General features: G+C 64.6%; 51 protein-coding genes (2 of these 51 cut by a window edge). 41 read left to right on the top strand and 10 right to left on the bottom strand.

All coding sequences use genetic code 11. The annotated features are described in order from the left end of the window. The 16 genes from DEA8626_RS07645 to DEA8626_RS07570 all read left to right on the top strand — a co-directional run. Nucleotides 1-913, top strand: the 3' portion of a protein-coding gene (locus tag DEA8626_RS07645; RefSeq protein ID WP_108852410.1) for an ABC transporter ATP-binding protein. 152 nt of this gene lie to the left of the window's left edge; only the last 913 of its 1065 coding nucleotides appear in the window; the start codon falls outside the window, past its left edge; it ends in the stop codon at nt 911-913. A 9-nt stretch (nt 914-922) separates the two neighbouring features. Then, complete coding sequence (locus DEA8626_RS07640) at nt 923-2002, top strand: ABC transporter ATP-binding protein (RefSeq protein ID WP_108852409.1); 1080 nt, start codon at nt 923-925, stop codon at nt 2000-2002. Beyond that, the gene (locus DEA8626_RS07635) at nt 2002-2865 is read left to right on the top strand and encodes a carbohydrate ABC transporter permease (protein WP_108852408.1); all 864 of its coding nucleotides are present in this window, start codon (nt 2002-2004) and stop codon (nt 2863-2865) included. The genes DEA8626_RS07640 and DEA8626_RS07635 overlap by 1 nt, the downstream gene beginning before the upstream one ends. 9 nt (nt 2866-2874) lie before the next feature. Then, entirely contained in the window at nt 2875-3672 is a 798-nt protein-coding gene (locus tag DEA8626_RS07630; protein ID WP_108852407.1) for a carbohydrate ABC transporter permease, read from the top strand. Next, nucleotides 3672-4070 (top strand): DUF2160 domain-containing protein, encoded by a 399-nt coding sequence (locus tag DEA8626_RS07625; protein ID WP_245890792.1) that lies wholly within the window; start codon nt 3672-3674, stop codon nt 4068-4070. The genes DEA8626_RS07630 and DEA8626_RS07625 overlap by 1 nt, the downstream gene beginning before the upstream one ends. An 85-nt stretch (nt 4071-4155) precedes the next feature. Beyond that, nucleotides 4156-4551: a BlaI/MecI/CopY family transcriptional regulator gene (locus tag DEA8626_RS07620; protein ID WP_108852405.1), complete on the top strand. Its 396-nt coding sequence runs from the start codon at nt 4156-4158 to the stop codon at nt 4549-4551. After that, the gene (locus DEA8626_RS07615; RefSeq protein WP_108852404.1) at nt 4538-5680 is read left to right on the top strand and encodes a M56 family metallopeptidase; all 1143 of its coding nucleotides are present in this window, start codon (nt 4538-4540) and stop codon (nt 5678-5680) included. Before DEA8626_RS07620 ends, DEA8626_RS07615 begins: the two co-directional genes overlap by 14 nt. A gap of 197 nt (nt 5681-5877) precedes the next feature. After that, nucleotides 5878-7257 carry an aminotransferase family protein gene (locus DEA8626_RS07610; RefSeq protein ID WP_108852403.1) on the top strand — a complete coding sequence of 460 codons (1380 nt, stop codon included), beginning with the start codon at nt 5878-5880 and terminating at the stop codon, nt 7255-7257. A 154-nt stretch (nt 7258-7411) separates the two neighbouring features. Continuing rightward, on the top strand, nt 7412-8893 hold the full coding sequence (gene pdxR, locus DEA8626_RS07605; RefSeq protein ID WP_108852402.1) for a MocR-like pyridoxine biosynthesis transcription factor PdxR: 1482 nt from the start codon (nt 7412-7414) through the stop codon (nt 8891-8893). Between the two features lie 94 nt (nt 8894-8987). Further along, on the top strand, nt 8988-10763 hold the full coding sequence (gene xsc / locus DEA8626_RS07600; protein WP_108852401.1) for a sulfoacetaldehyde acetyltransferase: 1776 nt from the start codon (nt 8988-8990) through the stop codon (nt 10761-10763). A 4-nt stretch (nt 10764-10767) separates the two neighbouring features. Next, nucleotides 10768-11514: a sulfite exporter TauE/SafE family protein gene (locus DEA8626_RS07595; protein WP_108852400.1), complete on the top strand. Its 747-nt coding sequence runs from the start codon at nt 10768-10770 to the stop codon at nt 11512-11514. Between the two features lie 35 nt (nt 11515-11549). Next, nucleotides 11550-12533, top strand: a complete 984-nt coding sequence (locus tag DEA8626_RS07590) for a phosphate acyltransferase (protein WP_108852399.1) — start codon at nt 11550-11552, stop codon at nt 12531-12533. Then, nucleotides 12530-13669 carry an acetate/propionate family kinase gene (locus DEA8626_RS07585; protein WP_108852398.1) on the top strand — a complete coding sequence of 380 codons (1140 nt, stop codon included), beginning with the start codon at nt 12530-12532 and terminating at the stop codon, nt 13667-13669. The genes DEA8626_RS07590 and DEA8626_RS07585 overlap by 4 nt, the downstream gene beginning before the upstream one ends. Nucleotides 13670-13751: 82 nt before the next feature. After that, nucleotides 13752-16538 carry a molybdopterin oxidoreductase family protein gene (locus DEA8626_RS07580; protein WP_108852397.1) on the top strand — a complete coding sequence of 929 codons (2787 nt, stop codon included), beginning with the start codon at nt 13752-13754 and terminating at the stop codon, nt 16536-16538. Beyond that, nucleotides 16535-17272 (top strand): 4Fe-4S dicluster domain-containing protein, encoded by a 738-nt coding sequence (locus DEA8626_RS07575; protein ID WP_108852396.1) that lies wholly within the window; start codon nt 16535-16537, stop codon nt 17270-17272. The genes DEA8626_RS07580 and DEA8626_RS07575 overlap by 4 nt, the downstream gene beginning before the upstream one ends. Continuing rightward, nucleotides 17272-18147, top strand: a complete 876-nt coding sequence (locus DEA8626_RS07570; RefSeq protein ID WP_108852395.1) for a dimethyl sulfoxide reductase anchor subunit family protein — start codon at nt 17272-17274, stop codon at nt 18145-18147. Before DEA8626_RS07575 ends, DEA8626_RS07570 begins: the two co-directional genes overlap by 1 nt. Before the next feature lie 62 nt (nt 18148-18209). Here the strand turns inward: DEA8626_RS07570 and DEA8626_RS07565 are convergent, their stop codons facing one another. Continuing rightward, on the bottom strand, nt 18210-19175 hold the full coding sequence (locus DEA8626_RS07565) for a LysR family transcriptional regulator (RefSeq protein WP_108852394.1): 966 nt from the start codon (nt 19173-19175) through the stop codon (nt 18210-18212). 654 nt (nt 19176-19829) lie between these two features. Between DEA8626_RS07565 and DEA8626_RS07555 the strand changes: the two genes are divergently transcribed. The 5 genes from DEA8626_RS07555 (at nt 19830) to DEA8626_RS07535 (ending at nt 26216) form a co-directional block, all read left to right on the top strand. Further along, a complete protein-coding gene (locus tag DEA8626_RS07555; protein WP_108853364.1) occupies nt 19830-20939 on the top strand; it encodes a mandelate racemase/muconate lactonizing enzyme family protein in 1110 nt (369 codons plus the stop codon). Between the two features lie 62 nt (nt 20940-21001). Beyond that, nucleotides 21002-22573: an ABC transporter substrate-binding protein gene (locus DEA8626_RS07550; RefSeq protein WP_108853363.1), complete on the top strand. Its 1572-nt coding sequence runs from the start codon at nt 21002-21004 to the stop codon at nt 22571-22573. A 107-nt stretch (nt 22574-22680) separates the two neighbouring features. Beyond that, nucleotides 22681-23634, top strand: a complete 954-nt coding sequence (locus DEA8626_RS07545; protein ID WP_108852392.1) for an ABC transporter permease — start codon at nt 22681-22683, stop codon at nt 23632-23634. A 10-nt stretch (nt 23635-23644) separates the two neighbouring features. Continuing rightward, on the top strand, nt 23645-24568 hold the full coding sequence (locus DEA8626_RS07540; protein WP_108852391.1) for an ABC transporter permease: 924 nt from the start codon (nt 23645-23647) through the stop codon (nt 24566-24568). Nucleotides 24569-24572: 4 nt separating this feature from the next. After that, nucleotides 24573-26216, top strand: coding sequence for an ABC transporter ATP-binding protein (locus DEA8626_RS07535; RefSeq protein ID WP_108852390.1), 1644 nt, complete (start codon nt 24573-24575; stop codon nt 26214-26216). A gap of 78 nt (nt 26217-26294) precedes the next feature. Here DEA8626_RS07535 and DEA8626_RS07530 read toward each other — a convergent pair whose 3' ends face one another. Both DEA8626_RS07530 and DEA8626_RS07525 read right to left on the bottom strand, forming a co-directional pair. Next, nucleotides 26295-26801, bottom strand: a complete 507-nt coding sequence (locus DEA8626_RS07530) for a hypothetical protein (RefSeq protein ID WP_108852389.1) — start codon at nt 26799-26801, stop codon at nt 26295-26297. 140 nt (nt 26802-26941) lie between these two features. Continuing rightward, on the bottom strand, nt 26942-27676 hold the full coding sequence (locus DEA8626_RS07525) for a FadR/GntR family transcriptional regulator (protein ID WP_108852388.1): 735 nt from the start codon (nt 27674-27676) through the stop codon (nt 26942-26944). 120 nt (nt 27677-27796) lie between these two features. Here DEA8626_RS07525 and DEA8626_RS07520 point away from each other — a divergent pair, with 120 nt between their 5' ends. The 8 genes from DEA8626_RS07520 to pgi all read left to right on the top strand — a co-directional run bounded on the left by DEA8626_RS07520 (nt 27797) and on the right by pgi (nt 35647). Then, the gene (locus tag DEA8626_RS07520) at nt 27797-28594 is read left to right on the top strand and encodes a DUF2182 domain-containing protein (RefSeq protein ID WP_245890791.1); all 798 of its coding nucleotides are present in this window, start codon (nt 27797-27799) and stop codon (nt 28592-28594) included. A gap of 21 nt (nt 28595-28615) precedes the next feature. Continuing rightward, nucleotides 28616-29236, top strand: coding sequence for a DUF1326 domain-containing protein (locus tag DEA8626_RS07515; protein WP_108852387.1), 621 nt, complete (start codon nt 28616-28618; stop codon nt 29234-29236). Between the two features lie 22 nt (nt 29237-29258). Beyond that, complete coding sequence (locus DEA8626_RS07510; protein WP_108852386.1) at nt 29259-30362, top strand: dimethylsulfoniopropionate demethylase; 1104 nt, start codon at nt 29259-29261, stop codon at nt 30360-30362. 11 nt (nt 30363-30373) lie between these two features. After that, nucleotides 30374-31369 carry an acryloyl-CoA reductase gene (gene acuI / locus DEA8626_RS07505; RefSeq protein WP_108852385.1) on the top strand — a complete coding sequence of 332 codons (996 nt, stop codon included), beginning with the start codon at nt 30374-30376 and terminating at the stop codon, nt 31367-31369. A gap of 8 nt (nt 31370-31377) precedes the next feature. Continuing rightward, nucleotides 31378-31770, top strand: a complete 393-nt coding sequence (locus DEA8626_RS07500; protein WP_108852384.1) for a GFA family protein — start codon at nt 31378-31380, stop codon at nt 31768-31770. A gap of 121 nt (nt 31771-31891) precedes the next feature. After that, the gene (gene zwf / locus DEA8626_RS07495; protein WP_108852383.1) at nt 31892-33361 is read left to right on the top strand and encodes a glucose-6-phosphate dehydrogenase; all 1470 of its coding nucleotides are present in this window, start codon (nt 31892-31894) and stop codon (nt 33359-33361) included. Further along, nucleotides 33358-34029, top strand: a complete 672-nt coding sequence (gene pgl / locus DEA8626_RS07490; protein WP_108852382.1) for a 6-phosphogluconolactonase — start codon at nt 33358-33360, stop codon at nt 34027-34029. Before zwf ends, pgl begins: the two co-directional genes overlap by 4 nt. Nucleotides 34030-34042: 13 nt before the next feature. Beyond that, nucleotides 34043-35647 (top strand): glucose-6-phosphate isomerase, encoded by a 1605-nt coding sequence (pgi, locus tag DEA8626_RS07485; RefSeq protein ID WP_108852381.1) that lies wholly within the window; start codon nt 34043-34045, stop codon nt 35645-35647. 6 nt (nt 35648-35653) lie between these two features. On the opposite strand, the gene DEA8626_RS07480 is transcribed toward pgi, so the two are convergent. Continuing rightward, nucleotides 35654-36625, bottom strand: a complete 972-nt coding sequence (locus DEA8626_RS07480) for a glucokinase (RefSeq protein ID WP_108852380.1) — start codon at nt 36623-36625, stop codon at nt 35654-35656. 290 nt (nt 36626-36915) lie between these two features. Here DEA8626_RS07480 and DEA8626_RS07475 point away from each other — a divergent pair, with 290 nt between their 5' ends. The 5 genes from DEA8626_RS07475 to DEA8626_RS07455 all read left to right on the top strand — a co-directional run bounded on the left by DEA8626_RS07475 (nt 36916) and on the right by DEA8626_RS07455 (nt 43239). Next, nucleotides 36916-38271 (top strand): ABC transporter substrate-binding protein, encoded by a 1356-nt coding sequence (locus DEA8626_RS07475; RefSeq protein WP_108852379.1) that lies wholly within the window; start codon nt 36916-36918, stop codon nt 38269-38271. 64 nt (nt 38272-38335) lie between these two features. Further along, nucleotides 38336-39346: a carbohydrate ABC transporter permease gene (locus tag DEA8626_RS07470; protein WP_108852378.1), complete on the top strand. Its 1011-nt coding sequence runs from the start codon at nt 38336-38338 to the stop codon at nt 39344-39346. Continuing rightward, nucleotides 39346-40491: a carbohydrate ABC transporter permease gene (locus DEA8626_RS07465; protein WP_108852377.1), complete on the top strand. Its 1146-nt coding sequence runs from the start codon at nt 39346-39348 to the stop codon at nt 40489-40491. Before DEA8626_RS07470 ends, DEA8626_RS07465 begins: the two co-directional genes overlap by 1 nt. After that, on the top strand, nt 40488-42146 hold the full coding sequence (locus tag DEA8626_RS07460) for an alpha-amylase family glycosyl hydrolase (RefSeq protein WP_108852376.1): 1659 nt from the start codon (nt 40488-40490) through the stop codon (nt 42144-42146). Before DEA8626_RS07465 ends, DEA8626_RS07460 begins: the two co-directional genes overlap by 4 nt. A gap of 4 nt (nt 42147-42150) precedes the next feature. After that, a complete protein-coding gene (locus DEA8626_RS07455; RefSeq protein WP_108853361.1) occupies nt 42151-43239 on the top strand; it encodes an ABC transporter ATP-binding protein in 1089 nt (362 codons plus the stop codon). Nucleotides 43240-43484: 245 nt separating this feature from the next. On the opposite strand, the gene DEA8626_RS07450 is transcribed toward DEA8626_RS07455, so the two are convergent. From DEA8626_RS07450 to miaA, 6 genes are all read right to left on the bottom strand, one after another. Beyond that, nucleotides 43485-45569, bottom strand: a complete 2085-nt coding sequence (locus DEA8626_RS07450; RefSeq protein WP_108852375.1) for a dipeptide ABC transporter ATP-binding protein — start codon at nt 45567-45569, stop codon at nt 43485-43487. Nucleotides 45570-45577: 8 nt separating this feature from the next. Then, a complete protein-coding gene (locus tag DEA8626_RS07445; protein ID WP_108852374.1) occupies nt 45578-47005 on the bottom strand; it encodes an ABC transporter permease in 1428 nt (475 codons plus the stop codon). A 12-nt stretch (nt 47006-47017) separates the two neighbouring features. Next, entirely contained in the window at nt 47018-48061 is a 1044-nt protein-coding gene (locus tag DEA8626_RS07440; protein ID WP_108852373.1) for an ABC transporter permease, read from the bottom strand. A gap of 112 nt (nt 48062-48173) precedes the next feature. Beyond that, complete coding sequence (locus DEA8626_RS07435) at nt 48174-49826, bottom strand: ABC transporter substrate-binding protein (RefSeq protein WP_108852372.1); 1653 nt, start codon at nt 49824-49826, stop codon at nt 48174-48176. 178 nt (nt 49827-50004) lie between these two features. Then, nucleotides 50005-50883, bottom strand: coding sequence for an AraC family transcriptional regulator (locus tag DEA8626_RS07430; RefSeq protein ID WP_245890790.1), 879 nt, complete (start codon nt 50881-50883; stop codon nt 50005-50007). Between the two features lie 136 nt (nt 50884-51019). Continuing rightward, nucleotides 51020-51853, bottom strand: a complete 834-nt coding sequence (gene miaA, locus DEA8626_RS07425) for a tRNA (adenosine(37)-N6)-dimethylallyltransferase MiaA (RefSeq protein ID WP_438502434.1) — start codon at nt 51851-51853, stop codon at nt 51020-51022. A 181-nt stretch (nt 51854-52034) separates the two neighbouring features. On the opposite strand from miaA, the gene pyrH reads away from it, so the two are divergent. The 7 genes from pyrH to DEA8626_RS21030 all read left to right on the top strand — a co-directional run. Next, the gene (pyrH, locus tag DEA8626_RS07420) at nt 52035-52766 is read left to right on the top strand and encodes a UMP kinase (protein ID WP_108852369.1); all 732 of its coding nucleotides are present in this window, start codon (nt 52035-52037) and stop codon (nt 52764-52766) included. A gap of 77 nt (nt 52767-52843) precedes the next feature. Further along, nucleotides 52844-53407 carry a ribosome recycling factor gene (frr, locus tag DEA8626_RS07415; RefSeq protein WP_108852368.1) on the top strand — a complete coding sequence of 188 codons (564 nt, stop codon included), beginning with the start codon at nt 52844-52846 and terminating at the stop codon, nt 53405-53407. Between the two features lie 32 nt (nt 53408-53439). Continuing rightward, complete coding sequence (uppS, locus tag DEA8626_RS07410; protein ID WP_108852367.1) at nt 53440-54168, top strand: polyprenyl diphosphate synthase; 729 nt, start codon at nt 53440-53442, stop codon at nt 54166-54168. Continuing rightward, nucleotides 54165-54962 carry a phosphatidate cytidylyltransferase gene (locus tag DEA8626_RS07405; protein WP_108852366.1) on the top strand — a complete coding sequence of 266 codons (798 nt, stop codon included), beginning with the start codon at nt 54165-54167 and terminating at the stop codon, nt 54960-54962. The genes uppS and DEA8626_RS07405 overlap by 4 nt, the downstream gene beginning before the upstream one ends. A gap of 4 nt (nt 54963-54966) precedes the next feature. Further along, complete coding sequence (dxr, locus tag DEA8626_RS07400; RefSeq protein ID WP_108852365.1) at nt 54967-56148, top strand: 1-deoxy-D-xylulose-5-phosphate reductoisomerase; 1182 nt, start codon at nt 54967-54969, stop codon at nt 56146-56148. Between the two features lie 3 nt (nt 56149-56151). Further along, nucleotides 56152-57489, top strand: coding sequence for an RIP metalloprotease RseP (gene rseP / locus DEA8626_RS07395; RefSeq protein WP_108852364.1), 1338 nt, complete (start codon nt 56152-56154; stop codon nt 57487-57489). 110 nt (nt 57490-57599) lie between these two features. Beyond that, nucleotides 57600-57671: the beginning of a hypothetical protein gene (locus tag DEA8626_RS21030; protein ID WP_181366380.1), read on the top strand. Its footprint extends 93 nt past the window's final position; only the first 72 of its 165 coding nucleotides appear in the window; the start codon lies at nt 57600-57602; the stop codon falls past the right edge of the window.

Below are 57671 nucleotides of genomic sequence, written 5' to 3'. Positions count from 1 at the left end.
CGACCGGGTGTCTTCCGGGCAGATCTTCATGGATGGGCAGGACGTCACCGGGATGAGCCCGCAGAAGCGCAACATCAGCCTCGTCCACCAGTTCTTCGTCAATTACCCCCACATGACGGTGTTCGACAATATCGCCTCGCCGCTCCGGGTGGCGCGTCTGCCGAAGTCCGAGATCCAGGGGCGCGTTGAGGCTGCGGCGGATGTGCTGCAGCTGCGTCCAATGCTCCACCGCCGTCCGCATGAACTCTCTGGCGGGCAGCAGCAGAGGACCGCGCTCGCCCGCGCTATCGCCAAGGAATCCACCGCCGTCTTTCTCGACGAACCGCTCGCCAATCTCGACTACAAGCTGCGCGAGGAGTTGCGCGACCAGCTGCCCGAGCTGTTCGCCGGTCGTGGCGCGGTGGTCGTCTACGCGACGTCGGAACCGGCCGAGGCGTTGATGCTCGGCGGCAAGACGGCGCTGATGCAGGACGGATACGTCACGCAATTCGGCCCGACGGCCGAGATCTACCGGCACCCCAACACATTGACGTCGGCCCGCGTCTTCTCCGACCCGCCGATCAACTCGGCGATGGTCGCGAAAAAAGGCGACCGGGCCGAGCTTGGACACGGCGTCGGCTGGCGGCTTATCGGCCCTGCGGCCGAACTAAAGGACGGCACCTACACCGTCGCGGTGCGGCCGAACTACGTTTCGCCCGTGCGTACGGAAACCGCGCATGTGCCCATGACCGGAACCGTGCAGATCACCGAGCTGTCGGGCTCAGAGTCGACCGCGCATTTCCGGATGGGGGAAGAGACCTGGGTGTCGCTCGCCTCTGGCGTCCATCCCTACCGCGTCGGCGAGGATCATGAGTTCTTCATGGACCCCGCGCATTGCTTCTATTTCGCGCCCGACGGCGCGCTCGTGGCCTGAGGGGAAGAGATGGCGAAGATCACGCTTGAAAAGCTGCGCCACAGCTACATGGCCGATCCGAAAGGCCCCGAGGACTATGCGCTGAAGGAGATTGATCTCGACTGGGAGAACGGCGGCGCCTACGCTCTTCTCGGTCCGTCAGGATGCGGGAAATCCACACTTCTGAATATCATTTCCGGACTTCTTTACCCTACGGAAGGGCGGATCCTTTTCGACGGCAATGACGTGACGCAGCTTCCGCCGGACAAGCGCAATATCGCGCAGGTGTTCCAGTTTCCCGTCATCTACGACACGATGACGGTCTACGACAACCTTGCCTTTCCGCTCAGGAATCGGGGGGTCGACGAGGGGCATGTAAAAGCGCGAGTCGAAGAGATCGCCGCGATGCTCGAAGTGACGGAGATGCTGAGCGTCCGCGCCGCGCACCTGACGGCTGACAACAAGCAGAAAATCTCCATGGGCCGCGGCCTTGTTCGCGACGACGTCAACGTCATCATGTTCGACGAGCCGCTGACCGTGATCGATCCGCACCTGAAATGGAAACTCAGGTCGAAACTGAAAGAGCTGCACCAGCGCGTGCGCGTGACGATGATCTATGTCACGCACGACCAGACCGAGGCGCTGACCTTCGCCGATCAGGTCGTGGTGATGCAGGAAGGCGAGGTCGTGCAGATCGGCACGCCCGTGGAGCTGTTCGAACGCCCGGCGCATACATTCGTGGGCCACTTCATTGGCTCGCCCGGCATGAATGTCCTGCCGGCCGAAGTTCGGGACGGCGCGGCCTTCTTCGCTGGTCAGCGGATCGTGCTTGAAGGAACTATCTCAGCCGGATCGGGCCGCCACGAAATCGGCGTCCGGCCGGAATTCGTTGCGCTGTCCGAGGCAGGCGTTCCGGCGACCGTGCGCAAGGTAATGGACCTCGGCCGCCACTCGGTCGTCGAGGCTGTCGCGGGCGATGCGCGCATCAGCGCCGTGGTCGAAGGTGCGGCGCCGGGACAGGGCGACACCGTTCACCTTTCCTTCAAGCCCGAGCAGACGCGGCTGTACCGGGACGGATGGATCGCCAGCGAAAAAGGGAGGGCCGCCTGATGCGCAAGGTCAACCAGAAGGGCTGGCTCTTCGTCCTCCCGGTCCTCATCCTCGTCGCGTTCAACGCGCTCGTCCCGATGATGACGGTCGTGAACTACTCGGTGCAGGAAACCTTTGGCAACAACCAGTTCTTCTGGCACGGACTGGGATGGTTCCAGGATATCTTGCGCTCCGAACGGTTCCACGCCGCGCTCGGGCGTCAGTTCCTGTTCACCTTCATGATCCTCGTGATCGAGGTGCCGCTGGGCATCATCATCGCCCTGTCGATGCCCCGCAAGGGGTTCTGGGTGCCGGTCTGCCTGGTCACGATGGCGCTGCCGATGCTGATCCCGTGGAACGTCGTGGGCGCGATGTGGAACATCTTCACGCTCCCCGACATCGGTCTGCTCGGCTACCTGATGAACCACACGCTCGGCATCGATTACAACATGACGCGGAGCCCGATAGCGGCTTGGGTCACGATCATCACCATGGATGTCTGGCACTGGACTTCGCTGGTCGTACTTTTGTGCTATGCGGGGCTTGTCTCAATCCCCGATGCCTACTACCAGGCCGCGAAGATCGACGGGGCGTCGAACTGGGCGGTGTTCCGCTACATCCAGTTGCCGAAGATGAAGCAGGTGCTGACCATCGCCATTCTTCTGCGCTTCATGGACAGCTTCAACATATACACCGAGCCCTTCGTGCTGACGGGGGGCGGGCCCGGCAACTCCACGACGCTCCTGTCGATCGACCTCGTGAAGATCGCACTTGGCCAGTTCGACCTCGGCCCGGCGGCGGCGATGAGCCTGATCTACTTCGCGATCACGCTTTTCGTCTCGTGGCTGTTCTACACGCTGATGACGCGGCACGACGTGAAATAGGGGATCAAGATGAAGAAGCGATCAATCATTCCAATCCTCTACATCCTCTTCCTCATGTTGCCGATCTACTGGCTCGTGGCGATGAGCTTCAAGACCACACAGGAGATTCTGGGAGGGTTCTCGCTTTTTCCCCAGACCTGGACGCTGGCGAGCTACAAGACGATATTCACCGATCCGACCTGGTACTGGGGTTACATCAATTCCATCATCTACGTAACGATAAACACAGTGATTTCCGTCACGGTGGCGCTGCCGGCGGCCTATGCCTTCTCGCGCTACCGCTTCCTCGGCGACAAGCAGTTGTTCTTCTGGCTCCTGACCAATCGGATGGCGCCGGCGGCGGTCTTCGCGCTGCCCTTCTTCCAACTCTACTCGGCGATGGAGCTCTTCGACACGCATATCGCGGTCGCGCTCGCGCACTGCCTGTTCAACATCCCTCTCGCGGTCTGGATTCTCGAAGGCTTCATGCGCGGAGTGCCGAAGGAGCTGGATGAGACCGCGTTCGTCGATGGCTACTCGTTCCCACGCTTCTTCGCCACGATCTTCATCCCGACGATCAAGGCGGGCGTCGGCGTTGCCGCCTTCTTCTGCTTCATGTTCTCCTGGGTCGAGCTTCTGCTGGCGAAGACGCTGACCGCGGTCTATGCCAAACCGATCGCCGCCACGATGACGCGGACGGCGTCTTCGGCCGGTTACGAGCTGGGATTGTTGGCGGCGGCCGGAACGCTCACCATCATCCCCGGAGCCATCGTCATCTGGTTCGTCCGCAACTACATCGCCAAGGGCTTCGCCCTGGGGAGGGTATGATGCGCCTGCTTGCGATCCTATTCAGCCTCGCCCCCCTCGCCGCCGCCGCCCAGACGCAGGGCTGGGGCGATCTGGGCAAAGCCGAAGAGAAGGGCTTTTCCTGGACCGCGCCGCTCTGGCCATCGTTTTGGATGGCCTGGACGCCTGCGACGCTCGCGGTCTTCATCGGCATATTCGGCGCGATGGGCGCGCTCACGGTCCTCGAGATCGTGCGCCCCGGCGGGGCCGAACGGAAGGGTGTTCTCGGGCTGGTGACAACACGCGGCGACCGACTATTCATGACGCTTCTGGGTACGTCCTACATCTTCATGGCGTGGCTCTGGCTCTTCGGAATGCCGCTCTGGTGGCCGTTGGCGATCGCCATCGCCTGGGGCCTGTTCTGCTTCTGGAAAGTCTGAACGCGCGGGAAAGCATGAAAACCAAAGGGAAATCTGCTACAAGATCGGAACGAGGATCGTGCAGCAAAAAAATGAGAACGCCGAGATGAGCCGCAAGAGGAAGGTGAAGTTCCTGACCGAGGTGGAGCTGGAGTTCATGTCGAAGCTCTGGGAACTGGGGGAGGCGACGGTGCGCGACGTACAGGACGCGCTCGCGCCGGCGCGTAAGCTCGCCTACACTTCCGCTGCCACGATCCTGCGCATTCTCGAGCAGAAGGAATTCGTGACGAGCACCAAGGACGGCAAGACCTTCGTTTACCGTCCGGCGCTCGAGAAGGATGAATACCAGTCCCGATCGCTCAGGAACCTGTCGGAGAAGCTCTTTGACAATACGCCCGTCAGCCTCGTGGCGCGACTCGTCGACGACAACGACCTGTCCGAGGAGGCGCTCGACGAGATCCGGGCGCTCATAGACAATAGGCTCAGGGATGACAATCGCTAGCGCCCTCATAGACGCCTATCTGGACGTGAACCTGCTTCTGGTTCTGGTCTTTGCGCTGTGGCTGTTGGCCGGGCGCGGTCTAGCGCTTGTCGGGCTTTCGCATGCGGTCACCGCGCGTCTGCGTTTCCTGAGGGCGCTCTTTCTCGCTGTGCTTCTCAGTCCTGCCTTCGTCGCGCTCGTCTCGCTCGGGATGCGGTCGGGCTATGTGCCCGCCGACCATGCGGTCAACCTGTCCGATTTCATCGTCGCCCAATATCTTCAGGGAAACATCGACATGGAGGCCTCCCAGGTCGAACGGCTTCTGGGCGCCAGGGGCCGCGTCGTCGACGCGATGGCGGGACCGGTCGGGCAGGGGCTTCTTGCGTTCCTCGCCTCGGGCTTTCTTGTCTGCGCGATTCGGCTCGCCTTGGGCGTCGTGACGCTGCGCGGAATCGTGGCCGACAGCTACGCGTGGCGCCGGATCGGGCGGGTGGAACTGCGCTTGTCCGATACGGTCAGCGTGCCGTTCTCGACCCGGGGCCTTCGGACACGGATCGTGGTCCTGCCGTCGACGATGCTGGCCAATGAGCGCGACCGCGGGATCGCGCTTGCGCATGAATTGCAGCACCTGCGGCAGGGCGATGTGGAATGGGAGATCGCGCTGGGGCTGATCCGGCCGTTCCTGTTCTGGAATCCGGCGTTCTATCTCTGGAAGGCACGGATGGAGGAGTTGCGCGAGTTGTCGTGCGACCGCCAGGTCATGGCGCGGCGTCGTTACCGGGTGGCCGAATACTGCGACTGCCTGCTCAGCGTCTGCCACGACGGGTTGCGGCGTCGCCGCCTCCTGTCAGCGGGTGCGCCGGCGGTGGCGCTCGTCCGCACGGAGAACTGGATCTTCGGCGGCCGCTCCGCCGCACTTCTCAAGCGGCGCATGATGAGCGTGATAGAGGGACGGGCGGAGCGGCATCCGACTGTCATCTGCGCCGCTCTTACGTTGCCGATCCTTGCGCTGACGCTGGCGGCGTCGGTCGCGATACAGAAGCCGGGCGACTGGAGCCCGGACCGCATCATGCTGTCGACGATCGTCAATTTGGAGCGGCTTGAGGCGGTGAACGGGCCGGTGCCGAGCTTCGGATCGCCCGGATACTAATTCAGGCGCGCGCCCGTGCCGGGTTGCGGACATGTGGGCAGATCGCGCAAACTGGTTCTAACGGCGCGTCCGATCTGGCCCTACGAGTGCGCGCCGTTTCGTGATGATTTCGTCGAGAAGTTCGCGTTGCGACACCGCCCTGCTGCCGCGAAGGCGTGCCCCGGGCGGCTCGCCCGTATCCCTGGAAGGCAAGGCACATGAACAGCACGCTTCATTCCAACGATATTTCAGAGATCGTCGAGGCCGATCGCGCGCATCTCTGGCACCATCTCATCCAGCACAAGCCGTTCGAGACGAACGATCCCCGCGTCATCGTCGAGGGCAAGGGCATGCGCGTGTGGGACGCGAAGGGGAAAGAACATCTCGACGCCGTCTCGGGCGGGGTGTGGACCGTGAACGTGGGCTATGGGCGCGAGACGATCGCCAAGGCGGTCTACGACCAGCTCGTCAAGATGAACTACTTCGCGAATTCGGCGGGCTCCATCCCGGGTTCGATCTTCGCCAAGAAACTGATCGAGAAGATGCCGGGAATGAGCCGGGTCTACTACACCAACTCGGGCTCGGAGGCGAACGAGAAGGCCTTCAAGATGATCCGCCAGATCGCCCACAAGCGCCACGGCGGCAAGAAGCACAAGATCCTCTATCGCGACCGCGATTACCACGGCGCCACGGTCGCCACCATGTCGGCGGGCGGCCAGGATGAGCGCAATGCGCAATACGGACCCTTTGTTCCGGGCTTCGTCAAGGTTCCGCACTGCATGGAATATCGCAAGCAGTGGGACGTCGAGAACTACGGTGAGCGCGCTGCCGACGCGATCGAGGAAGTGATCCTGCGCGAGGGCCCCGATACCGTGGGCGGTCTCTGCCTCGAGCCGGTGACGGCAGGCGGCGGGGTCATCACGCCGCCGGAAGGCTATTGGGAGCGGGTGCAGGAGATCTGCAAGAAATACGAGATCCTGCTGCATATTGACGAGGTCGTCTGCGGCGTCGGCCGCACCGGAAAGTGGTTCGGCTACCAGCAATACGGGGTCAAGCCGGACTTCGTTACCATGGCGAAAGGCGTGGCGTCGGGCTATGCGGCCATCGCCTGCATGGTCACGACTGAGGCGGTCTTCGAGATGTTCAAGGACGACGCGAACGATCCGATGAACTATTTCCGCGACATCTCCACCTTCGGCGGCTGCACGGCGGGACCGGCGGCGGCGGTCGAGAACATGCGGATCATCGAGGATGAGGGGCTTCTCGACAACACGGTGAAGATGGGCGAGCGGACGGTGAACAATCTCCGCGCACTGATGGACAGGCACCGGGTGATCGGCGACGTGCGCGGCAAGGGTCTGTTCTGCGGAGCGGAGCTCGTGGTGGACCGGCAGACGAAAGAGCCGGTGGAGGAGAAGAAGGTCCAGGCCGTCGTCGCGGACTGCATGGCGCAGGGCGTCATCATCGGGGCCACGAACCGGTCGGTGCCGGGCTTCAACAACACGCTGTGTCTCTCGCCCGCGCTGATCGCCACCGCCGACGATATCGACGAGATCACGGCTGCCATCGACAAGGCCCTGACGAAGGTCTTTTCCTGAGGCAAGGGAAAGGGGCGCTGCCCCCGTCGCCGCGCGCCGCGGCGACTCCCCCGAGGTGTTTCGGCAATAAAGAAGCGGCGGGCGCGGCTTGACGGCTGCGCCCGTTTCCGCATTCTGGTGTTAGGTCCAGTTACGCGCTTGGATAAGGCCAGACATGTCAATTCCGGCAGAGGCGTTCTTCCTCACTCCCGGCTTCAACGGGACGCTGCAGCATGAGATCCAGCAGATGGTGGCCGAGGGCATCCTCAGGGGCCGGTTCCGGGCGGGGGAGAAGCTGCCGTCGAGCCGGCGGCTCGCCCGGCATCTCGGCGTCAGCCGGATCACGGTGACGCTCGCCTATACCGAGTTGGTCTCGGGCGACTATCTAACCGCGCGCGGGCGCTCGGGCTATTACGTGTCCGAGACAGCGCCAACGCAGCCCGACTTTAAAATGGACGACCGGCCACGCCAGGACAACGTGAACTGGGAACGGGTCGTGGGCCGTCGGTTCTCCCGCCACGAAGCGCCCGCCAAGCCACAGAACTGGCACGAATTTCCCTTCCCCTTCATCTATGGGCAGGTGGATGTCTCGCTCTTCGATCACCAGAACTGGCGGCAATGCGCCCTGCGCGCGCTTGGCAAGCGGGACTTCGAGGTCCTGACCGACGACTTCTACGAGCGCGACGATCCGATGCTGATTGAGTACATCATGCGCTCAATTCTGCCTCGGCGCGGGATCAGCGCCCGGCCCGAGGAGATCATTCTGACCATGGGCGCGCAGAATGCGCTCTGGCTCACCGCACAGGTTCTGATCGGTTCAGGCCGGAAGACTGCGGTCGAGAATCCCTGTTATCCGGGCCTCAGGGCGATCCTCGATCAGCTCGGCACCGAGGTCACGCCAGTCGATGTCGATGCCGAGGGCCTGCCGCCTGACGCGCTTCCCGCTGGCGTCGAGGTCGTCTTCACCACGGCGAGCCATCACTGCCCCACCAATGCAACGATGCCGATCGCCCGGCGTAGCGCACTTCTCGAACGGGCGGGGCGCGAGGACTTCCTCGTCATCGAGGACGACTACGAATTCGAAATGTCGTTCCTGAAATCGGCGGTGCCGGCCTTGAAGTCGCTAGATCGGGGCGGACGGGTGATCTACGTGGGATCGTTCTCAAAGTCGCTCTTTCCGGGGTTGCGGCTCGGTTATCTCGTGGCCTCGGAAGCGTTCGTGCGCGAGGTTCGCGCGCTCCGCGCCGCGATGCTGCGCCATCCGCCGGGCCATATCCAGCGCACCGTCGCCTACTTCCTGTCGCTCGGCCATTACGATGCGCTGATCAACCGGCTGGGCCAGGCCTACAAGCGCCGCCGGACGGTGATGGACGAGGCGATCAGCGCCCATGGGCTCGCCATCGCGGGGCAGGGCGCGTTCGGAGGATCGAGCTTCTGGATGCGCGCGCCCGAGTCGGTCGACACCGATCTTCTGGCCGCTCGGCTCAGATCGCGCGGTGTTCTGATCGAACCCGGGCGAGTGTTCTTCGCGCCGGGCACGGCACCGCGCAATTACTATCGCCTCGCCTATTCCTCGATCCCGCAGAACCGCATCCCGGAAGGGATTGGGATCATCGCCGAGACGATCGCGGAATCTGGACCTAGTCAGGCGGCGTGACTGGCCCTACAGGGCGGAACCGGGGCGACGTAGAAACAGCGCCAAAGGAGGGGCGAGCGCCCCGACGGAATGGCTGCGGCGGAGGAGAACGCGCATGAAGATGACCACCGAGGAAGCCTTCGTTAAGGTTCTGCAAAGACATGGGATCGAACATGCGTTCGGAATCATCGGGTCGGCCTTCATGCCGATCTCGGACTACTTCCCGCGCGCGGGCATCACCTTCTGGGACGTGGCTCACGAGTGTAACGGCGGATACATGGCCGACGGCCTGACCCGCACCACAGGCAAAATGGCGATGATCATCGCGCAGAACGGACCAGGCATCACCAACTTCGTGACCGCCGTGAAGACCGCCTACTGGAACCACACGCCGATGCTCCTGGTGACGCCGCAGGCCGCGAACAAGACGATCGGGCAGGGCGGCTTCCAAGAGGTCGAGCAGATGGCCGCCTTCAAGGACATGGTCGCCTATCAGGAAGAGGTGCGCGACGCCTCGCGCATCGCCGAGGTGCTGAACAGGGTGATCACCAAGGCCAAACGGCTGTCGGCGCCTGTGCAGATCAACATTCCGCGCGATGTCTGGACGCAAGTCATCGACATCGAGCTGCCGCCGATCATCGACTTCGAGTTGCCTGCGGGCGGCTCTGACGCGATCGCCCAAGCGGCGAAGCTGCTGTCCGAGGCGAAGTTTCCGGTGATCCTGAACGGCGCAGGGGTAGTGCTCGGCGGCGCGATACCGGCGTCGCAAAAGCTGGCCGAGAGGCTCGACGCGCCGGTCTGCTGCAACTACCAGCACAATGACGCCTTCCCAGGCTCGCACCCCCTGTTTGCTGGCCCCTTGGGCTACAACGGCTCGAAGGCGGCGATGGAGCTGATCTCGAAGGCCGACGTGGTGCTGGCGCTCGGGACGCGGCTCAATCCCTTCTCGACGCTTCCGGGCTATGGGATCGACTACTGGCCGAAGACGGCGAAGTTGATCCAAGTCGATATAAACCCCGACCGGATCGGCCTGACGAAGCCCGTCGCCGTCGGCATCGTCGGTGACGCGAAAAAGGTGGCCGAGGCGATCCTCTCGCAATTGGGGGACCATGCGGGTGATGCGGGAAGAAAGGAGCGCAAGGAACTGATTTCGAAGACCAAGTCAGCCTGGGCGCAGGAACTCACCTCGATGGATCACGAACAGGACGATCCCGGCACGAGCTGGAACGAGCGGGCGCGCAAGGCCAAGCCCGACTGGATGAGCCCGCGCATGGCGTGGCGCGCGCTCCAGTCCGCATTGCCGAAAGAGGCAATCATCTCTTCCGACATCGGCAACAACTGCGCCATCGGCAATGCCTATCCGTCCTTCGAGGAAGGCCGGAAGTATCTGGCCCCCGGCCTCTTCGGCCCGTGCGGCTATGGGTTCCCCTCGATCGTCGGCGCCAAGATCGGCAACCCCGATACGCCGGTCGTGGGTTTCGCCGGTGACGGCGCCTTCGGCATCTCGATGAACGAGATGGTGGCGATCGGCCGCAAGGAATGGCCGGCGATCACGATGGTCGTCTTCCGAAACTACCAGTGGGGCGCGGAGAAGCGGAACACCACGCTCTGGTACGCCGACAATTTCGTCGGCACCGAGCTCGACGAGGGCGTTAGCTACGCAGGCATCGCCAAGGCCTGCGGGCTGAAAGGCGTTCAGGCCAAGACGATGGATGAGCTGACCGACGCGCTCGACCAGGCTCTGAAGGATCAGAAGGCCGGCAAGACCACCTTCATCGAGGCGCTCATCAACCAGGAACTGGGCGAGCCCTTCCGCCGCGACGCGATGAAGAAGCCGGTAGAGGTCGCAGGGATCGACGCCGCCGACATGCGGCCGCAGCAGGGGGTCTGAGGCGATGACCCTGCCGCTCGGGCTCGCCCCTTGGGCGGCAGGGGCGCTCGGCCTCGCCTTTCTCGCCGCGGCCTTCGTCCGGGGCTATTCGGGCTTCGGCTTCTCGGCGCTCGTCGTCGCCTTCTCGGCGCTCCTGACCAACCCGGTCCTGCTCGTGCCGGTCGTGATCCTGTGCGAGATTGCGATGACAGCCGTCCAGTCGCGCGGCATCCGAGCCCAGATCGACTGGCGCCGTATCTGGCCGATGCTCGCCGGCGCGGCGGTGGCGATGCCTGTCTCGGTTACGCTTTTGGCGCGGGTGGGGGAAGAACCTGCGCGGCTCGCCATCTCGGCGCTCATTCTCGCGATGAGCCTTGTGCTCCTGTCCGGCTGGACGCTGCGGCGTCCGTTCGGCGCGGCGGGTCACGGCGCGGTCGGCGTCGCCTCGGGCGTCGCCAACGGCGCGGCGGTTGGCGGGCTGCCGGTGGCGGCCTTCATGGCGGCCCAACCGATCCCGGCGCCCGTCTTTCGCGCGACGATGGTCGCCTATCTCACCGCGATCGACCTCGTGGCGCTGCCGGTGATGTGGGCGAACGGCCTCGTCACCCGCGACACGCTCACAATCTTCGTCGCGGCGCTGCCGCTTCTCGCGCTCGGCGTCTGGCTTGGCGGGCGGCGGTTCCTCGCCGCCTCGCCGCAGGATTTCCGCCGGGCGACGATCCTTCTCCTGACCGCGCTCGCGACGCTCGGCCTTGCCAGATCGGTCATGTGAGGTCTGTTATGTCCGCGCCAGAGGAGGGCACCAATATGCATCGCGATACCCGCGCTGCCGGCGCGACAAGGACAAAAGTTGAACAGCGGGACCCGTTCCCTTTTCTTTCGCCAATCGAGCCGCACTGCCCCGAACGGCTTCTGGCCCAGGCGCGAAGCTGCAAGCGCCCGCGCGTGGCGCTCGTCAACGCCGGCGCAATCCACCCGCTCCAGGGCATCCGCGAGGCGGCCGACCACGGCCTCGCGGAGCCGATCCTGATCGGCGACCGGGTCAAGATCGCCGCGACAGCGGAGGAGATCGGCTGGGATATCGGGGGCCTGCGGCTGATCCATGCGCCGCGCGAGACGGCGGCGACGGAAGCCGCGCGGCTGGCGCGGGAGGGTGAGGCGGATGCGGTCATGAAGGGGCAGATCCACTCGACGACCTTCCTTAAGGCGCTTCTGCCCTCGGCGGCGGGGCTGCGCGATAAGGAGGCGCGCTGCGGCCATGTCTTTCACATCACGGCGCCGACGTCGGACCGGCCGCTTCTCGTGACCGACGCCGCGCTGAACGTGGACCCCGACATGCGGACCCGGCAGGCCTGTCTGACCCAAGCGGTGCGGCTTGCCGAGATCCTGGGTGTGACGCGACCGAAGGCGGGGCTTCTCGCGCCGTCGGAGGATGTGAGCCCGTCGATCCCCAACACCGAGGAAGCCGCCGAGATCGCCCGCTGGGCGAAAGACGCGCTTCCGGAGGCGGTGGTGCAGGGGCCGATGGCGCTCGACCTCATCTTCTCGCGCGCGTCGGCCGAGGTGAAGGGATACGTCTCCGACGTGTCGGGCGACGCCGACATCATGCTGGTGCCGAACATCACGAGCGGCAATGCGCTCTTCAAGCTCATGGTGCTCGGGATGGGGGCTTGCGCGGGCGGCGTGGTGATGGGTGCGCGCGTGCCGATCCTGCTCACCTCGCGGTCGCAGGCCGCGCCCGCGCGCATCGCCTCGGCGGCACTCGGCGCCATTGTCGCGGGTGCGGCATGATCCTCGTCGTCAATGCCGGCTCCTCGTCGATCAAGGTCGCGCTCTTCGCATCCGACCTGACCGAGGTGCTGGACGGCGCCGTCTCGGGCATCGGCGGCAGGGCGCGGCTGAAGCTCGGGGCGCGCGACGAGGAGGCCGACGCGCCCGACCACGACGCGGCGTTGGCGCTGATTCTCGCGGCGATACGTGACGCGGGCCATCCGGTCGAACGGTTCGGCGCGGCGGGCCACCGCGTCGTTCACGGCGGTCGGGCGCTGACGCGGCCGGCCCGGGTCGATGCCGATGTGCTCGCCGCGATCGAGGCTTGCATCCCGCTTGCGCCCTTGCACAACCCGCACAACCTCGCGCCGATCCGTGCGCTCGGGCGTCTTGCGCCCCGCTTGCCGCAGGTCGCCTGTTTCGACACCGCCTTCCACGCGACCAACCCCGAAGTCGCGCAACGCTACGCGCTGCCTGCTGGCGAAGAAGCGAAGGGCATCCGCCGCTACGGCTTTCACGGCATTTCGTATGCGAGCCTGACGGCGCGGCTTTCCTCGCTGCTCGGCTCGGCCCTGCCGGAACGCGTGCTGGCCCTGCATCTCGGCAACGGCGCGTCGCTCGCGGCGATCCGCGACGGCCGGTCGGTCGCGACCACGATGGGCTATTCGCCGCTCGAGGGGCTGACGATGGGTACCCGCACGGGCACCATCGACGGCAACGCCGTGCTCAGGATGGCGCAGGATCACGGGATCGACGGCGCGGCACGGATCCTAAATCGCGAAAGCGGGCTCAAGGGACTCGGCGGGGCGTCGGACATGCGCGCGTTGCACGCGGAGGGGACCGAGGAAGCGCGCTTTGGCATCGATCACTTCTGCTACTGGGCAGTGCGGCACTCGGGCTCCATGATAGCGGCGATGGGCGGGCTCGACTGCATCGCCTTCACCGGCGGTATCGGCGAAAACGATGCGGAAGTCCGGGCGCGGATCTGCCAGGGGTTGAGCTTTCTGGGCGCCGCGCTCGACCAGGACGCGAATGAGGCCCGGACGACGCGGCTAGAGGTGGGTGGATCGGCGGTCCCGATCCTGATCGTCCCCGCCGAAGAGGAACGCCACATAGCGGGCGAGGTTCTGAACGTTCTGGGGCAGGGCGTGTGCTGATGCGGTCCGATCAGTACATACGACTTGCAATGCGAGCATATCGGAACGAACGTTCCGATTGCGGGCAGGATTAGGAAACGAAATGGGCTATCAGCAGCCGACACTGGACACATCTCCCAAGGTCTCCGACGAAGTGCGGAGGACGACGTGCTACATGTGCGCCTGCCGCTGCGGGATCAACGTGCACCTGAAATCCGGCAACGTCAGCTATATCGAGGGCAACCGAGACCACCCGGTCAACAAGGGCGTGCTGTGCGCCAAGGGGGCATCCGGCATCATGCAGGTGACCGCGCCTTCGCGGCTCCGCGCGCCCCTGAAGCGCGTCGGTCCGCGCGGTTCCGGCGCGTTCAAGGAGATCAGCTGGGAAGAGGCGCTACAGACCGCCGTCGAGTGGCTGAAACCCCTTCGCGATCGTGCCCCCGAGAAACTCGCCTTCTTCACCGGCCGCGACCAGTCGCAGTCGTTCACCAGCTTCTGGGCCCAGGGTTTCGGAACGCCGAACTACGCGGCTCATGGCGGCTTCTGCTCTGTCAACATGGCGGCGGCCGGCATCTACACGATGGGCGGCGCGTTTTGGGAATTCGGTCAGCCGGACTGGGACCGCGCGAAGTTGTTCATCCTCTTTGGCGTGGCCGAGGATCATGACTCGAACCCGATCAAGATCGGCATCGGAAAGCTGAAGAAACGCGGCGCGCGGATGATCGGCGTGAACCCGATCCGCACCGGATACAACGGTGTCGCCGACGACTGGTACGGGATCACGCCGGGTACGGACGGCCTCCTGATCCTCTCCCTCGTTCACGAACTTCTGCAGGCCGGGAAAATCGACCTCGACTACCTCGCGCGCTGGACCAACGCGCCCTGCCTCGTGGACGAGACGGAGGGACCGGGGAAGGGGCTTCTCCTCCGGGACGAAGACGGAAAGCTTCTGGTCATCGACCGGAGGACGGGCAAACCCACGCCATTCGACCGCAAGGCCGTGAAGCCCGATCTGGGCGCGAGCCATGAAGGCTGCCGTACGGTTTTTCAGCATCTTGCCGAGCGTTACCTCTCGGACGACTACGCGCCCGAGGCGGTGGCAGAGCGCACCGGAATACCGGCCTCCCGCATCAAGGGCCTCGCCGCCGAGATCGCCCGCGCGGCCTTCGACCAACCGGTCGTGATTGAGCAAACCTGGACCGATTTCCGTGGCGAACGGCACGAGAAGATGATCGGCCGCCCAGTCGCCTTCCACGCGATGCGCGGTATCTCGGCCCATTCGAACGGCTTTCAGACTGCCCGAGCGCTGCACCTCCTGCAAATCCTCATCGGCTCGGTTGAAGTGCCCGGCGGGTTCCGCTTCAAGCCGCCATATCCGAAGCCTATCGAGGCCCATCCAACGCCGCATTGCGCCTATGTACCCGGCAAGCCGCTCAATGGTCCGCATCTGGGCTTCGTTCAGGGGCCTGAGCATCTCGCGCTGAAAGAGGACGGCAGCCCGGCCCGCATCGACAAGGGTTTCACTTGGGAGAACCCGCTTTCGGTGCACGGGCTCATGCATATGGTCATCCCGAACGCCCACGCAGGCGATCCCTACAAGATCGATACGCTCCTGCTCTACATGGCGAACATGTCCTGGAACTCGTCCATGAACACTGGCGCGGTCATGAAGATGCTGACCGACACGGACGAAAACGGCGAATACAAGGTCCCCCGCATCATCTATTCCGACGCCTACGCTTCGGAAATGGTGACCTACGCCGACCTGATCCTGCCCGATACCACCTATCTGGAACGCCACGACTGCATCTCGCTTCTTGACCGGCCGATCTGCGAGGCCGAGGCGGCGGCCGACGCCATCCGCTGGCCGGTGGTGGAACCGGATCGGGAGGTGCGGGGCTTTCAGTCGGTTCTGGTCGAGCTTGCAAACCGGCTGCAACTGCCCGGGTTCGTGGACGAGGAAGGCCGCGCAAAGTACCGGGACTACGCCGATTACATGGTCAAACATGAGCGCCGCCCAGGCGTCGGCCCGCTGATGGGCTGGCGCGGCACTGGTGACCAGACCGGGCGCGGCGCGCCGAACCCGGACCAGCTTCGGCGTTACATCGACAATGGCGGGTTCTGCGTGGAACATATCCCGGACGAGGCCACCTTCTTCAAGCCCTGGAACGCCGCCTACCAGGACTGGGCCGTCTCGATGGGGTTCTACGACAAGCCGCAGCCCTATCTCTTCTCGCTCTGGTCCGAGCCACTGCAGAAGTTTCGGCTGGCTGCCGAGGGGCACGGCGAGCGACAACCGCCCGATCACCTGCGTGAACGGCTGAAGCGGAGGATGGACCCGCTGCCGATCTGGTACGAGCCTTTCAGCGATGAGGCTGGAGCAGACTATTCCGTTCACGCGCTCACGCAAAGACCGATGGCGATGTACCATTCCTGGGGCTCGCAGAACGCCTGGCTGAGGCAGATACACGGGGTGAACCCGCTTTATGTGCCGACGAAGATCTGGAACGAGCAGGATTTCAATGACGGCGACTGGGCGCGCGTGACTTCGCCTACCGGCGAGATCGTGGTGCCGGTCGCGCATATGGCTGCGCTCAACGACAACACGATCTGGACCTGGAACGCGATTGGCAAGCGGAAAGGGGCCTGGGCGCTCGATCCTGACGCGCCCGAGGCAACGAAGGCATTTCTTCTCAATCACTTGATCCACGAACTTCTACCCGAGAAGGGCGACGGCCTGCGCTGGTCGAACTCCGATCCGATCACCGGTCAGGCCGCCTGGTTCGACCTCAGGGTGAGGATCGAGAAGGCCGATCCGCCCGACGAAGCTTTGCCTGCCTTCGAAGCGATCCCGTCGCCAGTGCCGCCCGCCCGGAGGAACCGGCCATGACCGCACTTCCGCCGCCCTCCGCCAAGAAACTCGGTCTCGTCATTGACCTCGACACCTGCGTTGGCTGCCATGCCTGTGTGACCGCCTGCAAGGGCTGGAACGATCAGGGTTACGGCGTGCCTCTGTCGGATCAGAACGCTTACGGATCAGAGCCTTCCGGCGCTTTCCTCAACCGCGTTCACAGCTACGAGGTTCAGCCCGAGTCAGGCCCGGCGCAGATCGTCAACTTTCCCCGATCCTGCCTGCACTGCGAAGACGCGCCTTGCGTCACGGTCTGCCCCACTGGCGCCTCCTACAAGCGCGCCGAGGACGGGATCGTCCTGGTGAACGAGGATGCCTGCATCGGTTGCGGCCTCTGCGCCTGGGCCTGTCCTTACGGCGCGCGGGAGCTCGATCAGGCGGCGGGCGTGATGAAGAAATGCACACTGTGCGTCGACCGGATATACAACGAGAACCTGCCCGAAGAGGATCGCCAGCCCGCCTGCGTGAAAACCTGCCCGACAGGCGCCCGGCATTTCGGCGACCTCGGCGATCCGGAGAGCGACGTGAGCCGGCTGGTTGCCGAACGGGGCGGATATGATCTGATGCCCGAGATGGAGACCCGGCCGGTCAACAAGTATCTGCCGCCGAGAAAGAAGGGGGCACCCGACGAAGTCTCTGTACTCGCTCCGCTTCTCGACGTGGAGTCGACCGGCTTCGCGGGCTGGCTCGACCGGCTTCTCGAGAGGTTCTGATGCATCCTGCCCCTTCGGTCATCGTCTTCACCGTCCTGTCGGGCGCGGGGTTCGGGCTTCTGGCTTTCCTCGGCCTCGGGGCTGCGGAGGTCTACGGAGCGGCGGCCTTCCTCCTTTGGGGACTTGGCTACGCGCTCGCAGTCATCGGGCTTCTTGCCTCGGCCTTTCATCTCGGCAATCCGCAGCGCGCGCTCATGGCCTTCTCCCAGTGGCGGACAAGCTGGCTCAGCCGCGAGGCCTGGGCGTCCGCCGGCGCGCTCTTGCTGCTTGCGCCCGTCGCGCTGGCGGCGGTCTTGGGCGGCGGGTTGCCGCCCGTGTTCGGCGCGTTGGGCGCGCTGGCCTGCCTCGCGACGATCGGAGCGACGTCGATGATTTACGCGCAGCTTCGCACCGTGCCGCGCTGGAGCCACTGGACGACGCCAGCGGTATTCTTCGCCTTCGCGCTGACCGGCGGCGCGATCCTGAGCGGGCAGCGGGCGCTTGCCGGAGGGCTGGCACTTCTTCTCGGGCTCTTGCTTTGGGCGGCCTTCCGGCTGGGCGACGAGCGGTTCCAAGCGGAAGGCACGACTCTCGGCTCGGCGACCGGGTTAGGGCGGATCGGTGATGTGCGCGAATTCGCTCCGGCCCATACCGCGTCGAACTATCTCTTGCGCGAGATGATCCATGTTGTTGGGCGTAAGCACGCGGCGCGGTTGCGCGTTGTGGCGCTTGCGTTTGCCTCGGCGCTGCCTGCGCTTGTTCTCCTGTTTCTGCCTGGTGGTCTTGTCTTCACTGCGCTCGCAGCCGCGCTGCATGTCGTTGGAGCCTTCGCCGCGCGCTGGCTTTTCTTCGCGGAAGCGGAGCACGTCGTCGGGCTCTATTACGGGCGGCGCTGATCCCGGCGCGGGTTTGCCAAGGTCTGAGCAGGATAGTCTGTGCCCCGGGGCGGCGACTCGCCCTACGACGGAAACACAACAAAGGCATCGCCCAGCCATGGGGCGAGGTCCTTGGCGGGCCCGACAAGACGCGTCGTCATTATCGTGCGCAGCGTGCGCGCGATTTCGGCGGCGCTGTCGCCCGCCTGGTCAGTCGGCGCGAACAGCGAGATCGTGCGCGACATCGCGGCCAATGGCAGGGGATGCAGATCGACCTGGTCGAGGAAGATCCGCGCCCGCAAGAGTGCGAGCGGAGTGGTGATCGAAAACCCCGTCCCGTTGGCGACAAGCGCCATGATCGACTGGTTGCTGTCGATCTCGAACCGGTCGAGCGGCGTAAGATCGTGGCGTGCGAGATGTGCTTCGATCTGGCGCCCCATGAGCGTGCCGCGATCGTAGCGCAGGAAGGGCAGCTTCGCGAGCGCATCAAGTTCGCGGCGGCGGGGAAGCGCGAATCCCTTCGGCACGGCAAGCACGTAGGGATCGCGCAAGAGCCCGTATTCCCGCATGCCGGGCACCGCATCCTGCGGACGGGCGGCCACGGCCACGTCTAGCGCGCGGCTGACCAGCATTTCAATCGCTTCGTGGCTTGGCGCGGTCGTGAGCCGGAACTCGCAATTCTTTAGGTTCTTGGCCAGCGCGACCACGAGGTCGGGCGTGATCTGGCTGTCGAAATCGTCGATCATTCCAAGCCGCAGGCTTTTCAGATGCGAGATGTCGAGCACCGTCAGTTCGGTCTGTGCCTGCCGGATCTGGCTTAGTGCTTCGCGTGCACGAAACAGGAAGACGCGACCAGCGGCCGTGAGCTTGAGCGGACGATGGGCACGATCGAACAACGTGCACCCAATCGCCGTTTCAAGGTTGGAGAGCTGCTGAGAGGCGGCGGGCAGGCTCATTTTCATTCGCCGCGCGGCCTCGGCCACAGTTCCGGTCTGCGCAATCGTCTCGAAAAGCTCGAGCGCTCTGAGCGTGATGCCTTTGCCCAACATGAACCGGAGAGCCTCCAACGCGGCATTGTATTTCAAAAAAATGAACCTGTTACCGATGCCGGTCAAGCACTGCGTGAGCGGGGCCGGTCAAACCCGGCACTGAAGAGGCGTGCGTCACGAAAGACTGAAAACCCATGCCGGTTCTTCCGCCACACGCCTTGAAGGGTTCTTCCTGTGAGAGCACTTCGCCAATAGGCCGGCGGCCCGGGAACGGAGAAAAGGGGACCATGCGGCCCGCGGAAATTCTGGGTCGAATGGGGCGCGAGGCCACGATCCTGCTGATGGAGCGCGCGACGACGCCGATCACGTTGCTTTCGTGGTTTTCCCATAGCTGCAGGTGCCAGGTCGGACCACTGCGTTCAGCGACAAGGCGGGTGGCGATCCGGGCCCGGTACTTGCCGGCTTTGAAACACGTCTCGAAGTAGGGGGGCGAGACGATCGCGATGCTCTCCTCGCCTGCGGCACGCGTCTTGGGCGTTTTCGCTTAATTGATTGGTCAGTCAACAACGGGCGTGAAAAATGTCGTACGCAGTTCATGATATGTCGTTTTTGGGTTCCTTGCCGGGCGACCGCGCGCCATAGTCGACCATGGTCGGGCGCCGGCCGGGGATGACAAGCAACAAGAATGACAAATCCGCTGGGGAACCATTCCTGATGGGCAATATCTCCCGTCTCGAGACTTTCTCGAATGAGTTCGTCTGCTTTGTCCGGGCCACGACGGATGGCGGCGCCACAGGTTGGGGGCAGTGCTCCACCTACAACGCCGACATCACGGCGCAGGTCTTTCACCGCCAGGTCGCGCCGCATGCGCTTGGGCAGGCGACGGACGACATCTTTGGTCTCGTCCAGCGGATCGAGGAGAAGGAGCACAAGTTTCCCGGCTCGTACCGCTGCAGAGCGCTCGCCGGGCTCGACACCGCGCTTTGGGACATGAAGGGACGGCGAGTGGGCAGGCCCGTCGTTGAATTGCTGGACGGTGAGCCGTGTGCAATCAGGGCCTACGCGTCGTCGATGAAGCGCGACATTACCCCCGAGGACGAAGCGGCCCGGCTCTGCCGGTTGCGCGACGAGCAGGGATTTGACGCCTTCAAGTGGCGCGTCGGCGCGGAGTGCGGCCGCGACGTGGACGAATGGCCGGGCCGGACAGAGGCGGTCGTCCCAACCGTCGCCCGGGCGCTCGGGGATGGGGTGGCGAAGCTCGTCGATGCAAATTCAGGCTTTTCGCCAGCTCGCGCGATCGAGGTGGGTCGCCTTCTCGAGGCCGAGGGTGTGTCGCATTATGAAGAGCCCTGTCCGTACTGGGAGCTTGCTCAGACGAAAGAGGTTACGGACGCGCTCGACATCGACGTCACCGGCGGCGAGCAGGACTGGGACCTTGCGACATGGGCGCGCATGATCGAGATGCGCGCGGTCGATATCGTCCAGCCGGACGTGATGTATATGGGCGGGATCGCGCGCACGCTGCTCGTCGCGAGGATGGCGGCCAAGGCGGGCCTATCCTGTACGCCGCACAGCGCCAACCTGTCACTGGTGACGATCTGCACCATGCATCTTCTGGGCGCGATCCCGAATGCCGGGAAGTACTTGGAGTTTTCCATTGAGGGTGCGGACTACTATCCTTGGCAGCAGAACCTGTTCCTGGGCGATCCCTTTGCCGTGCACGACGGAAAGCTCTGCATTCCGGACGGCCCCGGGTGGGGGGTCGAGATCAATCCCGCCTGGCTTGACGCAGCGGCGTATCAAAAGAGTGAGATTGAGGGTTGACGCTGCGCCGCCGCGCGGCCGTAATCGAACACAAACAGAACCCGAACAACAAGGAGGATATCATGACCGAACACGATCGCAGAATGGGCGGGCTCAGCCGCCGCGGGCTGCTTCAGGGGGCGACAGCCCTAGGCGCCGCGGGCTTGATTCTGCCCGCAAGCGTGCGCCGCGCGGCGGCAGAGCCCAAGAAGGGCGGCATCCTGCGGCTGGCGCAGGCGAGCGGCAGCACGACCGACAGCTCTGATCCCGCGACGTGGGACTCGCAGTTCGTCCAGGTCCTGCACACCGCACGCTGCGCCTATCTGACCGAGATTGCGCCGGACCATTCGCTTGTCGGCGAGCTCGCCGAAAGCTGGGAAGCCTCGGCGGATGCGGCCACCTGGACGTTCAAGCTGCGCGAAGGCGTTACCTACCACAGTGGCAAGACGATGACTGCGGATGACGTCATAGCCTCGATCAATCACCATCGCGGCGAAGACTCGAAATCGGCGGCCAAGCCGATCGTCGATCCGATCGTCGACATCAAGGCTGACGGTCCGAACGTCGTGATCTTCACGCTCAATGCGGGCAACGCCGACTTCCCGTTCATCATGTCGGATTATCACCTGCCGATCCTGCCCTCGGCGGACGGCAAGATTGACCCTACTTCGAACGACGGCTGCGGCGCCTACGTCATCGATGCCTGGGAGCCGGGCGTCTCTGCAAGCCTGACGCGCAACCCAAATTACTGGAAAGAGGGACGCGCCTGGTTCGACGGGATCGAGATGAACGTGATCCACGACGCCGCCGCACGCCAGAACGCGCTCATCACCGGCGAGGTGGACGTGATCGATCCGGTCGATCTTAACACCGTGGGGCTTTTGCAGCGCGCGCCGGGGATCGTCATTCTCTCGACCACGGGTACGCAGCACTACGTCTTCCCGATGGATACGCGCGCCGCGCCGTTCAGCGACAACAACGTTCGCCTTGCGCTGAAATACGCGGTCGACCGGCAGGAGATGGTCGACAAGATCCTGCAAGGCTATGGAAGCGTCGGTAACGACCACCCGATCGGCCCGTCGAACCGCTTCTACAACGCCGATCTGGAGCAGCGCACCTACGACCCCGACAAGGCGAAATTCCACCTCAAGGAAGCTGGCATGGACAGTCTGACCGTCCAGCTTTCGGCCGCCGACGCGGCGTTTTCGGGATCGGTCGACGCCGCGGTTCTCTATTCCGAAAAGGCGGCTGCCGCCGGCATCACAATTGAGGTTGTGCGCGAGCCAAACGACGGCTACTGGGACAATGTCTGGATGAAGAAGGGCTGGACCGCCTCCTACTGGGGCGGCCGTCCGACCGAGGACTGGATGTTTTCCACCGCCTACGCGTCGGGTGCGCCGTGGAACGAGAGCTTCTGGGAGAACGAGCGCTTCAACGAGCTTCTCGCCGCCGCGCGCTCCGAGCTCGACGAGGACAAGCGCCGTGAGATGTACTACGAGATGCAGGCCATCCTCTCGAACGAGGGCGGCACTGTCGTCCCGATGTATGCGAGCTACGTCATGGCGATGACCGACAAGGTTGCCCATGACGAACAGGTTGCGGCCAACTGGACGCTCGACGGCTTCCGCGCCCTCGAACGGTGGTGGTTCGCCTGAAGCTGACCGGCTCCGGCGCAACTTGCGCCGGAGCCTCTCTGCCCCTCGAGGGGCCAAGAAGAACGGCCCGCGAGGTCGGCCGATAACAAGGACCAGGGGGGCTCAACGTGTCCGCAATCTGGACAATGATCGCAAAACGTCTGGCACTCGGCGTGCTGACGCTGTTCGTGATATCGCTGATCATTTTCTCGGCGACCGAGATGCTGCCCGGCGACCTTGCCCGGGCGGTCCTCGGACAGTCCGCGACCGAGGAAACGCTCGCGGCCTTTCGCAGAGAGCTCGGGCTCGACCAGCCGGCCCACACGCGTTACCTCAACTGGCTCGCGGGCGCGTTGCAGGGCGATTTCGGCACGTCGCTCGCCAACAAGCGGCCTATTTCCGATCTGATCGGCACGCGGCTTGGCAACACGCTGTTCCTCGCGCTCTACGCGGCGGCGATCGCCGTGCCGTTGTCCCTGACGCTCGGCGTCCTCGCTGCGCTCTTCCGCAACACTTTCTTCGACCGGAGTGCCAACGCGCTGGCCCTGACCTCGATTTCGTTCCCCGAATTTTTCGTCGCCTACATCCTGATCTTCGTGCTCGCCCAGGCGGGGCTCTTTCCCTCGATGACGCGGATCGACGCAAATACGGGCTTCGGCGAGTCGCTCTATCGCGCCTTCCTGCCTGCGCTCACACTCACGCTGGTTGTCACCGCGCACATGATGCGGATGACGCGGGCGGCGATCATCAACCTTCTCGCCTCGCCCTATATCGAGATGGCGCGGCTGAAGGGCATGAACCCGATGCGCGTTATCCTGAAGCACGCGCTGCCGAACGCGCTCGCACCAATCATCACCGTCGTTGCGCTGAACCTCGCTTACCTCATTACCGGGGTCGTCGTCGTCGAAGTGGTCTTCGTATATCCCGGCCTCGGCCAGCTCATGGTCGACTCGGTGTCGAAGCGCGACATTCCCGTTGTGCAGGCAGTCGCGCTGATCTTCGCGGCGGCCTATGTGCTTCTCAACCTCACGGCGGACGTGCTGTCGACTTTGTCGAATCCGCGTCTCATCCACCGCAAGTAGGAAGGGGCGCATGAACACTCTGATAACGTTGTTCTGGATCGCGGTGGCCATCGCGCTTGCCATGGGCGCGGGATGGCTGTTCCGCACCGTTGCGGTGTCAGTCACCCGGGGTCCCACGGCGCGAGCTCTCAGGACCGCACCGATCACGGCGGCCTTCGGCATGCTGGTGATCGTGCTCTATATCTTGACGGCGATCTTCGCGCCGGTGATTGCGCCCTACGCCGAGCGGGCCGTGGTGGGTGGCCAGTTCCTTCCTTGGGATTCCACTCACATCTTCGGCACAGACAATCTCGGCCGCGACATGTTCTCACGCCTGATCTACGGCGCGCGCAACACGGTGGGCATCGCCTTCGCGACGACGGCGCTCGCCTTCGCAATCGGTTCCATCCTGGGACTGCTTGCCGCGACGGTCGGCGGCTGGATAGACCAGGCGCTGAGCCGACTTGTCGATATTCTCATGGCTATCCCGTCTTTGATATTCTCGCTCCTGCTTCTCGCGATATTCGGCACATCGGTTGTCACGCTGATCCTTGTCATCGCGACGATCGACTCCACCCGCGTCTTTCGGCTGGCCCGGTCGGTCGCCATGAACATCGTTGTGATGGACTACATCGAGGCTGCGAAGCTGAGGGGCGAGGGGCTCTGGCGGCTCATCACGCGCGAGATACTGCCCAATGCCATGGCGCCTCTGGTCGCCGAGTTTGGACTGCGATTCTGCTTCGTCTTTCTCACCATCGCGGCGCTGTCATTCCTCGGCGTCGGCATACAGCCGCCGACGGCGGACTGGGGCTCGATGGTGCGCGAGAACGCCGCCCTCATCACATTCGGCGACGTCACGCCGCTATTGCCGGCCGGCGCCATCGCGCTGCTAACGGTTGCGGTCAACTTCGTCGTGGACTGGATGCTGCACCGGGCGAGCGGTCTGAAGGAGTAAGGTCATGAAAGACGACACGACCAACAAGCCCGTCCTTCTGACGATGCGCGACATTCATATCGAAGGCCGGTCGGAGGAGACGTGGTCGCCGATCATCAAGGGTGTCGATCTAACGCTTCACAAAGGTGAAGTACTTGGGCTGATCGGCGAGTCTGGTGCCGGCAAGTCGACTCTGGGCCTCGCTGCGATGGGCTTCACCCGCGACGGCTGCCGGATATCAGGCGGTACGATCGACTTCGACGGCACCGACCTCATGAAGGCGTCCGAGGCCGAAAAGCGGTCCCTGCGTGGCAAGCGCATTGCCTATGTTGCGCAGTCGGCGGCAGCCAGCTTCAATCCGGCGCACCGGCTGATCGATCAGTACAGTGAAGCGCCGGTCCAGCACGGCGTGATGAGCCGGGCGGAGGCGGAACGCGACGCATTCGAACTGTATCGCCGGATGCAGCTGCCCAGTCCCGAGGAGATCGGATTCCGCTATCCGCACCAGGTCTCGGGCGGACAGCTTCAGCGGGCCATGACGGCGATGGCGATGTCCTGCCGACCCGACCTGATCATCTTTGACGAGCCGACGACGGCCCTGGACGTGACGACGCAGATCGAGGTCCTGTCGGCGATCCGTGACATCGTCGCCCAGTTCGATACGGCCGCGATCTACATCACCCACGACCTCGCGGTCGTGGCGCAGATGGCCGACCGGATCAAGGTTCTTCTGCGCGGCGACGAGGTCGAAGAGGCCGACACGCGCACGATGCTATCCAGCCCAAAGGACGACTATACGAAATCACTTTGGGCCGTGCGAAGTCACGCACGTGCCGTCCAGCCGCCCGTAGCGGAAGGCACGGTGCCCGTGGTCTCGGTCAAAGGCGTGACGGCGGGCTATGGTGCGGCGGACATTCTAAAGAACATCAACTTTGATGTGCACCGGCGACGCACCGTCGCGGTCGTCGGCGAAAGCGGATCGGGTAAGTCTACCGCCGCGCGGGTCATCACCGGCCTTCTGCCGCCGCGTCAGGGCCAGGTCCTGTTCAACGGCAAGCCGCTGCCGCCGGACTACCGCCAGCGGAGCCGCGATCAATTGCGCCAGGCGCAGATGATCTACCAGATGGCCGACACCGCGCTAAACCCCAAGCTGCGGCTGCGCGAACTGATCGGGCGCCCGGCGCAAATGTATCTCAGGCTGCACGGCAAGGCGCTCACCGAACGGATCCGCGATCTTCTGCACCTCATCGAACTTGAACCCGACATCTATATCGACCGCCTGCCGTCGGAACTTTCGGGCGGTCAGAAACAGCGCATCGGCATCGCCCGGGCGCTTGCGGCAGAGCCGGAATTCATCATCTGTGACGAGGTGACGTCTGCCCTCGACCAGCTCGTGGCCGAGGGCATTCTTAAGCTGCTCGACCGGCTGCAGACCGAGTTCGACCTCGCCTACATGTTCATCACGCACGACCTCGCCACCGTGCGCGCCATCGCCGACGAGGTCGTCGTGATGCAGAACGGCCGCGTAGTGGAGCAGGGGCCGAAGGACGAGATGTTCGAACCGCCCCACGACCCTTATACCGAGCTTCTGCTGTCGTCGGTCCCCGAAATGGACCCTGACTGGCTCACCAAGCTGTTGAAGGAACGGGCGGCGAAAGCCCAAGGGTAGGGTTCGCGCTCGACCGGTTGGGCAGGCATGCGCACGGGTGCGCACTCTGCCGGGAGGGGCGCAATGACGGACAGGTCATCAGCCGTCCGCTTCGCCGAGAATGCGGAGGAACACGAAGGTGGCTTGCTGCGCCGCCTTATCCTTGATCGAGACCGACATTTCGACGCTGTCCAGCCGGTACTGGCGCAGGTCGTAAGAATCGGGGTGATTGACGCCTTGATCCTTGCGCATGTGGGCGCGATTCCCGAAGCAGTCCCGGATCAGGCCTTGGAGCGCATCGAATGCCCGATGGGCTCGTGTTGATCGATATTGGTATTGCCATGCGCAATGATAGACGTTCGCCCCCGACAGTGACGGGCTGACGGCGCAATTCGCGACAGCGTCCGGCGCCTGCGGCGCTGCCGGGGCTGTTCCACCAGTCGCGATGCCTTGGAAGTTCGACCGCGCCGCATTCACGAGGGCATTCACTTCTCCGCAGTGTTCGGCCGCGCGTGCGGTTCCTGCTAACCAAACCGCGAGCGCCAGGACGGCGCAGATAACCCCGTAGCACAGGATCGAGCTCGGCCGATTGCGGCGATCGATCATTGTTGCTCCGTCCACCCCGATCCAAGCGGCGCCTGCTCTCGGCATCATACACATGCGGCACGGAAGACGAAACTCCGGCACCCGTGCTGCTGAGGCCGGAGGCGTCGTTCGGCCATGGCAATGGGCTTTCCCGCGAGGCGCTATCGCCGCGCCTGCCGCTTTGCCCGCACATCGTCGACGAGCTTCACCGTGTAGTCGGCAAGCTTTGCCAACGCCGCCTCGGCCGAACCCGCGTCCCGCGCCTCGATCGCATCCGCGATGGCGGTGTGGAAAGAGACGATCCTCTCGCGCGACCGGGCCGTGAAGGTGATCATGTTCATCAGGGGCTGCATCGCTTCGACCGCACCCGCGAGCTGATAGGAGAGGATGGGGTTGCCCGCCGCATCGACGAGCGCCCGGTGAAACGCCACGTCGGAGGCGCAGAAGCCCTCGTCGGACAGCCCGCGCTGCGTCTGTCGGTGGATCTCGGCGCGCATCGCGGCAAGATGATCGGCCTCCCTCCGGCCGGCGGCGAATGGCACACAGGCGCGCTCAAGCGCGTAACGCGCCTCGCATGCGGTCTCGAAGTCGACCGCGTTCATCGACAGCAGGAGGGTAGAGGTGGTGATTTGCTGGTCCGCCGCCTCCTCGTAGGAGATGCGGTTGACGAAGGCACCGCCCGTGGCTCCGCGTTGGGTGCGGATGAGGCTTTGCGCCGCGAGCCGTTTCAGCGCTTCGCGCACCGTTGGACGAGAGACGCCGAACTGCTCGGCCAGTTCCTGCTCCGAAGGCAGGCGCTGGTCGACGATCAGCCGCCCCTCGACGATCGCGTCACGGATCGCCCGTGCGATACGCACCGGCAATTCGCCGTCTGGACCGAGCTCCAGTTTTTCCATGCCGCCTCCATGCCCATTCAATTGTCAGACATTAATTGTTTGACATTTGAGCGCATCGGCGTGACCCTATGCGCGACGGCGGCGTCCGTCCATCCTTTTTCGAGTCGCCCGAGGGCATCCATGTCCGCACCCATCCTGCATGGCGAAAAGCTCGCGCACGCGCGGCTGTCCGTTCGCGCCATGGGCTGGCTCGGCTTCTACGGCGCGGTGCTTGCTGCCTGGATTGCGGTCGCGCTCATGGCGCGGGATATGCCCGGCGCAGAACTCAAGTCCGTCCCGTCGGAGTTCTGGGCGGCGCTTTGCATATCGGCAGGGCAGGCTCAACCGCTGGCGCTCTGGACGATGTGGGCGCTTATGGCGGCGGCGATGATGCTGCCGACCTTCGTGCCTGCGCTTAGGACATTTGTTGACCTTTCCGCGGCCGGCGCGACGACCGGCACCGGCGCTGCTGCTCTCGTGGGCGGCTATCTGGTGGTCTGGTTGGGAGGCGCAGTGCTTGGTGCGACCGCTCAGTGGACGCTTGCACGCGCGGGGGCTCTCACGCCGTTCGGGGCAAGCCTTTCGCCGTGGCTCACCGCGACGCTTCTGGTCGGGGCGGGGCTTTACCAGTTCTCTGCGCTCAAGCATGCCTGCCTGTCGCGCTGCCGGATGCCGCTGACCTTCTTCATGCAGCACTGGCGCCCCGGCGCGCCCGTCGCCTTCGGAATGGGCTTGCGCCTCGGCGCGCTTTGCTTCGGCTGCTGCTGGGCGCTGATGGGTCTCGGCTTCATCGGCGGTACGATGAATCTGATCTGGATGGGGGCGGCGACTGTATTCATGACCATCGAGAAACTGCCCGAGATCGGGCGCTGGCTTACCCGGCCCAGTGGCTGGGCCCTGATCATCGCGGGCGGCGCAGTGGCGCTCCGTGCAATCTGAACTGTCTGAGGGAGGAACGACATGGCCAAAGACCTGCCCGAATGGGCCATCAAGGGGGAATTGATCCTCAACTGCAACTGCACCGTTTTCTGCCCCTGCGTGATCTCGCTCGGCGACCACCCGCCGACCGAAGGCTACTGCATGGGCTGGGCCGGAATCCGCATCGACAAGGGTAACTACGACGGCGAGGACTTGTCCGGTCTCAACGTTGGCCTTCTTCTGGAGATTCCCGGCAAGATGGGACGCGGCAACTGGAAGGCGGCGGCCTATATCGACGAACGCGCGTCGGACAAGGCTTATGAGGGGCTTCTGAAAGTCTTCACCGGCCAGGCGCGCGGCACGACAGGGCTCTTCAAGGTGCTCGTCAGCGAATTCCTTGGGGCCGAACGTGCGCCGGTGCAGTTCGAGACCGAGGGCAAGACCCGCCGCCTCACGGTCGGCAAGGCGATCCGAGGCGAGATTTCCCCGGTGCCAGGCCATGGCGGCAAGGACATGGTCATCACCAACACCGAATATTGGATGGGGCCGGATATCACAGTGGCCAAGGCCGACAAGGCCCGCGTCCGCGCCTTCGGTCGTGTCTGGGACTTCGACGGGCGCTCGGCCGAGATCTGCCAGATCGACTGGCACGGACCGAATTGAACGCCTGAACTGGAGCAGCCCAATGGCCCTCATCTCTCCGTCGCGCCGACTCCGGCGCACTCCCTTCTCCGAAGGGGTGGAAGCCGCCGGTGTGAAAGCCTACACCGTCTACAATCACATGCTCTTGCCAACCGTCTTTCGCTCCGTGCAGGAAGACTACCGTCACCTGAAGACCGCCGTGCAGGTCTGGGATGTGGCCTGCGAACGCCAGGTCGAACTGCGCGGCCCCGATGCCGCGCGACTGATGCAGATGCTGACGCCGCGCGATCTGCGGGCGATGCTGCCGGGGCAATGCTATTACGTTCCTATCGTCGACGAGACGGGGGGAATGCTGAACGATCCGGTTGCCGTCAAGCTGGCCGAGGATCGCTGGTGGATATCCATCGCGGACAGCGACCTTCTGTATTGGGTAAAGGGTGTCGTGCAGGGATGGCGTCTGGATGTGCTGGTTGACGAGCCGGACGTCTCTCCGCTGGCGGTCCAGGGACCGAAGGCCGAGGATCTCTTGGCACGCGTCTTCGGTGACGCGGTGCGCGACGTCCGCTTCTTCCGCTTCGGATTGTTCGATTTTCAGGGCAGGTCGCTCGTCGTCGCCCGGTCGGGCTATTCGAAGCAAGGTGGCTTCGAGATCTACGTCGAGGGCGGCGATATCGGGATGCCGCTCTGGAATGCGCTGATGGAGGCGGGCCGCGACCTCGACGTCTGGGCCGGTTGTCCCAACCTGATTGAGCGGATCGAGGGCGGGCTCTTGTCCTACGGCAACGACATGACCGACGACAACACGCCGCACGAATGCGGGTTGGGCAAGTTTTGCGATACACAGACGGCGATCGGCTGCATCGGGCGCGACGCGCTTTTGCGCGTGGCGAAGGAGGGGCCGGTGCAACAGATCCGGCCCATCGCAATCGAGGGGCCGGCACTGCCGCCCTGCGACCGATGGTGGCCGGTTCTTGCCAAGGGCAAGCGCGTGGGTCGCGTCAGTTCGGCCGCCGCGTCGCCCGATTTCGACACCAACGTAGCCATCGGCATGGTCCGGATGACGCACTGGGACCCAGGCACCGAGCTCGAGGTCGACGCTGGCGAAGGTCTGCGCAAGGCCGTCGTGCAGCCTAAATTCTGGATTTGAGGAGATAGCTCATGATCAATGCACTCGTGGTCACGAAGGACGAGGAAAGCGGCAAGACCAGCGCCTCGGTCGAGGCGATCGACGAAAGCCGGCTGCCCGATAGCGAGGTCGTGGTCGCCGTCGACTACTCCACAGTGAACTACAAGGACGGGCTGTGCATCGGTCCAGGCGGCGGCTTGGTCAGGAACTACCCCCACGTGCCTGGCATCGACTTCGCGGGCACGGTCGAGAAATCCACCGACGACCGATACAAGCCCGGCGACAAGGTCGTTCTGACCGGCTGGCGTGTGGGTGAGGCGCATTGGGGCGGCTACGCCCAAAAGGCCTGTGTCAGGGCCGACTGGCTTGTTCCGCTGCCCAAGGGGCTCACGACGCGGCAGGCGATGGCGGTGGGCACGGCGGGTCTGACTTCGATGTTGGCGGTCATGGCGCTCGAGGACCACGGGCTGGAGCCGGGCCACGGGCCGGTTCTCGTCACCGGCGCGGCCGGCGGTGTGGGCTCGGTCGCGACAGCGATCCTCGCCAAGCTCGGCCATGAGGTCGCCGCCGTGACCGGCCGGCCCGAGACGGCGGAGTACCTCAAGAGTCTGGGCGCCTCGCAGATCGTCGCGCGCGAGGAGCTGACCGAGGTGTCCCGGAAGCCGCTTGAGGGCGAAGCCTGGACGGGCTGTGTCGATGCGGTGGCCGGTGCTATGCTCGGTCGCGTTCTGAAGCAGATGAAATATGGCACGTCCGTCGCGGCGGTGGGCCTTGCCGGGGGCGCCGCGATCGAGGGCGCGCTGATTACCCCTTTCATCCTGCGCGGCGTCAACCTGCTTGGCATCGACAGCGTGATGCAGCCCTACAAGAACCGCGTTCGCGCGTGGGAGCGGATCGCGAGCGACCTGCCGATGGACCATCTCGACGCGATGATCCAGAATGCGACTCTGTCCGATCTGCCCGGGCTCGGCGCGGACATCTTGAAGGGCAAGGTGCGGGGACGGGTTGTCGTTGACGTGAACGCGTGAGGTCATGAATGATCGAGGGTGCCTGCCATTGCGGGGCGGTGCGGTGGAGCTTCGACGGCATTCCCGACTCTGCGACCTCCTGCAACTGCACGATCTGCCGGCGCTATGGCACCCTTTGGGCCTATGACTACGAGGGTGAGCGCGTTAAGGCTTCGGGTCGAACCAGCATCTATGCCTGGAACGGACGGACGATCGGCTTTCATTTCTGCCCGGAATGCGGCTGCGTCGCTTACTGGCGCGCCTGCGAATCCGGCAAAGACGGTCGACGCCGAATCGCCGTGAATCTTCGGCTTGCCTCGCCGGAGGTAGTGGGCGTCATCGCGATGGAACGTTTCGATGGGCTCGACAGTTTCGACGACTTACCGCGTGACGGGCGTTGCGTGTCCGACATGTGGTTCTGAGCGCACGCGAGGTGGGCTGTCATGGCCGCGTTGAGAAAGGGGTGCTAGACTTGCGCAGGACAAGGAGCTAAGAACGCGACCGTTAGCGCTAACAGACTAACTGAAAGGTCACGAGGTACTCATGGTCTCGCGCGTGATTCCGGTCGATCCGTTCGACCTTGTCGTTTTCGGAGGCACCGGCGACCTGGCGCGCCGCAAGATCCTTCCCGGACTCTATCGCCGCTATGTCGCAGGCCAGATCCCGGAAGGCTCGCGGATCATCGGTTCGGCCCGGGGTGACATGGACGACGCGGGCTACCGCGACTTCGCGTCCGAAGCGATCAGCGAGTTCCTTGACGGCACCAAGCGCGATCCGCAAAGCGTCGCACGATTTCTCGATCATCTGTACTACGTCCCAACCGACGCGCGCGGGGAAAACGGCTGGCCGGACCTCGCCAAGCGCGTGCGCGCAGATGTCGTCCAAGCGTTCTATTTCTCCGTCGCCCCTTCGCTCTTTGGCGATCTGGCTGAGCGTTTGCACCGCCATGGCATCGCCGGGCCGGAGGCGCGGATCGTCGTCGAAAAACCCTTCGGCCGGGACCTCGAGACCGCGAAGGAGCTGAACGCCACGCTCGCCGAGCATTTCGACGAAAGTCAGATTTACCGCATCGATCATTATCTGGGGAAGGAGACGGTCCAGAACCTGATGGCCGTGCGCTTCGCCAACATCCTGTTCGAGCCGTTGTGGAACGCCCGCCATGTCGATCACGTCCAGATCACCGTGGCAGAGACGGTGGGTGTCGGCGGCCGCGGGGCCTACTACGATACGTCGGGCGCGATGCGCGACATGGTGCAGAACCACCTCATGCAGCTTCTCTGCCTCATAGCGATGGAGCCGCCCTACCGGTTCGACCCCGACGCGGTTCGCGACGAGAAGCTGAAGGTCATACGCGCGCTTTTGCCCGCCGCGCCCGAAGACATCGTGCGCGGACAGTATCGTGGCCGGACGGGCAAGGGATCGCCGAAGCAGGCCTCCTACTCCGAGGATGCGGAAAATCCGAGCTCGACCACCGAAAGCTTCATTGCGATGAAGGTCCACATCGCGAACTGGCGCTGGAAGGGAACGCCCTTCTACCTGCGGACGGGCAAGCGGCTTCGTGGCCGAGCCTCTGAAATCGCGATCGTCTTCAAGGAGGTGCCGCATTCGATCTTCGGCGACGAGGAGGGCTGGCGCGAGAACGTGCTGTCGATCCGGCTTCAGCCCGACGAGGGCATGACGCTTTCCGTGATGATCAAGGAACCCGGCCCGGGCGGAATGCGCCTGACCGAGGTGCCGCTCGACATGTCGTTCGCCGAGGCGCTCGGCGAGGACGGCGCCGACATTCCCGACGCCTACGAGCGGCTGATCATGGACGTGATCCGAGGCAATCAGACGCTCTTCATGCGCGGCGACGAGGTCGAGGCCGCGTGGGCCTGGACGGACCCGCTCATCGCGGCATGGGAGGCGCGCGGCGACAAGCCCAAGGGCTACGATGCCGGATCGTCAGGGCCGGAAGACGCGCTGATGCTGCTCCATCGCGACGAGCGAAGATGGCGGGAGATACGGGAATGAAGTTCGTCGACTACCCCGACACGGAATTGATGATGTTCGACCTCGCCGACATGCTGGCGAGCGAGCTTGCGGCTGCGCTTCGCCAGAACGACGCCGCCTGTCTCTGCGTGCCCGGCGGCACCACGCCCGGGCCCATCTTCGACGTGCTCTCCGGGGTCAAGCTCGACTGGGACCGGGTCACGGTGTTGCTCAGCGACGAACGCTGGGTGCCGGAGAGCCACGAACGCTCCAACGCTCGGCTCGTCCGGCAGCGGCTGCTGACCGGACGCGCGGCGGCGGCGACCTTCCTGCCGCTCTACGCCGACACGCCCGAGCCCGAAGCGGCGGTCGAGGCGCTGGCCGAGGCGATCACCCCGCACCTGCCGATCGACGTGCTCCTTCTCGGGATGGGGGCGGACATGCACACCGCCTCGCTCTTTCCGGGCGCCGACCGGCTGGCCGAGGCGCTCGACGATGACGCGCCCGTGGTCGTGCCAATGCGCGCGCCCGGCGCGGGCGAGCCCCGGGTGACGCTGAGCGCCCCAGTCCTTGCGGGCGCGATGAGCGCCCATGTGGTGATCACAGGTGCCGAGAAGCGCGAGGCGCTCGAACGGTCCGAGGACCTGCCGCCCGAAGAAGCGCCGATCCGCGCGGTGCTCGCCAACGCGACCGTTCACTGGGCCCCCTGACAGAGGTGCGACCATGACCCCCTGGGACGACCTGCGATACCACCATGCCGCCCATGCCGGCCGGCCGATCCTCGAGCTTTTCGAGCGCGGCGACCGGGCGGCGCATTTCTCGATCCGTGCGGACGGGATGCTGTTCGACTATTCCAAGACCGCGATCGACGCCCATGCGCGCGACCTGCTCATCCGGCTCGCCGAGGCGTCGGGCGTCGCGGCCCGGCGCGAGGCGATGTTCACCGGCGAGAAGATCAACGAGACCGAGGGCCGCGCCGTCCTGCACACTGCCCTGCGAAATCTCGACGGCGCGATCGAGGTGGACGGCAAGGACGTCATGCCCGAGGTGCGCGAGACCTACGCGCGCATGGAGGCCTTCGCGCGCGATGTCCGCGCGGGCCGCGTCACGGGGCAGGGCGGGCGCATCAGCGACATCGTCAACATCGGCATCGGCGGCTCCGATCTTGGCCCCGCGATGGCGGCGCTGGCGCTCGCGCCTCATGCCGACGGGCCGCGCGCGCATTTCGTTTCGAACGTCGACGGCGCGCATGTCCATGACGTGCTGGCGCCGCTCGACCCCGAAACGACGCTGATCATCGTCGCATCCAAGACCTTCACGACGATCGAGACGATGACGAACGCCGAGACGGCGCGCAAGTGGATGGCGGCGAAGGTGGCCGAACCGGCGGCGCAGTTCGCCGCCGTCTCGACAGCGCTCGACCGAACGACGGAATTCGGCATCCCGGCCGAGCGGGTCTTAGGCTTCGCCGACTGGGTCGGCGGGCGCTATTCGGTCTGGGGGCCGGTGGGCTTGAGCCTCATGATCGCCGTCGGGCCGGAGAACTTCGCCGCGTTCCTGAAGGGCGGCGCGGCGATGGACGCGCATTTCCGCGACGCGCCGTTCGCCGAGAACATGCCCGTGATGCTCGCGCTCGTCGGCATCTGGCACAACCAGATCTGCGGCCATGCGACGCGGGCGGTGCTGCCCTACGACCAGCGGCTGTCGCGGCTGCCCGCCTATCTCCAGCAGCTCGAGATGGAATCGAACGGCAAGCGCGTCGCGATGGACGGGACCGCGCTCGACATCCATTCCGGGCCGGTGGTCTGGGGCGAGCCCGGCACCAACGGCCAGCACGCCTTCTACCAGCTCATCCACCAGGGCACGCGGATCGTGCCGTGCGAATTCCTGCTCGCCCGCGAGGGGCATGAGCCCGACCTCGCCCATCAGCACCGGCTTCTTGCCGCCAACTGCCTCGCGCAGGCCGAGGCGCTTCTGCGCGGAAGGTCGCTTGCCGAGGCGCGTGCGCTGATGGAGGCGAAGGGGCTGAATGGCGACGAACTCGAGCGCCAGGCCCGGCATCGCGTTTTTCCCGGCGACCGCCCGTCCACGACGCTGCTCTACCCGAAGCTCACGCCGTTCACGCTCGGTCAGATCGTCGCGCTCTACGAACACCGCGTCTTTGTCGAAGGCGTCATTCTCGGCATCAACTCCTTCGACCAGTGGGGGGTGGAGCTCGGCAAGGAACTGGCGGGTGCGCTCGAGCCGATCCTGTCGGGGCGCGAGGATGCGGCGGGCAAGGACGCCTCGACGCGGATGATGGTCGACTACCTGCGCTCCGAGGACTGATGGCGGCTACGCGTCTGCCGTCGCCCGCAGATACCGCGCGCAGCCGGTCAGCGCGGCATAGTCGTCCTCGACCACGAAGACCGGGAATTCGCGCGCGAAATCCGAGAAGCGGCCCTTGTCGTGCATCGCCTCGGCGAAGCCGAAGTGCTCGAGATGCGGCGTGAAGGCGCGGGCGACGCCGCCGATGAGATAGACGCCCGCGAAGGGCAGATAGGTCAGCGCGAGATCGCCGACGACCGTCCCAAGCAGCCGCACGAACGTGCGCCCCGCCGCTTCGGCCACGGCATCGCCGCCATCCGTGATCGCGGCCATGATCTTCGCCGCCTCGCGCCGCCCGTCACGCCCCGCCTCGCGCGCCTGCCACGCGAAGACCGCTTCGAGTCCACGTCCCGACAGCACGTCCTCGACATCGGCGAAGCCGTGCGTCCGTTCCACGAACCGCATGAGGCTCAGGTCCGCGTCGCTGCGCACCGGCATGCTCGCGTGGCCGCACTCGGACGCAGCGACGAGGATACCGGTGGGTGTCTCGTGAACCGGCGCCGCGTTGAAGCCAGTGCCGACGCCGACGACGAGCCGGACCGTGCGGCTGCGGCCGTTCGTCTGGCGCGCCGGCACGACCGGGCGCAGGCTTGCGGGCGCGAGATGGGCGAGCGCATGGCCCTGGGCTTGCATGTCGTTGATGACGGCGACGCGTTTCGCGCGCGTGGAGTCGCCGACCTCATCCTCGGTGATCGTCCAGTCGAGATTTGTCAGCCGCGCGGTGCCGGCCTCAACGGGTCCCGCGACTGCGACGCAGGCGGAGGCGCATCCCGAAACTCCCGCCTCTGCCAGATAGGTCCGAAGCACACCGCCGATGTCGGGATGCTCGGCGTTCCCGAAGCGGCGAATCGTTTCGCTTTTCACCTGTCCGTTCCAAGCCAGCGCGACGCGCGTGTTCGTCCCGCCGATATCGGCAACGATGGTCGGAAGCGTCGTCATCGGCGTCCTCTCGGGGCAGGGGCGGTGGGTGCGTGATAGGCCGCGCGCCGCCGCCCATCAAGCCCTGCGCCCTCTTGAAGCCGCCCCCGGCCCCGTTGACACGCGAAGGATCAGCTACTGCATGCTTGAAGATGGAGACGTCGCATCCATGGGGGACTGTATCAGCATCTCAACGCTCAGAATTGAGATGAAAGAGCGCCTGCGCATTGTAGCTCCCGTTCAAAGCGCCTTAAATTCCGTGTGCGGAAAACAGAATCGCCGGACGAAGTGGCTCCGGTTGGGAGGATCACATGCAAAGATATCTGACAACCAGCGCGGGCGCGCTCGCAGTGCTTTGCGGCGGCGTTTCGGCGCAGGAACTGATATTCCCGCCCAACGAGGACGCCCGGTTCAACTGGCAAAGCTACGAAGATTTCGATGCCGCCTACAACCTCGACGGGCAGTCGCTCACCATCTTCGGCCCGTGGCGCGGCGAGGACCAGGTTCTGGTTGAAAGCATGCTCGCCTATTTCACCGCCGTAAGCGGCGTCGCCATCAACTATTCCTCGTCGGAAAACTACGAACAGCAGATCGTCATCGACACGCAGGCCGGTTCGCCGCCCGACATCGCGATCCTTCCGCAGCCCGGCTTGATTGCGGATCTCGCCTCCAAGGGGCTGCTGACGCCGCTTGGCGACGAGACGCAGGCCTGGCTGGTCGAGAATTACGCGGCGGGCGACAGTTGGGTCGCGCTTGGCACCTACGCGGGGGCGGACGGAGCAACTGCGCTCTATGCCTTCCCCTACAAGATCGACGTGAAGTCTCTCGTCTGGTTCTCGCCGGAGAATTTCGAAGATGCGGGCTACGAAGTCCCCGAGACGATGGAGGCGCTGAAGGCGCTGACCGAAGAGATCGCCGCAGAGGGCGAGACGCCGTGGTGCATCGGGCTCGGCTCAGGGGGCGCGACGGGCTGGCCCGCGACTGACTGGGTCGAGGACATGATGCTCCGCACCCAGCCTCCTGAGGTTTACGACCAGTGGGTGACGAACGAAATTCCCTTCACCGATCCCGCCGTCGTCGGCGCGATCGAGGAATTCGGCTGGTTCGCCCGCAACGACGCCTTCGTCGACGGTGGCGCGGCGGCGGTCGCCACGACCGACTTCCGCGACAGCCCGGCGGGTCTCTTCGCCTCGCCGCCGAAATGCTACATGCACCGGCAGGCCTCGTTCATCCCGTCCTTCTTTCCCGAAGGGACGGAACTTGGTCTCGACGCCGACTTCTTCTACTTCCCGGCCTACGAGGAAAGGGACCTCGGCAAACCGGTGCTCGGTGCGGGGACGCTCGCGATGATCACCAAGGACGGCGAAGCGGCGCGCGCCTTCATCGAGTGGCTGAAGACGCCCATCGCGCATGAGGTCTGGATGGCGCGGTCCGGGTTCCTGACGCCCTACAAGGCGGTGAACGCCGAGGCCTACGCGAACGACGCCTTGAAGAAGCAGGGCGAGATCTTGCTGAACGCCACGACCTTCCGCTTCGACGGGTCGGACCTGATGCCGGGCAAGATCGGCGCGGGCGCGTTCTGGACCGGCATGGTCGACTATGCCGGCGGCAAGCCCGCCGAAGCGGTCGCGGCCCAGATCCAGGCCGAATGGGATGCGATCAAGTAACAAGTGAGCGATTGCAGCGGCCCGGGGGCGGCGCGCCGCTCCCGGCTATCACGAGGGGGCGGGGATGGAACAGCTCTGGACCGCGCTAGGCACGATCGCGATCGGCATCGCCGGGGCGGCGCTCTACTTCTGGGGGTCGAACTGGCTTCTCGACCGGATCTTCCCCGCCCGTGCCGCCGACATGCGCAGGGCGTCCCGCAACGTCGCCCGGGCGAACCTGATCCGGCCCTGGCTGTTCCTCGGCCCGGCGCTCACGGCGCTTGGCCTCTATCTCGTCTACCCCGTCTTCGCCTCAATCTGGCTCAGCTTCCATGACCGGACGGGAGAGAGCTATGTCGGCCTCGCGAATTACCGCTGGCTCCTGTCCGATCCGGGCTTCCGCGAGTCGATGTTCAACAACTTCATGTGGCTCCTCGTCGTCCCCGCCGCCTCGACCTTCCTCGGCCTCGTCGCCGCTGCGCTCACCGACCGCATCGCCTGGGGCAACATCGCGAAGTCGCTGATCTTCATGCCGATGGCGATTTCCTTCGTGGGCGCGGCGGTGATCTGGAAGTTCGTCTACGATTACCGCGCGGAAGGCTCCGAGCAGATCGGCCTGCTGAACGCGATCGTCGTGGCACTCGGCGGCGAGCCTCAAGCCTGGATCGCGCTGCCGTTCTGGAACAACTTCTTCCTGATGGCGATCCTGGTCTGGATCCAGACCGGCTTTGCGATGGTGATCCTCTCGGCCGCCCTGCGCGGCATCCCCGAGGAGACCATCGAGGCCGCCGTGATCGACGGCGCGAGCGGCATCCAGATCTTCTTCCGGATCATGGTGCCGCAGATCTGGGGCACGATCGCGGTCGTCTGGACGACAATCACGATCACGGTGCTGAAGGTCTTCGACATCGTGCTCGCCATGACCAACGGCCAGTGGAACAGCCAGGTGCTCGCGAACCTGATGTTCGACTGGATGTTCCGGGGCGGCGGCGATTTCGGGCGGGGCGCGACGATCGCTCTCGTCATCATGGTGCTCGTCGTGCCGATCATGGTCTGGAACATCCGCAATGCGCGCGCCGAGATGAGGGACCGCTGATGGCCTCCGGTCCCAAAACCCCGCTCGCCTGGGCGGTGCATCTGTCGGTCGTGGTCTTCGTCCTTCTCTGGACGCTGCCGACCGCCGGCCTGCTCGTCTCCTCGTTCCGCGACAAGGACCAGATCGCCGTCTCAGGCTGGTGGACGGCATTGTCGAGCGCGTCACAGAACCTCGTCGCCCGGGCGCCCGCCGGGGATGGCGAGGAAATGGTCGACGGCCGCTTCGTGCTTTCCGGCAACGTCCTGGACGGCGCGGCCGGAAACGTCTCCGCCTTCGGCTTTTCCAGCCGCGGGCCGGCGGCCTTCGAGCCCGGCGCGGTCGCGGACCTGCGGGGCGGGGCAACGCTGACGGTCGCCGAGGATGGAAGCTACACGCTCTCCGGCCCAGAAAGTTTCAAGGACAAACGCGGCCAGCGGATCTTCTACACCGCCGAGGTGTCGCCGCGCTTCACGCTCGAGAACTACGGAAACGTCCTGACGGCGGCGGGCATCGGCCGGTCGTTCCTGAACTCGATGACCGTGGCGGTGCCCGCAACCGTGATCCCGATCCTGATCGCCGCTTTCGCCGCCTATGCCTTGGCCTGGATGCCGTTCCCCGGCCGTTCGCTTCTGATCGCCGCCGTCGTAGGTCTTCTGGTCGTACCCTTGCAGATGGCGCTGATCCCGCTTTTGACCATCTACAACAATGTCGGGCAAACCTTTGGTATCGATCCGAAAAGCTATGTCGGTATCTGGCTTGTCCATACCGGCTTCGGGCTGCCGCTCGCGATTTATCTCCTTCGGAATTACATGGCGGGTCTCCCGCGCGAGGTGATGGAATCGGCACGCGTCGACGGCGCGACGGATTTCCAGATCTTCACCAAAATCGTCCTACCGCTGTCGTTCCCTGCGCTTGCGAGCTTTGCCATCTTCCAGTTCCTCTGGACCTGGAACGACCTGCTCGTCGCACTCGTCTTCCTCGGGCCGACCGATGACAAGTTGGTGCTGACCGGGCGTCTCGTGAACCTTCTCGGGAGCCGCGGCGGCGACTGGGAGATCCTCGCGGCCTCGGCCTTCGTCTCGATCGCGGTGCCGCTTCTGGTGTTCTTCGCGATGCAGAAATACCTCGTGCGGGGTCTTCTCGCCGGGTCCGTGAAAGGGGGATGACCGTGGCCTCGCAGACCAAGCCGCGACAGAGGCAACTGGCTGGAGACCGCGACTGGTGGAAGGGCGCGGTGATATACCAGATCTATCCGCGCAGCTTCCAGGATTCGAATGGTGACGGGATCGGCGATCTGCCGGGGATCACCCGGCGGCTCGACCATGTCGCCGGGCTCGGCGCGGATGCCATCTGGATCTCGCCTTTCTTCACCTCGCCGATGAAGGACTACGGCTACGACGTCTCGGACTATCGCGAGGTCGATCCGATGTTCGGCACGCTCGCCGATTTCGACGCGCTCGTCGCCCGCGCGCACGAGCTTGGCCTGCGCGTGATGATCGACCTCGTCCTCAGCCACACTTCGGACCAGCATCCCTGGTTCCTGAAAAGCCGCGCCGACCGCACCAATCCGCGCGCGGACTGGTATGTCTGGTCCGACGCGAAGCCCGACGGCACGCCTCCGAACAACTGGCTCGCCATATTTGGCGGCCCCGCCTGGCACTGGGAACCGCGGCGCATGCAGTACTACCTGCACAACTTCCTGACTTCTCAGCCAGACCTCAACTTCCAAAACACCGACGTGCAGGAGGCGCTTCTCGACGTCGCCCGCTTCTGGCTCGATCGCGGTGTCGACGGGTTCCGCCTCGACACGATCAACTTCTATTTCGCGGACAAGGAGTTGCGCGACAATCCCGCGCTGCTGCCGCAGCTGAGGAACGATTCAATTGCGCCGCTGGTCAATCCCTACAACTGGCAGGAGCACGTTTACTCGAAGAACAGACCGGAGAATCTTGAGTTCCTGAGAAAAATTCGCAGCGTCATGGACGAGTACGGCGCCGCCGCCTTGGGCGAGGTCGGCGACGCGCAGCGCGGTCTTGAGATCATGGCGCAGTACACGTCGGGCGACGACCTCATGCAGATGTGCTATGCCTTCGAGTTCCTGTCGAAGGCCCCTCTCACCGCTGTCCGCGTGGCGGAGACCTTCGGCCGGCTCGCCGACGCCGCGCCCGACGCCTGGCCGTGCTGGGCCTTCTCCAACCACGACGTCGTCCGGCACGCGAGTCGTTGGAGGCTTTCCGGCGACGCCATAAAGACTTATGCGACGCTCCTCATGTGTCTAAAAGGGTCGGCCTGCCTCTACCAAGGGGAAGAGCTGGGGCTGCCGGAGGCCGAGATCGCCTTTGAGGACTTGCACGACCCCTACGGCAAGGAGTTCTGGCCGGAATTCAAGGGGCGCGACGGTTGCCGGACGCCGATGGTCTGGGAGGCGGAGGCGCCGAATGGTGGCTTCAGCGCCGCGAAGCCCTGGCTGCCCGTGCCGCCCGAGCATCTCGCCCGGTCCGCATCCGTCCAGCGCGACGACCCGGAGGGACTGCCCGCCCATTATCGCCGCGCGATCGCGCTACGTCACGCGCATCCGGCGCTCGCCCGCGGGGCGCAGGATGAGATAACGGCCGAGGGGGATGTGATCCGTTTCATCCGCAGGCACGGCGACGAGGAGATCTTCGTGGCCGTCAACCTCTCGGATCGGCCGGCCACCATCGCGGGGCCGGGCGCGGGCCGGCAATCGATCGGAGACGAGCTTGGCGCGGCGGTTCCGGACGCCGACGGCGCGGTCGCGCTCGGGCCGTGGGGATGCGCCTTGCTCCGGCGCGGGGGCTGAGGACATGGCGGAACTCAAGCTGACCGGGATCTCGAAGTCGTATGGCGAGGTGCAGGTCCTGACGAACATCAACCTCGAGATCGAGCGCGGCGAGCTGATCGTCTTCGTCGGCCCTTCGGGCTGCGGGAAGTCCACGCTTCTCAGGATGATCGCGGGGCTCGAGACGATTTCGGGCGGAACGCTTGAGATCGAGGGCGACGTGATGAACGCCGTGCCGCCAGCGCAGCGCGGCATCGCGATGGTTTTCCAGTCCTACGCGCTCTATCCGCACATGACGGTGCGTGACAACATGGGCTTCGCGCTCAGCATCGCGAAGAAGCCCAAGGCGGAGATCAGCGCGGCGGTCGAGAAGGCTGCAGAGATCCTTCAACTCACGCCCTTCCTCGACCGGCTGCCCAAGGCGCTGTCGGGCGGCCAGCGCCAGCGCGTGGCGATCGGCCGGGCGATCGTCCGCAACCCGAAGGTCTATCTCTTCGACGAGCCGCTTTCGAATCTCGACGCCGCGCTTCGCGTCGCAACCCGGATCGAGATCGCGCAGCTCAAGGAGAAGATGCCGGATTCGACGATGATCTACGTCACCCACGACCAGGTCGAAGCGATGACGCTCGCGAGCCGGATCGTGGTTCTCGCCGGCGGCGGGATCGCGCAGGTCGGCACGCCGCTGGAGCTTTACGAGCGCCCGCAGAACGAGTTCGTCGCGCAGTTCATCGGCTCGCCCGCGATGAACCTGCTCGACGGCGAGATCGTCGCGACGGGGCCCGAGACGGCCGTCCGGCTATCGACCGGCGGAACGGTGCGCGCCGCCATTCCGACCACGCTAGGGGACCAGGGCCTGAAGGTGCGCGTGGGAATCCGGCCGGAGGATTTCATTCCCGCGAACGGTTCCGATCCGGTCTATCGCGGCCGGGTCGAGATCACCGAGGCGCTTGGCGAGGTGACGCTGCTCTATTTCGCGCGCGAGGGCGGCGCGCCCGCCGTCATCGCGAAACTGCCCGGTATCCATTCGCAGCTGCGGCATAAGGAAGTGTTATTGACTGCCGATCCGGCCAAGATCCACCTCTTCCTCGACGAAATGTCGTTGCATTATCGCTGAGCCCTGAACGCGTCAGCCCGGCCAGATCAGGATCACCGCGAAGGTGAAGCCCGCCATCAGGGCAAGAAGGGAGGATGACATCGCCATTGCGGCACAGAACGCGCCGGACTGGCGGAGGCGGGGCTGGCCCCGTGGGCAAGAGGGAATCGGCTTCATGCCGCCATTAGGCCCGCGCTAGGTTTCCCGAGGCTTAACGCGATGCGCCCCGTTGCGCGTCGCGCCAGGTCAGGCGCGCGCGCCCGCGATCACTCCGCTGCGATCTTGATGACCGGCTCCATCGCCGCGAGCTGTTCGTCGGACAGGTGGCACTTGACCTGGTGCCCGCCCGCGACTGTCTTGAAGGGCGGCACCTCCTTCTCGCAGAGATTGCCCGGCACCTTCGACTTCCACCGGCACCGCGTCTGGAACGGGCAGCCGGGCGGCGGGTTCATCGCCGAGGGGATGTCGCCTTCGAGCACGATGCGCTTCTTCTCGACATGCGTGTCGGCGATCGGCACCGCCGACAGCAACGCCTCCGTATACGGATGGTAGGGCGGCGCGAAGACCTGGTCGGTCGTGCCAAGCTCCACCACATGGCCGAGATACATCACCATCACCCGGTCCGACAGGTACCGCACGATACTGAGGTCATGGCTAATAAAGAGCAGCGTCGTCTTGTTCTTGCGCTGGATCTCCATCAAGAGGTCGGTGACGGCCGCCTGGACCGACACGTCGAGCGCCGAGACGGGTTCGTCTGCGACGACGATCTTCGCGCCGCCCGCGAACGCCCGCGCGATGCCCACGCGCTGCTTCTGGCCGCCGGAAAGCTGGCGCGGCATGCGGGTCGCGAATTCGCGCGGCAGCTTCACGAGGTCGAGAAGCTCCAGCATCCGCTCGCGGCGCTCCGCGTCCGAATTGCCCTCGCCGAAGATCTCCAGCGCCCGGATGATCTGCCGCCCGACCGTCATCGACGGGTTGAGCGTGTCAAACGGGTTCTGGAAAACCATCTGCACGCTTGAAATGGTTTCGGTCGATCGATCTTCGATCGGCGTGTCCTGAATTTCGTGGTTATGGAGCAGGATCTGCCCCGAAGTCGCGGTTTCCAAGCCCATGAGCACCTTGGCGAAAGTCGACTTGCCGCAGCCGGATTCGCCGACGATGGCAAGCGTTTCGCCCTCATGCGCCTCGAAGCTCAACGTTTCGTTGGCTTTTACGACCTTCTTGTCGCCGCCGCCAAACAAGGCGTTGGGCGAGACTTCGTAGTATTTGCGAAGGTCATCCATCTTGAGGACAACATCGCCGATCGGCGTCTTTTCGGTTTTCTCCGCGACCTCGGGCGGCGCGTTCCAGTCGATTTCTTCCACGCGAATGCAGCGAGTGTCGTGCCGTTCGTTGCCCTCAACCGGGATCATTGGAATGTCACCCTGATCGCATCGACCGGCAACGAAATAGTCGCAGCGCGGCCCGAAGTTGCAGCCCTGCGGCCGCTCATGGGGCAGGGGAAAGTTGCCCGGAATCGCGATGAGCGGGCGGGCATTCTTGTCCGCCCCTGGCAGCGGGATGGAACGAAACAGGGCCTGCGTATAGGGATGCTGCATCTTGTCGAAAACGTCGGTGATGGACCCTGTCTCCACCGCCTCGCCGGAATACATCACGCAGAGCCTGTCGCAAACATCGAGCACCAGCCCGAGATTGTGCGAGATGAACAGCATCGACGTGCCGTATTTGTGGCCGAGGTCCCTGACCAGATCAACGACTGCCGCCTCGACCGTCACGTCGAGCGCCGTCGTGGGTTCGTCGAGGATCAGGAGCGCGGGCTTCGACATCAGTGCCATCGCGATGACGATGCGCTGCTGCTGGCCGCCCGAAAGCTGGTGCGGATAGGACTTCAGGATGCGCTCAGGGTCGGGCAGCCGGACGTCGCTGACCACCTCAAGCGCGCGCCTGTAGGCCTCGTCAGCCCCGACGCCTTCGTGGATCATCGGCACTTCCATGAGCTGCCGGCCGATCTTCATCGCCGGATTCAGCGAGGCCATCGGCTCTTGGTAGATCATCGCAATCTCGGAGCCACGGATGTCGCGCAGTTCATCCTCCGGCATGGTCGTGAGGTCGCGGCCCTTGAACCTGATCGTGCCGCCGACGATGCGACCGTTCTTGCCGAGATCGCGCATCACGGCGAGGGCGACGGTCGACTTACCGCAGCCGGATTCTCCGACCAACCCCATCGCCTCGCCCGGCTGGACGACGCAGGAGAAGTCCATCACGGCCGGTATCTCCCTCAGCCGGGTGAAGAAGCTGATCGAGAGGTTCTCGATCTCCAGGATCGGGCCGTCATAGTCCCATTTGGTCATGTTGCCCCCTAGTCCTTCATGCTTTCTTCGCGCAGCCCGTCAGCGAGCAGGTTGAGCCCCAGAACGAGGCTCATCAGCGCGAGTGCCGGCACGATTGCCGGGTGCTGCGCGACGGTCATCAGTTTCCGTCCGGCGTTGATCGTCGATCCCCAGTCGGGGCTTTCGGGCGACAGGCCGAGGCCGAAGAAGCCCAGGGTTCCTAGAAGGATCGTCGTGTAGCCGATCCTGAGGCAGAAATCGACGATCAAGGGCCCGCGCGCGTTTGGCAACATTTCCCACAGCATGATGTACCAGGGCCGTTCGCCCCGGGTTTGAGCGGCCGAGACATAGTCGCGGGTCTTGATGTCGAGGACGATGCCCCGCACGATCCGGAAAACCGTGGGCGAATTCACGAAGACGACCGAGACGAAAACGATCAGGATGTTGCCCGGCACATGTATCAGGTCGAGCGCATTCGGCAGGACCGCGACCTTGGTGCCGACCTCGCCGATAAGCGACAGGTAGAGGTATCCACCCACGACCGCGATGATCAGCATCACCTTGTTGCGAAGCGCCGGCACGACGTAAAAGCGCGAGTTGACGAGGATCAGAAGGAACACGATCGGGAACAGGAACAGGACCATCGCCATGTATTGCGGCATGCCGGTTTCCACGATTTCCGGTGTGACCAGCAGGTAGAAAAGAAGGATCACCGGGAAGGCTAGGATCAGGTTTGCGAGGAAAGAGAGGCCGGTGTCGAGCCTGCCGCCGTAGTAGCCCGCGGGCAGGCCGAGCGTAATGCCTACCATGAAGGCGAACATCGTGGCGAGCGGCGCGATCTGCACGACGATCCGGCTGCCCATCACGACGCGGCTGAAGACGTCGCGGCCGAGATGATCGCCGCCCAAGAGGTACCAGCCCATCTCGTCCGGCGTGGGCGTGCCCGGCATCTTGTTCTTCATCCGGCTGATCTGGCTCAGCACGTCATGGGTCGTGACGAGGTCGGCGAATATCGCCGTGAACACCCAGAACATCACCATGCCGAAGCCGATCATGCCGATCGTCGAGTCGAAGAGCTTGCCGTAGAGGCCGAGCCGCCGCTTGTAGCGTATCGACAGGGCGAAGGTCAGGATCAGCGCGGCCCAAACCGGCAGGAAGCGCTTGGCGAGCCCGCCCACGATCCCTGCCGAGCCGTAAGACATGATGGCGCCGCCGACGATGTAAATCGCGACGAGCACGATCAGCGCGAGAAACAGCCAGCGCACCGACTTCTCGGCGATGCCGTAGGCGCCGCCGCGCGCGACGACCGTGCCGTCGGGATTTGCGATGATCGAGGGCTCTGACGCGGTGAACGACAGCAGGATTTGCGCCACAGCCGCGATGGCGAACGCGACCGCGACGCCGATCGTGACGGGGTTCAGAAAGGAAAGCGAGCCTGTCCAGGTCAAGGGGTCCATTTTCTCTCTCCCTTACGAAATGCGGATGCGTGGATTCAGGAACACGTAGCCGATATCCGAGATCAGCTGCGTCACCAGAACCACGAAGACCGCCACGACCGAGCAGCCAAGAAGGAGTTGGATGTCGTTGTTGCCGGCCGCCTGGACGAGGGTCCAGCCGAAGCCCTTGTAGTTAAACAGCGTCTCGACGATGACGACGCCGTTCAGAAGCCAGGGGAACTGGAGCATGATCACGGTGAAGGGCGCGATCAGCGCGTTCCTCAGCGCGTGCTTCATAACCACATTGCCGAACGAGACGCCTTTCAGGCGCGCGGTGCGAATGTATTGTGCGGTCATGACCTCGGTCATCGAGGCGCGCGTCATCCGCGCGATGTAGCCGATGCCATAGAGCGCGATCGTCATGACCGGCAGGAAGAAGTTTTCGAACGTGATATTGTCCATCGCGCTCGATGCCGTGCCCTTGAACCATTTCAGTCCGACCATGGAGGACGCGAAAACCGCGATCAGGATGACGCCGGAGACGTATTCCGGTGTCGCCGTCGTTGCGATAGAGAAAGTGGAGAGCGACCGGTCGAGCTTCGATCCCTCGCGCATGCCCGCCAGAACGCCGATGATCAGCGAGACCGGCACCATCACAACCATCACCCAGAACATGAGAATTCCGGTCAGCGAAAGCCTTGTGCCGATGATGGAGGAGACATCGTCCTTGAAGACCGAGGAGAATCCCCACTGCCCCTGAAGCACGCCGCAAAAACTGGAAGCCGTCGCCGGGTCCTGCCCGCGTTCTATACAGCGGCCGGTCGTGACACCGCCTTCCTCCCGCGTCCAGCCGGGAACGACCCCCAGCCATTCGCCGTAGCGCACAAGCAGCGGGCTGCCGTGACCGTTCTTGTCAAGCCAGCTTTGCACCTCTTCATCGGTGATGCGGCTGCCGGCTTCGGTTTTCGCGAGTTTTTCGAGATTTGGTGGCAGGTTTGTCAGAAAGAAGACGACAAACGTCAGGCAAAGGGCTGTCAGGACCATGGTCAACAGCCGCCGGAGCAGGAATATCAGCATTTTTTCATGTCCTTCCCCCCCAAAAGAACGCAGGGGTAGGTTGGAGTGCACGGGCCATCGCGTCAACAAAAAGCGGCGCGCGGAATGTGTCCGCGCGCCGCCATGAGACCGATCAGGCCTCGATCGACCACTTGTAGTGGTGATGCTCGAACGTCGGGTGCATTTCGGCACCTTTCACGTTCTCGCGGAAGTGACGGTAGACGTTCCGCCAGTAGGGCTGGATGAGGACGCCATCGTCCTGCATCAGCTTCTCGATCTTGGCCATCACCTCGCGCCGCGCATCGGCATCGGCGATCGACATGGCTTCAGCCAGAAGCGCGTCGAAATCGGCGCTGGCATAGGCGGTTTCGTTCCAGGCCACGCCCGACTTGTAGGCGAGCGCCAGGACCTGCACGCCAAGCGGGCGCATGTTCCACTCGGTGGCCGAGAACGGATACTTGGCCCAGTCGTTCCAGAAGGTGGAGCCGGGCAGGATCGTCCGCTTGATGTTGATGCCGGCATCCCGCATCTGTGCCGCAACCGCGTCGCAGGAATTGGCCTGCCAGGCGTCGTCGATCGAGATCAGCTCGAACTCGGTATCGGCATGGCCGGCCGCGTCGATCATCTCTTTCGCCTTGGCCGGGTCGACCACCAGCGGCGGCAGTTCGGCATATTCCGGATGGATCGGGCAGACATGGTGGTTTTCGGCCGGGCTGCCGAGATTGGCATAACCAAGCTCCAGCACCACGGAATTGTCCACCGCCATCTGCAGCGCCTTGCGGACGTTCACATCCTTGTAGAAGTCTGCGTCCTGGTTGAAGCGCACGGCGAGCGTGGCCGATGTCACCGCTTCGGACTTGGTCCAGCCAATGCTGTCGAAGATGTCGACGAAGTCACCGTCGGTGCGGTGCAGCATGTCGATTTCTTCCGCTTCGGCGGCGGCGAGGAACGACGACGGGTCGGTGCCGAGATCGATATATTCGATCCGGTCCAGATAGGGGCCGCCATAGACCTCGGTGCCCCACCAGGTGTGATCCGCATTCTTGACCAGAACCTGCTTGACGCCGACTTCGTTCGTCTCCGGCAGGTAGGGGCCGGTGCCGATCGGGTTGGCCGACGGGTCGCCATTGTCGTAGGACGAATGCATCACGGCGGCGGGATAGTCCGCCATGCCGACGATGATGGTGATGTCAGGCGCCGGAAGCACCAGCTTCACGGTGTGGTCGTCGACCACGCTGATTGCGCCTTCGCGGGCCGATTTGGTTTCCTCGTCGACCAGGGCGCCCATGCGCGCGGCCATGGAGTTGCCTTCGACATTGGCGTCACACCAGCGGGTGATGTTGTTGGCCACATCGGCGGCGGTGAAGTCGTCGCCATTGTTCCATTTCACGCCCTGACGGACCTTCAGCGTATATTCGGTGGCGTCGTCGTTGACTTCCCAGCTTTCCAACAGCATGCCGCGCAGGCTGCCGTCGCCGTTGTATTCGACGAGGTAATCGAGCCAGCCACGGGCAAAGTTCGCAAGTTCCGACCAGTCCCAGGTCCGCGGATCTTTTTGCGCCTTGGTCTCAAGCTGGCAACGTATCGTGCCGCCCATCTGGGCTTCCTGTGCGACGGCCTTCGGTGCCGTCAGGCCGAGCAGGCCGTAGGCGGCGGCGCTCGAGACGCCGAGCGCGGAGGCCCGGGTCAAGAATTCGCGGCGGCTGAGCGAGCCGGTGAGGCATTCGTCAGCATACATCCTTGCCGCCGGATGACTTCTTTGTTCCGGCGTGTCGTAGTTCGTCATTATTTTTCTCCCTGAGTGGCGATTAGTTGTCGTTGCGCAATAGACCGCAGAAGGCGACCCCGATCGCCGCAACGAAATTGCTCACGCGCGCATTGCGCCCCTTTTTCCGCGTCACGTCAATGTTAGAATCCGGCAGAAAACGCGAATTTTACGACATGGGCCGCAGGCCGCGTCCGGCTCAGCCCTGGCGCCGGAAGGCGGATGGGGTCTTGCCCGTGCGGTGCTGGAAGGCACGGGTGAAGTAGGCCGGCGAGTTGAATCCGAGCGTCTCGGATATCTGGGCGATTGGCATCGTCGTTTCGCACAACAAAAGCCGCGCCTCGAAGATGACGCGGTCATGCAGGATGTCCGATGCGGAGCGCCCGCAGGTCTGCTTGCAGACCCGCGTCAGGTGTGTCGGCGTTACGCCGAGAGTCTGGGCATATTGCGCCACGCCCTTGCCGCTGCGGAACTCCCGTTCCAGCACTTCAGTGTAGCGCGTGGCGAGCTTGCGCGCCGCGTCGGGCTTCCGGCGGCTGTCCTGGGCCGTATCGATGTGTCGCTCGAGCCAGACGCCGAGCAGTCCCAGGTGAAGATGCGCGGCCCGGTCCGATCCCGCCCGCCCGCTATCGAGCTCGCGCTGTATGTTGTCGATCAGACCTGACACCTCGACCTGCGGGGCGACCTCGCGGATACGCAGATGCTGCGGCTCTTTCGGCAGCGCAACCGGCGCGCCATGACCAAAGAAGACGACCGCGCCGTGGGTCTGCGGGCTGACCTCAAAGCCATGCATGACGCCCGCGGGGACGAAGACGGCGTTGTGCGCGCCATAGCCGCGCGTGACGCCGCCGACGGTGATCCGGCCCTGACCGCGCGTGAACCATATCAGAAGCGGCTCAGATATCGAGCGCATGGCCTCGACGCGCCAGCGCCCGCCCGATACTAGCCGTGCTATCTGGATAACCCGCGCTGGCCGGGTAGACACCTGACGGGCCAAGCCGGCATCCGCCGTTTCGGCGCGCGCCTCTTCGGGCCTGTCGGAGAACTGCGACAGCGGCGGGCCGGTGAACAGTTTCAAGGGCATTCCTCAAGATCGGGCCGCCGCGCGGCGCGTTGTGCCATCTCGCTCAAACGCGCGCGAGTTTAGACGTGCGTCAATCGAAACCCAAGGATAATGTTCCAAATCAGCGGGATCGCGCCGCGTGGCCGATAGATTAGGGCGGGGTGATGCGCAGCCAATTGGCCATGCGCCCGCGGAACCAGCTGCGCTGGCGCTTGGCATATTGCCGGCTCGCTGCCTGCGCTGCGGTGATCGCATCCTCCAGCGATGTCTGGCCCTGAAGATGCGCCACGAGTTCGGCCGCTCCGATCGCCCGCGCCCAAAGTTGGCCCGGATCCCATCGGTCAAGGTTCGCCCGCACCTCGTCGAGCGCTCCCTCGGCGACCATACGGCGGAAACGACGGTCGATCCGATCCGCCAGCCAGTCGCGGTCGGCGTCAAGAAGAAGTGTCGTGGCCCTGTCGCGCGGAAGTAGCGCAGAGCCCGTCTCGTCCTGCCAGGCTGCAAGACCTTGTCCCGTGGAGCGCAGAACCTCCCAAGCGCGCTGGACACGCACCGGGTTACGGGTGTCGATCCGCGACCGCGTCGCGCGGTCGAGCGCGTCCAGCATCGGCCCGGGCCCCGCCTTCGCCATTATTGCGTCGGCCTCTGCCCGGATCTCGGCAGGCGTGGGAGGAATATCCGCGAGACCTTCGGTCAGCGCGCTGAGATAGAGCCCGGTACCGCCCACGATGATCGGACGCTCCGCCGCGCCCAGAAGCGGCGCCACTTCGCGTAGCCAGTGGCCGACCGAATAAGGCGCCCCCGGAGCCATGTGGCCGTAGAGCAGATGCGGCGCGCGTGTCTCTTCCTCGGCGCTCGGACGCGCAGTCAACACGTGCCAGCACGACCAGACCTGTAGCGCGTCGGCGTTCACGATGACACCGCCCGCCCGCGCGGCGATCGCTAGCGCTAACTCGGACTTTCCCGAAGCCGTCGGCCCAGCGATCAGAACGGGGCGATGCGGATCAATTTCATCTAGTATGTTCAGTATTTTGTCCGCCGCTCCTCAGAGTTCTTCTGCGACGCTTCGCGAGCCTCGCCCAGTTTCCCGCCGACCGAGGTTGAACCCGCCCGCGAATTCCTCCATTTTGCGCCGGAACAAAAGCGGCGGCAAGCGGAGCAGGCAGATGGAAGGCGCGACGGATATCAGGGTCACCTATAAACGCGTCCTCCTGAAGATTTCCGGCGAGGCGCTGATGGGGGATCAAGGCTATGGGCTCCACCCGCCGACCGTCGCCCGGATCGCCGAAGAGGTGAAGTCGGTCCACGATATCGGCGTCGAGATCTGCATGGTGATCGGCGGCGGCAACATCTTCCGCGGCCTTCAGGGCTCCGCCCAGGGCATGGAGCGGACGACGGCCGATTACATGGGCATGCTCGCCACGGTGATGAACGCGCTCGCGATGCAGTCGGCGCTCGAGGCACTCGGCGTCCATACCCGGGTGATCAGCGCGATCCCCATGGACCAGGTCTGCGAACCCTATATCCGCCGCCGCGCCGTCAGGCACCTCGAGAAGAAGCGCGTCTGCATCTTCGCCGCCGGCACCGGCAACCCCTATTTCACGACCGACACGGCGGCGACGCTCCGGGCCAGCGAAATGGCCTGCGAGGCGATCTTCAAGGGCACGAAGGTCGACGGCGTCTACGACAAGGACCCCAAGAAGCACGACGATGCGAAACGCTACGACAAGGTGACCTATGACGAGGTGCTCCAGAAGCATCTCGGCGTGATGGACGCCTCGGCCATCGCGCTCGCGCGTGATAACCGGCTGCCGATCGTCGTCTTCGCGCTCGACGAGCCGGGGGGCTTTCGCGGCATCCTTTCCGGTGACGGCACCTATACGCTCGTGGGTCCGTGAAATCCTACCCATCGGCCCGGCATCGTGCTAAAGGGCCGTGGCAAGATCCAATTGACGACCAAGACGGAAGACCTCCCATGTCCGACGACACAGAAATCGACCTGGACGACATTACCCGACGCATGGACGGCGCGATGACGGCTCTCCGCCATGAATTCGCAAGCCTTCGGACGGGCCGTGCTTCCGCGGGGATGGTCGAGCCGATCATGGTCGATGCCTATGGTGCGCCGACGCCGATCAACCAGGTTGGCACGATCAACGTGCCCGAACCGCGCATGATCACCGTCAATGTCTGGGACAAGGGGCTTGTCGGCAAGGTGGAAAAGGCGATCCGGGAATCCGGCCTCGGGATCAACCCGCAGCTCAACGGCACGATCATCATGCTGCCGATCCCCGAGCTGAACGAGGAGCGTCGCCGCGAATTGACCAAAGTTGCCGCGCAATATGCCGAACAGGCGCGCGTCGCGATCCGCAACGTGCGCCGCGACGGCATGGACCAGATCAAGAAGGCCAAGGGCGAAGGCATGAGTGAGGACGACCAGAAGTTCTGGCACGACGAAGTGCAGACCATGACGGACAAGCACATTTCCGACGTGGACAAGGCGCTTGAGGAGAAACAGGCCGAGATCATGCAGGTCTGACGACCTCGACGGGGCGGAAAGGGCAGGGCCAAATGGCCGCGAAGGACATCACGGGCACAGCGCCCTCACATGTCGCCATCATCATGGACGGCAACGGCCGCTGGGCGACCTCGCGCGGCTGGCCGCGTCTCGTTGGCCACCGACGCGGGGCCGAACGCGTGCGCGGGATTGTCGAGGCCGCGCCGGGACTGGGCATCCGGTATCTGACGCTCTACGCGTTCTCGACCGAGAACTGGAAGCGCTCGACCGAGGAAGTCATCGGGCTGATGACAATTTTCGCCCGCTACATCCAGTCCGAGGCCGAGCGGCTGTCGGCCGAGGGCGTACGGCTGAGATTCATCGGTGGGCGCGAACGTCTCGACAAGAAGCTTCAGAAGCTCATGGCCGGGATCGAGGAGCGGACGGCTGGAAATGACCGGCTGCACCTGACCGTAGCGATTAACTATGGCGGCCGCGACGAACTTTCCCGCGCCGCGCAGCGGATCGCCCGCGACGTCGCGGCGGGCAAGCTGTCAGCCGACGAGGTGGATGAGGACGCGCTCGCCGACCGGCTCGACACCCATGATCTGCCCGACCCCGACCTAGTGATCCGGACAAGCGGCGAGACGCGGATCTCCAACTACCTGCTCTGGCAGTCAGCCTATGCCGAGTACGAATTCACCGACACGCTTTGGCCCGATTTCACGCCGGCCGAGCTTGGTTCGATCCTGTCGCGCTTTCATGGGCGTGAGAGGCGTTATGGCGGCGCCCTGCAGGCATGAGCGCACCCGGAAAATGGGGCGATCTCGCGCCGCGGGTCCTGTCCGGCCTCGGCATGGCGGTGGGCGGTTTGCTCCTGGTGTGGCTGGGCGGTCCGTGGTTCGCCGCGCTCGCGATCGTCGCGGCGGGCATCATGGTCTGGGAACTTGCCGCCATGACGCACCCGCGCCGGCCGGCCGAGGCGCTACTCCTAGGCCTTCTCGCGGCCTTCACGCTCACGCTTGTTCTCGCGGCGCGGGCCGATCCGAAGCTTCTCGTGCTTCTTGCCCTGCCGACTCTTGCCGGGGTCGTTCGGCCGCGACGGCCCATGAAGCTCGAATACGGGCTTTATTCGCTAGCCATCATGGTCGCGAGCTACGGGCTCGTAGCCTTCCGCGAAGGCTACGGGATGCTCTGGCTTCTGTGGCTCATTCTTGTCGTGGTCGTCACCGACGTCGCGGGCTATTTCGCGGGACGCATCTTCGGGGGGCCGAAGTTCTGGCCGCGGATCAGCCCGAAGAAAACCTGGTCGGGCACGGCGGCGGGCTGGGTCGCGGCGGCGGCGGTCGGCATCATCTTCCTCGGCGTCTCGACGGCCGGCATCGATCTGCTCTGGATTTCCGCGCTGCTCGCATTCTCGTCGCAGATGGGCGATATTGCCGAAAGCGCGATCAAGCGGCGCGCGGGCGTGAAGGATTCCTCGAACCTCATCCCGGGCCATGGCGGGCTGATGGACCGATTCGACGGGCTTCTCGGCGCCGCTCTCTTCATGCTTTTCGTGGCGCAATTGACGGATGTGCCCGTCGTCAGGTTCTGATTTCATGCGCAGTGTCTCGATCTTCGGCGCGACCGGCTCCATCGGAGAAAGCACGTTCGACCTTCTGATGCGGCAGGGCGGGCCGGATACCTACCGAACGGTCGCGTTGACGGCGGGACGCAATGTCAGGCGCCTGGCGGAACAGGCCCGTGCACTTCGCGCCGAGCTGGCCGTCGTCGCCGACGAATCGCGTCTGCCCGCGCTGCGCGAGGCTCTCGCCGGCACCGGGATCGAGACGGCGGGCGGCGCGCGCGCAGTGACCGAGGCCGCCAACCGTCCGGCGGACTGGATCATGTCGGGCATCGTCGGCGCAGCCGGACTTATGCCGGGCTTCCGCGCGTTGGCACATGGCGGAACGCTGGCGCTCGCCAACAAGGAAAGCCTCGTGACCGCCGGTCCGCTCCTAATGACCGAGGCTGCCCGCCACGGCGCGCGCATCCTTCCGGTGGACAGCGAGCATTCGGCTGTCTTCCAAGCCCTCACGGGCGAAGACATCGGCGCGGTCGAACGCATCACCATCACCGCATCCGGCGGCGCATTCCGCGACTGGCCGCTTGATCGGCTTTCGCGCGCAACGGTGGCCGAAGCCTCGACCCACCCCAACTGGATTATGGGCCAGCGGATCACGATCGACTCGGCCTCCATGTTTAACAAGGCGCTTGAGGTTATTGAAACCAAGGAGTTTTTCGGAGTTGGCCCGGAACAGATCGAGGTTCTCGTCCATCCCGAATCCCTCGTCCACGCACTAGTGGGGTTCCGAGATGGCGGCATGATCGGCCATCTCGGCGCGCCCGACATGCGCCACGCGATCGGGTACGCGCTGAACTGGCCCAACCGCGCGCACCTGCCCGTCGCGCGGCTGAACCTCGCCGAGATCGGCCAGCTTTCCTTCACGGCGCCCGATCCCGCACGCTACCCCGCCCTACGGCTCGCACGTGAGGTCATGGCGACGGGCGGTCTGGCGGGCGCTGCCTTCAACGCCGCGAAAGAAGCGGCGCTCGATGCGTTCATCGCCGGTCATGTCCGGTTTACCGAAATGTCAGGTGTGGTCGAAGAGGTTCTGTCGCGGCTTTCCGCAGACTCCGACCTTGGCAAATCGCCCGCGAACCTCGATATCGTGCTTGAAACCGACCGGGTCGCGCGGCGCATCGCGGACGAGGTCATGAAAGAGACGCACAGGATCTGAGCAGTGGAAATACCCGCAATTCTGGCTGGCCTCGCCGATACCGGGGGCACGGTCCTCGCTTTTATCGTCGCACTTTCGATCATCGTCGCGGTCCATGAATACGGACACTACATCGTCGGCCGCTGGTCGGGCATCCATGCAGAGGTGTTCTCGATCGGTTTCGGCCCGGTGCTGTGGAGCCGTGTCGACCGGCGCGGCACGCGCTGGCAGGTCGCGGCACTGCCCTTCGGCGGTTACGTCAAGTTCCTCGGCGACGCGAACGCGGCGTCTGCCGGCGCGGACGAGGGCACGATGGCGCGGCTTTCGGACGAGGAACGGCGCCACACGATGCACGGTGCACCGCTCTGGGCCCGCGCGGCCACGGTCTTCGCGGGGCCGCTGTTTAACTTCATCCTCTCGATCATCGTCTTCGGTGCGCTTCTCTTCGCAAGCGGAGTCGCCACAGATACGCCCGAGGTCGCCTCGGTCAAGCCGTTGCCCTATCAGCACGACCTTCGTCCCGGCGACAGGATCCTGGCTGTGGCCGGGCAGGAGACACCGGATTACTCGGCGCTTGGCGACGTGGCCGAGACGCTTCCACCAGAGGAAACGGTGGACTACCGGGTGATGCGCGACGGGCGGGAGATATCGATCGCCGGCCCGACCCTGATGCCGCCCCTGATCCTCGGCATCCAGCCGCGTAGCGCCGCGCAGGATGCCGGCCTTGAGATCGGCGACGTGATCCTCGCAATGAACGGAGAGCCCACGCCGCGCTTCTCCGACCTGCAGGAAGTCGTGCGCGAGGGGAAGGGGGCACCCGTCACGCTCACCGTATGGCGCGACGGCGAGACCTTCGAGACGACGCTTTCCCCGCGCGAGCGACCCGTGGAGGCCGCCGATGGTGGGCTTGAGACCGGCTACCTTATCGGCATCAGTTCCACTTTCGTGTTCGAGCCAGCGACCCGCAGCCCGGGGTTGGGCGAGGCGGCGACGGTCGGCGTCGCGCAAACCTGGGGCATCATCCGGGGCACTTTTACGGGCATCTCGTCGATGGTCGCAGGGCGCATCTCGACCTGCAACATCAACGGGCCGGTTGGGATCGCGCAGGCGACGGGGCAGGCAGCCGAAGAGGGGCTCACCCCATTCATCTGGCTGGTCGCGGCGCTGTCGACCGCAATCGGGCTGCTTAATCTCTTCCCGATCCCCGTCCTCGATGGCGGCCACCTCGTGTTTCACGCGTATGAATGGGCATTCGGAAAACCCCCGCCTGACAGGGTGATGAATACTGCGATGGCTGTGGGCCTGGCTCTCGTCCTGTCGCTCATGGTCTTTGGGCTGACGAACGATCTGTTCTGTCCATGAGTGGCAAGGCTGGGCAAGCGTGTGCACGTAGCGCCCATGCCCCAATACCGCCACAATCGCCGCCTATCTTCGATCGCATAGTCCCATTCGTCAGTACAAGGGCAACGGCCATGCAAACGATCCAGAGAAGCTATCGCGGGTTATGGCTGGTCCTCGACCTCGGTCTGGACCGCATCATCATC

It is taken from the genome of Defluviimonas aquaemixtae, from assembly GCF_900302475.1.
Classification (GTDB): Bacteria; Pseudomonadota; Alphaproteobacteria; order Rhodobacterales; family Rhodobacteraceae; genus Albidovulum; species Albidovulum aquaemixtae.
Note: the sequence above shows the minus strand (reverse complement) of the source record. Positions and strands in the feature narration are given on the sequence as shown.

Coding starts and splice junctions, on each gene's coding strand:
- DEA8626_RS07640 (WP_108852409.1), top strand. CDS start 923: ATGGCGAAGATCACGCTTGAAAAGCTGCGCCACAGCTACATGGCCGAT.
- DEA8626_RS07635 (WP_108852408.1), top strand. CDS start 2,002: ATGCGCAAGGTCAACCAGAAGGGCTGGCTCTTCGTCCTCCCGGTCCTC.
- DEA8626_RS07630 (WP_108852407.1), top strand. CDS start 2,875: ATGAAGAAGCGATCAATCATTCCAATCCTCTACATCCTCTTCCTCATG.
- DEA8626_RS07625 (WP_245890792.1), top strand. CDS start 3,672: ATGCGCCTGCTTGCGATCCTATTCAGCCTCGCCCCCCTCGCCGCCGCC.
- DEA8626_RS07620 (WP_108852405.1), top strand. CDS start 4,156: ATGAGCCGCAAGAGGAAGGTGAAGTTCCTGACCGAGGTGGAGCTGGAG.
- DEA8626_RS07615 (WP_108852404.1), top strand. CDS start 4,538: ATGACAATCGCTAGCGCCCTCATAGACGCCTATCTGGACGTGAACCTG.
- DEA8626_RS07610 (WP_108852403.1), top strand. CDS start 5,878: ATGAACAGCACGCTTCATTCCAACGATATTTCAGAGATCGTCGAGGCC.
- pdxR (WP_108852402.1), top strand. CDS start 7,412: ATGTCAATTCCGGCAGAGGCGTTCTTCCTCACTCCCGGCTTCAACGGG.
- xsc (WP_108852401.1), top strand. CDS start 8,988: ATGAAGATGACCACCGAGGAAGCCTTCGTTAAGGTTCTGCAAAGACAT.
- DEA8626_RS07595 (WP_108852400.1), top strand. CDS start 10,768: ATGACCCTGCCGCTCGGGCTCGCCCCTTGGGCGGCAGGGGCGCTCGGC.
- DEA8626_RS07590 (WP_108852399.1), top strand. CDS start 11,550: ATGCATCGCGATACCCGCGCTGCCGGCGCGACAAGGACAAAAGTTGAA.
- DEA8626_RS07585 (WP_108852398.1), top strand. CDS start 12,530: ATGATCCTCGTCGTCAATGCCGGCTCCTCGTCGATCAAGGTCGCGCTC.
- DEA8626_RS07580 (WP_108852397.1), top strand. CDS start 13,752: ATGGGCTATCAGCAGCCGACACTGGACACATCTCCCAAGGTCTCCGAC.
- DEA8626_RS07575 (WP_108852396.1), top strand. CDS start 16,535: ATGACCGCACTTCCGCCGCCCTCCGCCAAGAAACTCGGTCTCGTCATT.
- DEA8626_RS07570 (WP_108852395.1), top strand. CDS start 17,272: ATGCATCCTGCCCCTTCGGTCATCGTCTTCACCGTCCTGTCGGGCGCG.
- DEA8626_RS07565 (WP_108852394.1), bottom strand. CDS start 19,175: ATGTTGGGCAAAGGCATCACGCTCAGAGCGCTCGAGCTTTTCGAGACG.
- DEA8626_RS07555 (WP_108853364.1), top strand. CDS start 19,830: ATGGGCAATATCTCCCGTCTCGAGACTTTCTCGAATGAGTTCGTCTGC.
- DEA8626_RS07550 (WP_108853363.1), top strand. CDS start 21,002: ATGACCGAACACGATCGCAGAATGGGCGGGCTCAGCCGCCGCGGGCTG.
- DEA8626_RS07540 (WP_108852391.1), top strand. CDS start 23,645: ATGAACACTCTGATAACGTTGTTCTGGATCGCGGTGGCCATCGCGCTT.
- DEA8626_RS07535 (WP_108852390.1), top strand. CDS start 24,573: ATGAAAGACGACACGACCAACAAGCCCGTCCTTCTGACGATGCGCGAC.
- DEA8626_RS07530 (WP_108852389.1), bottom strand. CDS start 26,801: ATGATCGATCGCCGCAATCGGCCGAGCTCGATCCTGTGCTACGGGGTT.
- DEA8626_RS07525 (WP_108852388.1), bottom strand. CDS start 27,676: ATGGAAAAACTGGAGCTCGGTCCAGACGGCGAATTGCCGGTGCGTATC.
- DEA8626_RS07520 (WP_245890791.1), top strand. CDS start 27,797: ATGTCCGCACCCATCCTGCATGGCGAAAAGCTCGCGCACGCGCGGCTG.
- DEA8626_RS07515 (WP_108852387.1), top strand. CDS start 28,616: ATGGCCAAAGACCTGCCCGAATGGGCCATCAAGGGGGAATTGATCCTC.
- DEA8626_RS07510 (WP_108852386.1), top strand. CDS start 29,259: ATGGCCCTCATCTCTCCGTCGCGCCGACTCCGGCGCACTCCCTTCTCC.
- acuI (WP_108852385.1), top strand. CDS start 30,374: ATGATCAATGCACTCGTGGTCACGAAGGACGAGGAAAGCGGCAAGACC.
- DEA8626_RS07500 (WP_108852384.1), top strand. CDS start 31,378: ATGATCGAGGGTGCCTGCCATTGCGGGGCGGTGCGGTGGAGCTTCGAC.
- zwf (WP_108852383.1), top strand. CDS start 31,892: ATGGTCTCGCGCGTGATTCCGGTCGATCCGTTCGACCTTGTCGTTTTC.
- pgl (WP_108852382.1), top strand. CDS start 33,358: ATGAAGTTCGTCGACTACCCCGACACGGAATTGATGATGTTCGACCTC.
- pgi (WP_108852381.1), top strand. CDS start 34,043: ATGACCCCCTGGGACGACCTGCGATACCACCATGCCGCCCATGCCGGC.
- DEA8626_RS07480 (WP_108852380.1), bottom strand. CDS start 36,625: ATGACGACGCTTCCGACCATCGTTGCCGATATCGGCGGGACGAACACG.
- DEA8626_RS07475 (WP_108852379.1), top strand. CDS start 36,916: ATGCAAAGATATCTGACAACCAGCGCGGGCGCGCTCGCAGTGCTTTGC.
- DEA8626_RS07470 (WP_108852378.1), top strand. CDS start 38,336: ATGGAACAGCTCTGGACCGCGCTAGGCACGATCGCGATCGGCATCGCC.
- DEA8626_RS07465 (WP_108852377.1), top strand. CDS start 39,346: ATGGCCTCCGGTCCCAAAACCCCGCTCGCCTGGGCGGTGCATCTGTCG.
- DEA8626_RS07460 (WP_108852376.1), top strand. CDS start 40,488: ATGACCGTGGCCTCGCAGACCAAGCCGCGACAGAGGCAACTGGCTGGA.
- DEA8626_RS07455 (WP_108853361.1), top strand. CDS start 42,151: ATGGCGGAACTCAAGCTGACCGGGATCTCGAAGTCGTATGGCGAGGTG.
- DEA8626_RS07450 (WP_108852375.1), bottom strand. CDS start 45,569: ATGACCAAATGGGACTATGACGGCCCGATCCTGGAGATCGAGAACCTC.
- DEA8626_RS07445 (WP_108852374.1), bottom strand. CDS start 47,005: ATGGACCCCTTGACCTGGACAGGCTCGCTTTCCTTTCTGAACCCCGTC.
- DEA8626_RS07440 (WP_108852373.1), bottom strand. CDS start 48,061: ATGCTGATATTCCTGCTCCGGCGGCTGTTGACCATGGTCCTGACAGCC.
- DEA8626_RS07435 (WP_108852372.1), bottom strand. CDS start 49,826: ATGACGAACTACGACACGCCGGAACAAAGAAGTCATCCGGCGGCAAGG.
- pyrH (WP_108852369.1), top strand. CDS start 52,035: ATGGAAGGCGCGACGGATATCAGGGTCACCTATAAACGCGTCCTCCTG.
- frr (WP_108852368.1), top strand. CDS start 52,844: ATGTCCGACGACACAGAAATCGACCTGGACGACATTACCCGACGCATG.
- uppS (WP_108852367.1), top strand. CDS start 53,440: ATGGCCGCGAAGGACATCACGGGCACAGCGCCCTCACATGTCGCCATC.
- DEA8626_RS07405 (WP_108852366.1), top strand. CDS start 54,165: ATGAGCGCACCCGGAAAATGGGGCGATCTCGCGCCGCGGGTCCTGTCC.
- dxr (WP_108852365.1), top strand. CDS start 54,967: ATGCGCAGTGTCTCGATCTTCGGCGCGACCGGCTCCATCGGAGAAAGC.